Source organism: Microbulbifer hainanensis, from assembly GCF_014904735.1.
GTDB classification, from domain to species: Bacteria; Pseudomonadota; Gammaproteobacteria; order Pseudomonadales; family Cellvibrionaceae; genus Microbulbifer; species Microbulbifer hainanensis.
The window spans coordinates 113,692-170,607 of the sequence record NZ_JACZCR010000020.1; the positions used below are offsets into that span (position 1 = coordinate 113,692).

The 56,916-nt window shown below is 61.1% G+C and carries 55 protein-coding genes (2 of these 55 cut by a window edge); 30 read left to right on the plus strand and 25 right to left on the minus strand.

The features are described from left to right. From mutM to radC, 4 genes are all read right to left on the minus strand, one after another. On the minus strand, nucleotides 1-629 hold the 5' portion of the coding sequence (gene mutM, locus IG168_RS06760) for a bifunctional DNA-formamidopyrimidine glycosylase/DNA-(apurinic or apyrimidinic site) lyase (RefSeq protein ID WP_193163181.1). The gene continues 187 nt to the left of window position 1, outside the view; the window shows 629 of its 816 coding nt (coding positions 1-629); it begins with the start codon at nucleotides 627-629; its stop codon lies off the left edge, out of view. Nucleotides 630-697: 68 nt separating this feature from the next. Next, complete coding sequence (gene rpmG, locus IG168_RS06765; RefSeq protein ID WP_069946430.1) at nucleotides 698-853, minus strand: 50S ribosomal protein L33; 156 nt, start codon at nucleotides 851-853, stop codon at nucleotides 698-700. Between the two features lie 38 nt (nucleotides 854-891). Further along, nucleotides 892-1,128, minus strand: a complete 237-nt coding sequence (gene rpmB, locus IG168_RS06770; RefSeq protein WP_193163183.1) for a 50S ribosomal protein L28 — start codon at nucleotides 1,126-1,128, stop codon at nucleotides 892-894. A gap of 223 nt (nucleotides 1,129-1,351) precedes the next feature. After that, the gene (gene radC / locus IG168_RS06775; RefSeq protein ID WP_193163185.1) at nucleotides 1,352-2,026 is read right to left on the minus strand and encodes a RadC family protein; all 675 of its coding nucleotides are present in this window, start codon (nucleotides 2,024-2,026) and stop codon (nucleotides 1,352-1,354) included. A gap of 118 nt (nucleotides 2,027-2,144) precedes the next feature. On the opposite strand from radC, the gene coaBC reads away from it, so the two are divergent. The 4 genes from coaBC (at nucleotide 2,145) to slmA (ending at nucleotide 7,411) form a co-directional block, all read left to right on the plus strand. Next, nucleotides 2,145-3,356 (plus strand): bifunctional phosphopantothenoylcysteine decarboxylase/phosphopantothenate--cysteine ligase CoaBC, encoded by a 1,212-nt coding sequence (gene coaBC / locus IG168_RS06780; RefSeq protein WP_193163187.1) that lies wholly within the window; start codon nucleotides 2,145-2,147, stop codon nucleotides 3,354-3,356. A gap of 25 nt (nucleotides 3,357-3,381) precedes the next feature. Then, nucleotides 3,382-5,736 carry a phosphomannomutase/phosphoglucomutase gene (locus tag IG168_RS06785; RefSeq protein ID WP_193163189.1) on the plus strand — a complete coding sequence of 785 codons (2,355 nt, stop codon included), beginning with the start codon at nucleotides 3,382-3,384 and terminating at the stop codon, nucleotides 5,734-5,736. Nucleotides 5,737-5,751: 15 nt separating this feature from the next. Further along, entirely contained in the window at nucleotides 5,752-6,654 is a 903-nt protein-coding gene (gene argB, locus IG168_RS06790) for an acetylglutamate kinase (protein ID WP_193163191.1), read from the plus strand. A 145-nt stretch (nucleotides 6,655-6,799) separates the two neighbouring features. Continuing rightward, entirely contained in the window at nucleotides 6,800-7,411 is a 612-nt protein-coding gene (slmA, locus tag IG168_RS06795) for a nucleoid occlusion factor SlmA (protein WP_193163193.1), read from the plus strand. Between the two features lie 75 nt (nucleotides 7,412-7,486). Here the strand turns inward: slmA and IG168_RS06800 are convergent, their stop codons facing one another. Then, nucleotides 7,487-8,104 carry a hypothetical protein gene (locus IG168_RS06800; protein ID WP_193163195.1) on the minus strand — a complete coding sequence of 206 codons (618 nt, stop codon included), beginning with the start codon at nucleotides 8,102-8,104 and terminating at the stop codon, nucleotides 7,487-7,489. Nucleotides 8,105-8,165: 61 nt separating this feature from the next. Continuing rightward, on the minus strand, nucleotides 8,166-8,819 hold the full coding sequence (pyrE, locus tag IG168_RS06805; RefSeq protein ID WP_193163197.1) for an orotate phosphoribosyltransferase: 654 nt from the start codon (nucleotides 8,817-8,819) through the stop codon (nucleotides 8,166-8,168). A 115-nt stretch (nucleotides 8,820-8,934) separates the two neighbouring features. Between pyrE and IG168_RS06810 the strand changes: the two genes are divergently transcribed. Continuing rightward, nucleotides 8,935-9,702, plus strand: a complete 768-nt coding sequence (locus tag IG168_RS06810) for an exodeoxyribonuclease III (RefSeq protein ID WP_193163199.1) — start codon at nucleotides 8,935-8,937, stop codon at nucleotides 9,700-9,702. Between the two features lie 43 nt (nucleotides 9,703-9,745). On the opposite strand, the gene rph is transcribed toward IG168_RS06810, so the two are convergent. Then, nucleotides 9,746-10,465 carry a ribonuclease PH gene (gene rph, locus IG168_RS06815; RefSeq protein WP_193163201.1) on the minus strand — a complete coding sequence of 240 codons (720 nt, stop codon included), beginning with the start codon at nucleotides 10,463-10,465 and terminating at the stop codon, nucleotides 9,746-9,748. 111 nt (nucleotides 10,466-10,576) lie between these two features. Between rph and IG168_RS06820 the strand changes: the two genes are divergently transcribed. Then, on the plus strand, nucleotides 10,577-11,455 hold the full coding sequence (locus tag IG168_RS06820) for a YicC/YloC family endoribonuclease (protein WP_193163203.1): 879 nt from the start codon (nucleotides 10,577-10,579) through the stop codon (nucleotides 11,453-11,455). A gap of 98 nt (nucleotides 11,456-11,553) precedes the next feature. Beyond that, nucleotides 11,554-12,783, plus strand: a complete 1,230-nt coding sequence (locus IG168_RS06825) for a glycosyltransferase (RefSeq protein WP_193163205.1) — start codon at nucleotides 11,554-11,556, stop codon at nucleotides 12,781-12,783. A gap of 61 nt (nucleotides 12,784-12,844) precedes the next feature. On the opposite strand, the gene IG168_RS06830 is transcribed toward IG168_RS06825, so the two are convergent. After that, entirely contained in the window at nucleotides 12,845-13,996 is a 1,152-nt protein-coding gene (locus IG168_RS06830; RefSeq protein WP_193163207.1) for a M56 family metallopeptidase, read from the minus strand. Further along, nucleotides 13,989-14,363, minus strand: coding sequence for a BlaI/MecI/CopY family transcriptional regulator (locus IG168_RS06835; RefSeq protein ID WP_193163209.1), 375 nt, complete (start codon nucleotides 14,361-14,363; stop codon nucleotides 13,989-13,991). Before IG168_RS06835 ends, IG168_RS06830 begins: the two co-directional genes overlap by 8 nt. Nucleotides 14,364-14,951: 588 nt before the next feature. Between IG168_RS06835 and IG168_RS06840 the strand changes: the two genes are divergently transcribed. Beyond that, nucleotides 14,952-16,328: an MBL fold metallo-hydrolase gene (locus tag IG168_RS06840; protein ID WP_193163211.1), complete on the plus strand. Its 1,377-nt coding sequence runs from the start codon at nucleotides 14,952-14,954 to the stop codon at nucleotides 16,326-16,328. Between the two features lie 83 nt (nucleotides 16,329-16,411). Here IG168_RS06840 and IG168_RS06845 read toward each other — a convergent pair whose 3' ends face one another. Continuing rightward, a complete protein-coding gene (locus IG168_RS06845) occupies nucleotides 16,412-16,960 on the minus strand; it encodes a DUF805 domain-containing protein (protein ID WP_193163213.1) in 549 nt (182 codons plus the stop codon). A 219-nt stretch (nucleotides 16,961-17,179) separates the two neighbouring features. On the opposite strand from IG168_RS06845, the gene IG168_RS06850 reads away from it, so the two are divergent. From IG168_RS06850 to IG168_RS06870, 5 genes are all read left to right on the plus strand, one after another. Next, nucleotides 17,180-18,424, plus strand: a complete 1,245-nt coding sequence (locus IG168_RS06850; RefSeq protein WP_193163215.1) for a sterol desaturase family protein — start codon at nucleotides 17,180-17,182, stop codon at nucleotides 18,422-18,424. A 236-nt stretch (nucleotides 18,425-18,660) separates the two neighbouring features. Beyond that, complete coding sequence (gmk, locus tag IG168_RS06855; RefSeq protein WP_193163217.1) at nucleotides 18,661-19,281, plus strand: guanylate kinase; 621 nt, start codon at nucleotides 18,661-18,663, stop codon at nucleotides 19,279-19,281. Nucleotides 19,282-19,430: 149 nt separating this feature from the next. After that, entirely contained in the window at nucleotides 19,431-19,697 is a 267-nt protein-coding gene (gene rpoZ, locus IG168_RS06860) for a DNA-directed RNA polymerase subunit omega (RefSeq protein ID WP_193163219.1), read from the plus strand. A gap of 43 nt (nucleotides 19,698-19,740) precedes the next feature. After that, nucleotides 19,741-21,858: a bifunctional GTP diphosphokinase/guanosine-3',5'-bis pyrophosphate 3'-pyrophosphohydrolase gene (spoT, locus tag IG168_RS06865; RefSeq protein WP_193163221.1), complete on the plus strand. Its 2,118-nt coding sequence runs from the start codon at nucleotides 19,741-19,743 to the stop codon at nucleotides 21,856-21,858. A 252-nt stretch (nucleotides 21,859-22,110) separates the two neighbouring features. Beyond that, nucleotides 22,111-22,494, plus strand: coding sequence for a RidA family protein (locus tag IG168_RS06870; RefSeq protein ID WP_193163223.1), 384 nt, complete (start codon nucleotides 22,111-22,113; stop codon nucleotides 22,492-22,494). An 18-nt stretch (nucleotides 22,495-22,512) separates the two neighbouring features. Here the strand turns inward: IG168_RS06870 and IG168_RS06875 are convergent, their stop codons facing one another. The 3 genes from IG168_RS06875 to IG168_RS06885 form a co-directional block, all read right to left on the minus strand. After that, complete coding sequence (locus IG168_RS06875; RefSeq protein WP_193163225.1) at nucleotides 22,513-23,532, minus strand: zinc-binding dehydrogenase; 1,020 nt, start codon at nucleotides 23,530-23,532, stop codon at nucleotides 22,513-22,515. 68 nt (nucleotides 23,533-23,600) lie between these two features. Then, on the minus strand, nucleotides 23,601-24,482 hold the full coding sequence (locus IG168_RS06880; RefSeq protein ID WP_193163227.1) for a sugar nucleotide-binding protein: 882 nt from the start codon (nucleotides 24,480-24,482) through the stop codon (nucleotides 23,601-23,603). Between the two features lie 230 nt (nucleotides 24,483-24,712). Continuing rightward, nucleotides 24,713-24,973, minus strand: a complete 261-nt coding sequence (locus IG168_RS06885; RefSeq protein ID WP_193163229.1) for a GlsB/YeaQ/YmgE family stress response membrane protein — start codon at nucleotides 24,971-24,973, stop codon at nucleotides 24,713-24,715. A gap of 189 nt (nucleotides 24,974-25,162) precedes the next feature. On the opposite strand from IG168_RS06885, the gene IG168_RS06890 reads away from it, so the two are divergent. The 4 genes from IG168_RS06890 (at nucleotide 25,163) to IG168_RS06905 (ending at nucleotide 29,940) form a co-directional block, all read left to right on the plus strand. Next, nucleotides 25,163-26,086, plus strand: coding sequence for a hydrogen peroxide-inducible genes activator (locus tag IG168_RS06890; protein ID WP_193163232.1), 924 nt, complete (start codon nucleotides 25,163-25,165; stop codon nucleotides 26,084-26,086). 7 nt (nucleotides 26,087-26,093) lie between these two features. After that, nucleotides 26,094-28,178, plus strand: coding sequence for an ATP-dependent DNA helicase RecG (gene recG, locus IG168_RS06895; protein WP_193163578.1), 2,085 nt, complete (start codon nucleotides 26,094-26,096; stop codon nucleotides 28,176-28,178). A 169-nt stretch (nucleotides 28,179-28,347) separates the two neighbouring features. Then, entirely contained in the window at nucleotides 28,348-29,031 is a 684-nt protein-coding gene (locus IG168_RS06900; RefSeq protein ID WP_193163234.1) for a hypothetical protein, read from the plus strand. Nucleotides 29,032-29,217: 186 nt separating this feature from the next. Beyond that, nucleotides 29,218-29,940 (plus strand): hypothetical protein, encoded by a 723-nt coding sequence (locus IG168_RS06905; protein WP_193163236.1) that lies wholly within the window; start codon nucleotides 29,218-29,220, stop codon nucleotides 29,938-29,940. An 11-nt stretch (nucleotides 29,941-29,951) separates the two neighbouring features. Here the strand turns inward: IG168_RS06905 and IG168_RS06910 are convergent, their stop codons facing one another. Then, complete coding sequence (locus IG168_RS06910) at nucleotides 29,952-31,265, minus strand: dicarboxylate/amino acid:cation symporter (protein WP_193163238.1); 1,314 nt, start codon at nucleotides 31,263-31,265, stop codon at nucleotides 29,952-29,954. A 190-nt stretch (nucleotides 31,266-31,455) separates the two neighbouring features. On the opposite strand from IG168_RS06910, the gene IG168_RS06915 reads away from it, so the two are divergent. The 4 genes from IG168_RS06915 (at nucleotide 31,456) to phoR (ending at nucleotide 35,067) form a co-directional block, all read left to right on the plus strand. Then, entirely contained in the window at nucleotides 31,456-32,055 is a 600-nt protein-coding gene (locus tag IG168_RS06915) for a chorismate--pyruvate lyase family protein (RefSeq protein WP_193163239.1), read from the plus strand. Nucleotide 32,056: 1 nt separating this feature from the next. Then, nucleotides 32,057-32,938 (plus strand): 4-hydroxybenzoate octaprenyltransferase, encoded by an 882-nt coding sequence (gene ubiA / locus IG168_RS06920; RefSeq protein WP_319024671.1) that lies wholly within the window; start codon nucleotides 32,057-32,059, stop codon nucleotides 32,936-32,938. A 91-nt stretch (nucleotides 32,939-33,029) separates the two neighbouring features. Continuing rightward, nucleotides 33,030-33,734 carry a phosphate regulon transcriptional regulator PhoB gene (phoB, locus tag IG168_RS06925; protein ID WP_193163243.1) on the plus strand — a complete coding sequence of 235 codons (705 nt, stop codon included), beginning with the start codon at nucleotides 33,030-33,032 and terminating at the stop codon, nucleotides 33,732-33,734. Between the two features lie 34 nt (nucleotides 33,735-33,768). Next, entirely contained in the window at nucleotides 33,769-35,067 is a 1,299-nt protein-coding gene (phoR, locus tag IG168_RS06930) for a phosphate regulon sensor histidine kinase PhoR (RefSeq protein WP_193163245.1), read from the plus strand. Nucleotides 35,068-35,082: 15 nt separating this feature from the next. Here the strand turns inward: phoR and IG168_RS06935 are convergent, their stop codons facing one another. The 4 genes from IG168_RS06935 to IG168_RS06950 are packed head-to-tail and all read right to left on the minus strand — an operon-like array spanning nucleotide 35,083 to nucleotide 37,365. Then, entirely contained in the window at nucleotides 35,083-35,442 is a 360-nt protein-coding gene (locus tag IG168_RS06935; protein ID WP_193163247.1) for a hypothetical protein, read from the minus strand. Continuing rightward, nucleotides 35,435-36,061 (minus strand): DUF938 domain-containing protein, encoded by a 627-nt coding sequence (locus IG168_RS06940; protein WP_193163249.1) that lies wholly within the window; start codon nucleotides 36,059-36,061, stop codon nucleotides 35,435-35,437. The genes IG168_RS06935 and IG168_RS06940 overlap by 8 nt, the downstream gene beginning before the upstream one ends. Further along, entirely contained in the window at nucleotides 36,058-36,834 is a 777-nt protein-coding gene (gene yaaA / locus IG168_RS06945) for a peroxide stress protein YaaA (RefSeq protein ID WP_193163251.1), read from the minus strand. Before yaaA ends, IG168_RS06940 begins: the two co-directional genes overlap by 4 nt. Before the next feature lie 51 nt (nucleotides 36,835-36,885). Then, entirely contained in the window at nucleotides 36,886-37,365 is a 480-nt protein-coding gene (locus tag IG168_RS06950) for a DUF4265 domain-containing protein (protein WP_193163253.1), read from the minus strand. Nucleotides 37,366-37,443: 78 nt separating this feature from the next. Between IG168_RS06950 and IG168_RS06955 the strand changes: the two genes are divergently transcribed. After that, entirely contained in the window at nucleotides 37,444-38,733 is a 1,290-nt protein-coding gene (locus IG168_RS06955; RefSeq protein WP_193163255.1) for a M48 family metalloprotease, read from the plus strand. Nucleotides 38,734-38,945: 212 nt separating this feature from the next. Beyond that, entirely contained in the window at nucleotides 38,946-40,100 is a 1,155-nt protein-coding gene (locus IG168_RS06960) for a phospholipase effector Tle1 domain-containing protein (RefSeq protein WP_193163257.1), read from the plus strand. A 5-nt stretch (nucleotides 40,101-40,105) separates the two neighbouring features. Here the strand turns inward: IG168_RS06960 and IG168_RS06965 are convergent, their stop codons facing one another. From IG168_RS06965 to IG168_RS06990, 6 genes are all read right to left on the minus strand, one after another. Next, nucleotides 40,106-40,429, minus strand: coding sequence for an antibiotic biosynthesis monooxygenase family protein (locus tag IG168_RS06965; protein WP_193163259.1), 324 nt, complete (start codon nucleotides 40,427-40,429; stop codon nucleotides 40,106-40,108). 102 nt (nucleotides 40,430-40,531) lie between these two features. Continuing rightward, nucleotides 40,532-41,233: a phosphate signaling complex protein PhoU gene (gene phoU, locus IG168_RS06970; RefSeq protein ID WP_193163261.1), complete on the minus strand. Its 702-nt coding sequence runs from the start codon at nucleotides 41,231-41,233 to the stop codon at nucleotides 40,532-40,534. A 40-nt stretch (nucleotides 41,234-41,273) separates the two neighbouring features. Beyond that, nucleotides 41,274-42,014, minus strand: a complete 741-nt coding sequence (pstB, locus tag IG168_RS06975; RefSeq protein ID WP_264300102.1) for a phosphate ABC transporter ATP-binding protein PstB — start codon at nucleotides 42,012-42,014, stop codon at nucleotides 41,274-41,276. 184 nt (nucleotides 42,015-42,198) lie between these two features. Further along, the gene (pstA, locus tag IG168_RS06980) at nucleotides 42,199-43,497 is read right to left on the minus strand and encodes a phosphate ABC transporter permease PstA (protein WP_193163263.1); all 1,299 of its coding nucleotides are present in this window, start codon (nucleotides 43,495-43,497) and stop codon (nucleotides 42,199-42,201) included. Further along, nucleotides 43,490-44,869: a phosphate ABC transporter permease subunit PstC gene (gene pstC, locus IG168_RS06985; RefSeq protein WP_193163265.1), complete on the minus strand. Its 1,380-nt coding sequence runs from the start codon at nucleotides 44,867-44,869 to the stop codon at nucleotides 43,490-43,492. The genes pstA and pstC overlap by 8 nt, the downstream gene beginning before the upstream one ends. A gap of 150 nt (nucleotides 44,870-45,019) precedes the next feature. Then, nucleotides 45,020-46,078: a PstS family phosphate ABC transporter substrate-binding protein gene (locus tag IG168_RS06990; RefSeq protein ID WP_226876606.1), complete on the minus strand. Its 1,059-nt coding sequence runs from the start codon at nucleotides 46,076-46,078 to the stop codon at nucleotides 45,020-45,022. Between the two features lie 242 nt (nucleotides 46,079-46,320). Between IG168_RS06990 and IG168_RS06995 the strand changes: the two genes are divergently transcribed. The 7 genes from IG168_RS06995 (at nucleotide 46,321) to IG168_RS07025 (ending at nucleotide 55,922) form a co-directional block, all read left to right on the plus strand. Next, entirely contained in the window at nucleotides 46,321-46,896 is a 576-nt protein-coding gene (locus IG168_RS06995; protein ID WP_193163267.1) for a TRAP transporter small permease subunit, read from the plus strand. Beyond that, on the plus strand, nucleotides 46,893-48,251 hold the full coding sequence (locus tag IG168_RS07000) for a TRAP transporter large permease (protein WP_193163269.1): 1,359 nt from the start codon (nucleotides 46,893-46,895) through the stop codon (nucleotides 48,249-48,251). Before IG168_RS06995 ends, IG168_RS07000 begins: the two co-directional genes overlap by 4 nt. A gap of 123 nt (nucleotides 48,252-48,374) precedes the next feature. Beyond that, nucleotides 48,375-49,268 (plus strand): ABC transporter ATP-binding protein, encoded by an 894-nt coding sequence (locus IG168_RS07005; RefSeq protein WP_193163271.1) that lies wholly within the window; start codon nucleotides 48,375-48,377, stop codon nucleotides 49,266-49,268. A gap of 18 nt (nucleotides 49,269-49,286) precedes the next feature. Continuing rightward, nucleotides 49,287-52,871 (plus strand): ABC transporter permease/M1 family aminopeptidase, encoded by a 3,585-nt coding sequence (locus tag IG168_RS07010; RefSeq protein WP_193163273.1) that lies wholly within the window; start codon nucleotides 49,287-49,289, stop codon nucleotides 52,869-52,871. A gap of 281 nt (nucleotides 52,872-53,152) precedes the next feature. Further along, nucleotides 53,153-53,542, plus strand: a complete 390-nt coding sequence (locus IG168_RS07015; RefSeq protein ID WP_193163275.1) for an acyl-CoA thioesterase — start codon at nucleotides 53,153-53,155, stop codon at nucleotides 53,540-53,542. 221 nt (nucleotides 53,543-53,763) lie between these two features. Further along, on the plus strand, nucleotides 53,764-55,509 hold the full coding sequence (locus IG168_RS07020) for a hypothetical protein (RefSeq protein WP_193163277.1): 1,746 nt from the start codon (nucleotides 53,764-53,766) through the stop codon (nucleotides 55,507-55,509). 2 nt (nucleotides 55,510-55,511) lie between these two features. Beyond that, nucleotides 55,512-55,922, plus strand: a complete 411-nt coding sequence (locus tag IG168_RS07025) for a hypothetical protein (RefSeq protein WP_193163280.1) — start codon at nucleotides 55,512-55,514, stop codon at nucleotides 55,920-55,922. A 154-nt stretch (nucleotides 55,923-56,076) separates the two neighbouring features. Here the strand turns inward: IG168_RS07025 and IG168_RS07030 are convergent, their stop codons facing one another. Continuing rightward, a protein-coding gene (locus tag IG168_RS07030; RefSeq protein WP_193163282.1) for a TRAP transporter substrate-binding protein crosses the window boundary here: on the minus strand, nucleotides 56,077-56,916 show its 3' portion. 309 nt of this gene lie beyond the right edge of the window; 840 of the gene's 1,149 nt are visible here — the last part of the coding sequence; its start codon lies off the right edge, out of view; it ends in the stop codon at nucleotides 56,077-56,079.

A 56,916-nucleotide genomic window follows, 5' to 3' on the forward strand; every position in this document is an offset into this window, starting at 1 on the left:
CGGGCGAGTACTTCCTTGATCGCCGCGGCGAGGCGCTGGTAGCGGGCGCGGGAAATGGAACCGGCCTCCCGGTCCGGACGGATGCCGGCGAGAAACAGCGACTCACTGGCGTAGATGTTGCCGACTCCGACGACGATGCGGCCGTCCATGATAAAGGTCTTCACCGACTGGCGCCGTCCGCGGGAACCCGTGAACAGGTAGTCGCCGTCAAAATCGTCCGACAGCGGTTCCGGGCCCAGGTGTGCGAGCAGATCGTGGGCAACCGGGTCCTCGTCGGTCCACAGCAGGGCGCCGAATCGGCGCGGGTCGTGGTAGCGCAGCACCAGGCCGCTGTCGAGTACCCAGTCTATGTGGTCGTGTTTTTTCAGTGGCTCCGACGCCGGCACCATACGCAGGCTGCCGGACATGCCCAGGTGCCAGATGGCGCAGCCGCGGTCGGTGTGCACCAGCAGGTACTTGGCGCGGCGCTCCAGGCACAGGATCCGGGCGCCGGCGATGCGCCGCTCGAAATCCGGGTCCACCGGCCAGCGCAGGCGGCGCTGGCGTACCGCAGCCGAGCGCACCACGCGCCCCTCCAGGTGGGGGGCGAGGCCGCGGCGGGTGGTTTCTACTTCCGGTAGTTCGGGCATACCAGTGCATTTTCTCCGGGCGTAAAAAAACCCGGCCTGGCCGGGCTTTTTTCGGTAGGGTCAATCAATTACTTGATTTTGCCTTCCTTGTACATCACATGCTTGCGAACAACGGGATCGTACTTTTTGATCTCCATTTTTTCCGGCATGTTGCGCTTGTTCTTGGTGGTGGTGTAGAAGTGGCCAGTGCCGGCACTGGAATTCAGACGAATCTTGTCACGCATTGTTTTGTCTCCGATCTCTTAGCTGGGCTTACCGCCAGTTACACTTTTTCGCCGCGGGCGCGCAGCTCGCTCAGTACGGTATCGATACCGCGCTTATCGATAACGCGCATACCTTTGGCGGAGACGCGCAGCTTCACAAAGCGCTTCTCGGACTCTACCCAAAAGCGGTGGCTGTGCAGGTTGGGCACGAAGCGACGCTTGGTGCGGTTCTTAGCGTGGGATACATTGTTACCGGTGACCGGGCGCTTACCGGTAACCTGACATACCTTGGACATCTGTTGGCCTCTTCAAAACTCTAGCGTGCCCGCCTGACCCCGACCATAGCTGAGGGGAGTGCGGGAACATCAATTCGGGATTCTAATCCGGTTCCTGGGCGGCGGCGGAAACTGTTCAGAATCTGGCCCGGCCGCAAAGAGCGGCGTTTTATACCAGAACAGGTCGGGGGGAGCAAGTTTTGTACAGCAAAATGACCCTTTTTAGCCCTTCCGGCCCTCGCCGCTACAGGAGCCCCTGTTCGGCGAACGACAGCGCCTCCCCTTCGCCCACGATCATATGGTCGAGTACCTTGATATCCACCAGCGCCAGTGCCTGGCTCAGTCGCTCGGTAATCCAGATATCCGCCTGGCTGGGTTCGCTGACTCCGGAAGGGTGGTTATGGGCCAGGATCACCGCCGCAGCGTTCTTCTGCAGCGCCGCCTGCACCACCTCGCGGGGGTAGACGCTGGCCGCGTTGAGGGTGCCCTCGAACAGTTCCTCGAAGGCGATCACCCGGTGCTGGCTGTCCAGATAGAGGCAGCAAAAGACCTCGCGCCGCCGGTGGCGCAGCTGGGCGGCGAGAAAGCTGCGCACCGCGCCGGGGCTGCACAGGGCGTCGCTGCGGGCAAGCGTCTCCGCCAGGTGGCGCCGCGCCATTTCCAGCACCGCCTGCAGCTGCACGAACTTGGCGTCGCCGAGGCCCTTGGCGCGGCAGAACTCCCGCCGCTCCGCCTCCAGCAGCGGCCGCAGGCCGCCGAACTCGGCCAGCAACTGGCGCGCCAGATCCACGGCGGAGACCCCGGGCAGCCCCACCCGCAGGAAGATCGCCAGCAGCTCGGCATCGGAGAGCGCAGCCGCGCCCCGCTCCAGTAGTTTCTCCCGCGGGCGCTCCGCCGCCGGCCAGTCCGTGATTGCCATAGCTCCTCCCTGAGCTTTTGCCGCTGCCCGCGGCGCTTTGCCTTATATGAACAGGCGCAGAAATGCTAATCTTACCTGCTCGCCCTATTTTGGAAACACTGTTTCGGATACAGCACCTATGTCTTCCCTGGCCCAGAAACGCATACTGCTCGGCATCAGCGGTGGCATCGCCGCCTACAAGAGTGCCGACCTGGTGCGCCGCCTGAAAGAGCGCGACGCCGACGTGCGCGTGGTGATGACGGCCGGCGCGCGGGAGTTCGTGCAACCGCTGACTTACCAGGCGCTGTCCGGCAACCCTGTCCACACCGACCTGCTGGATCCGGCCGCCGAGGCGGCCATGGGGCATATCGAGCTGGCCAAATGGGCCGAGCTGATCCTGATCGCCCCGGCCAGCGCGCAGGTGCTGGCCAAGCTCGCCTGCGGCATGGCCGACGACCTGCTGACCACCCTGTGTCTCGCCAGCGAGGCACCGCTGGCCGTGGCGCCGGCGATGAACCAGGCGATGTGGCGCAACGCCGCCACCGCCGCCAACGCGAAGACACTGGTCGAACGCGGTGTCCTTTTCTGGGGCCCGGCAGCCGGCAGCCAGGCCTGCGGCGACGTCGGCCCGGGACGCATGCTCGAACCCGACGCCCTGGTCGCCGAGGTCGAATCCCTGTTCCGGCCGCAGCGGTCGCTGGCTGGCAAGAAAGTGACCATCACCGCCGGTCCGACCCGCGAGGCACTGGACCCGGTGCGCTATCTCAGCAATCACAGTTCCGGCAAAATGGGCTTTGCCCTGGCTACCGCCGCCCAGCGCGCCGGTGCTGAAGTAACCCTGATTGCAGGGCCGGTCCAGCTCGCTACGCCGCCCGGCGTGAAGCGCATTGATGTGACCGGTGCGCTGGACATGCGCGATGCGGCGGAGCGCGCCGCCGACCTGTGCGACATTTTTATCGGCGCAGCCGCGGTGGCAGATTTTCGCCCGGCGGAGGTCTCGGCGCAGAAGATCAAGAAAAAGGACGACAGCGAGCGCGACTCGCTGGCCCTGGTCAAGAATCCGGATATCGTCGCCGGCATCGCCGGGCGATCGCAGCGGCGGCCATTTACCGTCGGATTTGCCGCGGAGACGGAAAAGGTCGTCGAACACGCGCAAGCCAAACTCGCGCGCAAGAAGCTCGACCTGATTATTGCCAACGACGTAACCGCCGCCGACAGCGGCTTCAACAGCGACCGCAATACCGTCACCGTCATTGACGCCAATGGCAGCACCAGCCTGCCGCCCGCTTTGAAAACCGAGCTGGCAGAACAACTGATAAACCTCATCGCCGAACGGGCGCTGACACAATAACAAGACGCGTTACTGGAAATTTTCCGTGGCTTCACGCAAAGACAAAGATCAATTACCCCTGATTCACAGCGGCCTGCTGCTCCCCGCAGCACTGGCCGCTGTCGCCTGGCTGGGCGGCACCTACCTGCTCGAACGCAATGTCATCGATCCGCGCAGCGCCGCGCAGATCGAAACAGCCGCGCAACAGCGGGCGGAGCAGTACGCCGCGCAACTGAACACACTGTTCCAGCACCGCGAGCAGAAGCTGCACCAGCTGGCCGAGGGCGAATTCAACCCGGCGAGCTTACCCGGCGCACAAACGCTGCCGGCGCAGGCATCCGCCCAGTATTTTGCCCGCCAGGACGTGCGGGTCGGGGCCGGTACTGCTCCGGCGCTGAATTTCGCCCTTGTGGACCTGCTCAAGCGCAGCGAGGAAAAGACCCAGCCGGTGGAATTCCTGCGCACCGGCGTCGACAACCGGTGGCAGTTGCACAATGTCGTGGCCCTGAAACAGGGTGTACTGTTGGTCAGCCAGCCGTTTGATGCCTTCGCCGGCAACCTGCACCCGCTGGACAGCGGCGATGGGGAAGTGAAGCTGATACAGAAATTTGCCGATGGCCCAGCGCAGACGCTGTGGAAGTCCGGCACAGGCACCGCTGCGCTGCGTCGCGCAGACGTGGCCGGCAGCCACTTGAGCGTCGCGTTCCACGCCGGGCAGCCCTTCGTGCAGCAGCACGGTATCAGTGCCAGCTGGTGCTGGATTGGCGGCGGTATCGGCCTGGTCCTTTCCCTGTTGTTGCTGCTGCGGTTCATGCCCCGCGATACGCTGGCACCCTGGGAGCGTCGCGACCGGGGCAAGAAATCCCGCGGCAGTTCCGACTATCCCCTGCTGAAACCGGGCCAGGCGGAAACCGTGCCGCTGACTGCAGCGGCGGCGCCGACCGCCGGTGGCTCCCGAACCGGCGCTGCAGCGCAGTCAGAGGTTCCGGAAAAGTCTGAACTGGAGGCCGGTACCGATTTCCCCGCACATGTATTCCGCGCCTACGATATCCGCGGCATTGCCGGTCAGGAAATCAATGAGCCCTTCGCCTACCAGCTGGGGCGCGCACTCGGCAGCCTCGCGCAACACGCCGGGGAGGAAGTCCTGCTGGTGGGTCGCGACGGCCGCAACAGCAGCGAACTGCTGGCAAACTGCCTGGTGGAGGGGATTCTCGACAGCGGCTGCCACAGCGTAAACCTGGGCCTGGTCCCCTCGCCGCTGCTCTACTACGCCTGCGCCAAGGGCAAGAACACCAGCAGCGGCATCATGGTGACCGCCAGCCACAACCCCGCCGAATACAACGGTTTCAAGATCGTCATGAAGGGTCGCTCTCTGGCCGGGGACAAACTCGAACGCCTGCACCAGCTGATGCAGAAGGGTCCCTTCAAGAGCGGCAAGGGCAGCAACCGCGAGCAGGACATTACCGAGAACTATATCGACGAGATCTTCAACGACGTCGCCCTGGCGGGACAGCCGAACCTGGTGGTCGACGCCGGTAACGGCGCCACCTCGGTACTGGCGCCGCGGCTGTTCGAGCAGCTGGGCTGCGCGGTGACGCCGCTGTTCTGCGAGATCGACGGCAACTTCCCCAATCACCCACCGGATCCGTCGCGCCCGGAAAATCTCGAGGCGCTGATTGCGAGGGTCACCGAGACCGGCGCCGACCTGGGCGTGGCCCTCGATGGCGACGGCGACCGCGTCACGCTGATTTCCGCCTCCGGCCGCATTGCCTGGGCCGACCAGCTGTTGATGCTGCTGGCCCGGGACATCCTCGCGCGCAACCCGGGCGAGAATATCGTTTTCGATGTGAAGAGCAGCCGCGCGGTGGCCCAGCTGGTCAACCAGTACGGCGGCCGCCCGATCATGGGCAAGACTGGTCACGCGCCGATGAAGACCAAGATGCTCGAAAGCGGTGCCATCCTCGGCGGCGAGCTCTCCGGGCACATCTTTATCAAGGACCGCTGGTTCGGCTTTGACGATGGCATCTACGCCGCCGCGCGAGTTCTGGAAATCATGGCGCTGCGCGAACAGAGCCTGGACGAACTGCTGGACTCGCTGCCGCAACTGGCGAGCACGCCGGAAGTCCTGGTGCCGGTCGACGAACAGGAGAAGTTTGCCATCGTCCAGCAGCTGCAGGAGCAGGGCGACTTCGGCGAAGCCGATATCAATACCACCGACGGCCTGCGCATCGAATACGCCGACGGCTGGGGTCTGGTGCGCGCCTCCAATACCGGTGCTGCGCTGACGCTGCGCTTCGAGGCGGAAACCGAAGAGGCCCTCGAGCGCATCCGCCAGCAGATCATGGCGCAGCTGAAAGCCGTCGATCCCAAACTCGCGGTGCCGGACTGGAAGCTTGTGTAAAAGGAACGGAATGTAATGTCACTCGATAGCAAGTCGGCGCTGCGCGTCGCCCAGGTACTCAACGAAGCGCTGCCCTATATCCAGCGCTTTACCGGCAAGACCGTGGTGGTCAAGTTCGGTGGCAATGCCATGGTGGACGAGGCGCTGCAGAACAGCTTTGCCCGCGACATCATCCTGATGAAACTGGTGGGCATGAACCCGGTAGTGGTGCACGGCGGTGGCCCGCAGATCGGCGAGCTGCTGAAAAAGCTGAGTATCGAATCCCGCTTTGTCGACGGCATGCGCGTGACCGACAGCGAGACCATGGACGTGGTGGAAATGGTCCTCGGCGGCACCGTGAACAAGCAGATCGTCAACCTGATCAACAAAAATGGCGGCCGCGCTGTGGGCGTGACCGGCAAGGACGGGCTGCTGATCAAGGCGAAGAAACTCAAGATGCAGAACGAGACTGCCGGTCTGCACGCGTCCGAGATCATCGATATCGGCCATGTCGGCGAAGTGGAGAGCGTCAACACCGATGTGATCGATATGCTGATCCACAGTGACTTTATTCCGGTCATCGCGCCCATCGGCGTCGGCAAGGACGGCGCCTCGTACAATATCAACGCCGATCTGGTTGCCGGCAAAATCGCCGAGTACCTGAAGGCGGAGAAGCTGATGCTGCTGACCAATGTGGCGGGGCTGCAGGACAAGGATGGCGAGGTCTTGACCGGCCTCACCACCCTGCAGGTGGACGGCCTGATCGCCGATGGCACCATCTATGGCGGCATGCTACCAAAAATTGCCTGCGCCCTGGACGCCGTAAAAGCCGGGGTGAACTCCGCACACATCATCGACGGGCGGGTGCCCCACGCGGTACTGCTGGAAATCTTCACCGATACCGGCGTCGGCACCCTGATCACCAATAACGGCGCCTGATTCCGGCGGCAGCAGTGGCCCATTCGCCGGATAGCAATTGAAGCGAGGCCGGCGAATCGTTAGGATTCCGCCGCCGCAGGCAGCAGAGCGCACGGCAACAACAACAAAATCGACACCCGGCGGCAGGCCGGCTGAAAGGCACTCAATGAGCAGCGAAAAGATCAATCGGCGTCAACAGATACTGCAGGCCCTGGCACATATGCTGGAGGCCAGCCCCGGCGCCCGCATCACCACCGCGGCCCTGGCCAAGGAAGTGGGTTTTTCCGAGGCGGCGCTGTATCGCCACTTCCCCAGCAAGTCGAAAATGTTCGAGGGATTGATCGAGTTTATCGAGGACACCATCTTCAGCCGCGTGTCCCTGATCCTGCAGGACGAGCCCACGGCACTGGGGCGCTGCCAGAAAATCCTGCACCTGCTGCTGGCCTTTTGCGAGCGCAACCCGGGCATTACCCGCCTGCTGACCGGCGATGCCCTGACCGGCGAGACCGAGCGCCTGCACGGACGCATCCTGCAGTTTTTTGATCGTCTGGAAACCCAGCTCAAACAGATTCTGCGCGAGGCGGAACTGCGCGAGCAGCTGCGTCCGGCCATCCCGCTGGGTGGCGCCGCCAACCTGTTGCTGGCGAGCGCCGAGGGCCGCATCGTGCAGTACGTGCGCAGTGGCTTCAAACGCAAACCCACCGAATACTGGGCCGAGCAGTGGCCAGTGCTGGTGGCGGGATTTTTCCGGGAGACGGCGCTGGCAGCGCTCAAGTAACCGGCGGTGCCGGTTTAAGGCAGGCGGGGCTGAACGCCCCCTCAGGCAGATGTGGCTCGCGGCCTGTCGGGCCGATCAGTTGCCGGCGATTTCCGCATAGCGCGTCGCAGCGCGATCAAATTCCTTGTTGAGCTGTTGCTCCTCCTGCTCGCGCCGCGCCAGGCGCTCGCGCAGCACACCCACCTCTTCGCGCAGGCTATCGATGCGCTTCATCAGCTCCGGTGCCACCTTGCCACCATTGCGCTGGGTGCGTGCGGCGGATGTCTCTTCCTGTTCGATCTGTTTGCCGAGGCTGGCGATATTGGAGCGCATGATGGCGATGTCCTGCTCGACGATGGCCAGCTTGCGCGACCGCGCACTCTCGATATCGGCAACGCTGTTATAGCGCTTGAGCAACTCGCTATCTGCCTCCTGCTGGGCCTCGCGGCGCTTCTTCGCCTCCAGTTCGGCACCGGTCAATTGCGGCGGCACGACTTCCAGCACACGGCCACCAATGGTCAGCACTTCGTAGCCACCGGCCACATAGCGCGGCGGCACCTTATCGTCCAGTACCTGTACGCCGTGCTCGTTGGTGTAGCGGTACAGAACCTTGTCCCCGGCATTGGCCTGGGCGGCGTGCACACTATTGCCGGCGCTGGCCGTCAACAGTGCCGTCGCCAGAAGTATCGATGTTGTTGCTGGTGCGATTTTCATCGCGCATCTCGCTAAATTGGTTGGTCGGGCCGGCCGCAGTTCTCCCCCCGGCAGGCGGGTATTACTGATCGGAGACGCCGTAGCGCTGCCGGTATTCCACAATTTTTGTCAGGGTTTCGCTGTCCTGCGACTCCTCCTGAAGATAGCTGATTATATTATCCAGCTGCACAATACTGATTACCGGAATATTGTACTGCTGTTCCACCTTCTGAATAGCGGAGAGTTCACAGTCCTCACCAGCTTTCTCTTGGCGGTTCAGGCCGATGACGACACCCGCTGCAGCAGCCCCGTGTTGTTCGATGATCTGCATCACTTCGCGCACCGCGGTACCGGCGGTAATGACATCGTCAATAATCAAAACCTTGCCATTAAGCGGCGCACCCACTAAGGTTCCGCCTTCGCCGTGATCCTTGGCCTCTTTGCGGTTATAGCAGAAGGGCTTATCGACTCCTTTCTGCGCCAGCGCCACGGCGGTCACCGCGCCCAGCGGTATACCCTTATAGGCCGGCCCGAAAATGACATCAAACTCCACTCCCGACGCGAGTATCGCCTCGGCATAGGCCTGTCCCAGCGCCGCCAGCGCGGCGCCGGTGTGGAAGCGGCCGGCATTGAAAAAATAGGGGCTCTGGCGGCCGGATTTCAGGGTGAACTCACCAAAACACAGCACCTGATGATTCAGGGCCAGTTGGATAAAATCGCGCTGATACTGCTGCATGGAAATTTGTTAACTATTGGCTAAGGTGAAGGGAGTCCTCCCCGCGGGAACCTTTGGGGAGAGGCATGCACATAATGTTACTAATGATACACAGTCCGCTGGTAAGGGGCTAATAATGCGAATAGTGAGTCTGTCGGTAGACGGCATTCATCAGGCAGCTCAGCGCGGCCTCTACGATTGGTTGGCGGACCAGGACGCGGATATCATCTGTCTGCAGGATCTGCGCTCGCTGGAGCCAGAACTGGATCACCCGATCTTTCATCCGGACGGCTACTACAGCTACTTCTTCGATTCGGGTACGCCCCACGAGAACGGCGTGGCCATCTATACCCGCAGCCAGCCCAAGGCCATCATCTTCGGCATGGGTTTTGCCAACGGCGAGGACATGTATGGCCGCTATCTGCAGGCCGATTTCGAGCGCCTGAGCGTCGGCTCGCTGCTGGCACCGGCGGCCACTGACGAACCCTCGCTGGAAAAGAAAGTCCAGTTTTTTGACGACATGCAGGCGCACCTGCACAAGATCAGCCGCAAGCGTCGCGACTTTATCTTCTGCGGCAACTGGGGCATGGCCCACCGCCGCGCCGACGTGCAGAACTGGCAGGATCACCAGGACACACCGGGCTTCATGCGCCACGAACAACGCTGGCTGGATCAGCTGTTCAACGAGATCGGCTACGTCGATGCCTTCCGCAAGGTGGTGAAAGACGCAGACGAGTTCACCTGGTGGCCGAACGGCAGGGTGGGGGAGGGCGACGGCTGGCGCACCGACATGCAAATCGTTTCGCACTCGCTGAAAAACCGCATCGAGTACGGCGCCATCAACAAGAATGTGGACTTCTCTAGCCACCTGCCGCTGATCATGGATTACGACCTGGAAGTCTGACCAATGCCCGCAACCGGCGCTATGCCGGCTGCGGCTTTTCCACTTATTCCGCCAGGGCCTTTTTCTGCAGGGCCACCAGCTCGGCAATACCTGCCTTGCCGAGGGCCAGCATCTCGGCGAACTGGTTCTCGGTAAAAGGCGCGCCCTCGGCGGTGCCCTGTACCTCGATCATGCCGCCATCTTCCGCCATCACCAGGTTCATATCGGTATCGGCGCGACTGTCCTCCGGATAGTCCAGATCCAGCACCGCCTCTCCCTCAAAGATGCCGACGGATACCGCCGCGACCATGTTTTTCAGCGGATCGGTGGCGATCATCTTTTCCCGCTGCATGTAGCGCAGCGCATCGACCAATGCGACGCAGGCACCGGTGATTGCCGCGGTACGGGTACCGCCATCGGCCTGGATCACATCGCAGTCGATGGTGATCTGGTGCTCGCCCAGCAGCGTCAGGTCCACCGCCGCGCGCAGGGAGCGGCCGATCAGGCGCTGGATTTCCACGGTGCGCCCGCCCTGTTTGCCGCGCGCCGCCTCGCGCGCCATACGCGATCCGGTAGAGCGCGGCAGCATGCCGTATTCCGCCGTGATCCAGCCGCTGCCCTGGCCGCGCAGGAAACGCGGTACTTCGGTCGCCACCGATGCGTTGCACAGCACCTTGGTATCGCCAAACTCAACCAGCACAGAGCCTTCGGCGTGTCGGGTAAATTGGCGGGTTAGTCGCACGGAGCGCAACTGTTCGGGCTTGCGGCCACTGGGACGCTGCATGTTTCACCTCAGATTTTCGTTCAAAGCTCTGCATTATATACCTGGCCACTACCGTGCCGCAGGCACGTGCTATGATGCCCGGCCAATTCCGAAGCCTGTAGGGGAATAATCATGGCCAGCAAAAGTGTGCGCAGTATGACCGCCTTCGGGCGCGCCGAGGCATCCTATGCCACCGGTACCGCCATCTGGGAGCTGCGCTCGGTCAACCACCGCTACCTGGAACCGCACTTTCGCCTGCCCGAAACGGCGCGCGCGCTGGAAACCCAATTGCGCGAAGCGCTGCGCAAACAGCTGTCCCGCGGCAAGCTTGAATTGAGCCTCAACCTGAAATCCAACGCCGGCGTGGAAACCTCGATCGAGGTGGACGAGGACCTGGTGCGCGCGCTGGTCGGCGCCGCCGACCGGGTATCCGCGCAGATTTCCCAGCCGGCACCGGTCAATCCGCTGCAGGTACTGCAGTGGCCCGGCGTGATCGCCGAGCAGCAGACCGACGCCGAGGAACAGGCCCGCGCCATTCTGCACGCATTTGGCGAAGCGCTCAGCCAGCTCAGCGCCAACCGTGAGCGCGAGGGCGCCGAGTTGCGCAAATTCATCGAGGCGCGTCTCGACCAGATCGAGCAGCAGGTTGCCTCGGTGCGCGAACTGCTGCCACAGATTCTCCAGGCGCAGCGGGAAAAACTCCGCGCGCGCCTCGATGACCTGCTCGCCGACCTCGACCGTGACCGGCTGGAACAGGAAATTGTGCTGCTCGCCCAGAAGGCGGACGTGGACGAGGAGCTCGACCGCCTCGACGCCCATGTCTCCGAGACCCGCCGCGTCCTCGCCGGCGGCGGCGCCATCGGCCGTCGCCTCGACTTCCTGATGCAGGAATTCAACCGCGAGGCCAATACACTCTCGTCAAAATCCGTGGTGACGGATACCACCCAGGCAGCCGTTGAGTTGAAGGTGTTGATCGAACAGATGCGGGAGCAGGTGCAGAATATCGAGTAGCCCGCGATGTATCTGTACACGCCGGTCACACATTCTTCTCCCTCGATGGCCGATAAAACCGTTCCGGCATTGCGTCTTATGAATTCCGCGGCCAGATCATGAGCGCGCCCACCAAACGGGCGCTGCTGATCGCCAAGCACTGGCCCGAACCCACCTCCACGGCCGCCGGTCGACGCACACTGGACATTCTCGACCTGCTCGCGGAGGCGGGCTATCAGGTGGAAATCGCCAGCCCGGCCCAGCCGACGCCCTTTCAGGCCAAAACCGGCTATGGCGAGCACCCGGTGGCGGTCAACGACGCCAGCTTTGATCGCTGGGTACGCGCATTGAATCCTACACTGGTGATCTACGATCGCTTCATGATGGAGGAGCAGTTCGGCTGGCGGGTGAGGGAGCAGTGCCCGCAAGCGCTCACGCTGCTCGATACCAGCGATTTCCACAGCCTGCGCGAGGCGCGCCACCAGGCGCTCAAGAGCGGTGAGCCGCTAAACCTGTTTCACCCCATCGCCGAGCGCGAGGTAGCAGCCATGGCGCGCTGCGATCTCGCCGTGATGATCTCGCAGGTGGAGGTGGAGCTGCTCAAGCAGCACTTTTGCCTGCCCGACTGGCAACTGCACTACCTGCCATTTCTGGTGCGGGAATTGCCCGACCCTGCGACGCTGCCGGGCTTCGACGAGCGCGAGCACCTGGTCATGATCGGCGGCTTCAAGCACGCGCCCAACCGCGATGCCACCACCTGGTTTGCCAGGGAAGTCTGGCCGCAGCTGCATTCACTGCTGCCCGGTGTGGAATGCCACGTGTACGGCGCCTACTCAGATCACGCGATGCATCGCCTCAGTGACCCGGCGACGGGACTGCGGGTGCATGGCCGTACCGAGGATGCGCTGGCCACACTGGCGCGCTACCGACTGAACCTGGCACCGCTGCGCTTTGGCGCCGGGCAAAAGGGCAAGATACTGGACGGCTGGCTCAGCGGCACACCCACACTCACGACGCCCATCGGCGCCGAGTCCATGGCTCCCCAAGATGCATGGGGTTATGCCCTGAGCGACGCGCCGGACCGGTTTGCGGCGACCACGGCACAGCTCTATCAAAATAAAACTGACTGGCTCGCGGTGCGCGATGCGGGTACCCGCGCGCTTGAAAGCGGGTTTCGCTACAGCGACCACGCCGCGGCGTTTATCCAACGGCTCGAAACCATCGCCGCAAACCTGGACGCACATCGCAACCGCAATATCTGGGGACGCATTCTCCGGCGCACCGAGCACCGTGCCGAGGAGTTCATGAGTCGCTGGATTGAAGAAAAGAACAAGCGAGCAGATACTTGATATCGAGTTAAACAATCTGCTCGCCTCCTAACTGTCCCTTACCTTCCCATCTGACTTAAGCCTACCTTGCCAGTTTGAAACTGATCTTGGCACGCACGTTGTATCGCACCCTGCCGCTGGGCTCATATCGCCACTGCTTCACCGAATCAATTGCGGCCTTGTCAAAGCCCGCCCGGTACTCTTCTTTCGCCGTGTTATCGACGACCCGGATATCAAACGGATGTCCATCGTTGGCGTCGACATTGAATTCCAATATCAATTCCGCTTCCTCTTTTGCCTCCATGGCGGTGCTCGGGTACTTCGGCGGTACCGTCGTCTTGCGCATCGGATCCGTGCCTTCCGAAGGTGCACCGGTTGCCGCGATAGCACTGATAGAACCACTGACTGCGAGCATCACGCACAGCGCCAGCCATTGAGCACCCCTTGAAATCAAACCAGCAGATTTAATGCAATTCATCCTTTTAAGCATCATTTTCTTATCTCCGTAGTGTGTACATAGTGGTTGCTTAGCGAGGGGAAACTCCGATGCCGTCAACAGTGCCTTGGCGTAGGCCAGTGGTACCGCCGGCGGTTGTCCGGCCAATACGGCTTCATCACAGGAAAGCTCCTGGAGCAGGCGAAAGCGGTGATACGCAAACCAGACGAAGGGGTTAAACCAGAATACTGCCCGCATCCCAAGCGCAACGATATTCCAGAGGTTGTCCATCCGTCGGGCATGCACCTTTTCATGCGCGACGATTAACGCTAGTTGGTTTTCCGTAAATTTCTCTTGGTAGTTGCTTGGAAGGAGGATGACCGGACGAAAGATGCCCTTCAGGCACGGACTGCTGACCTCTTTTGAAATCAGCGCTTCCATGGAGCCAAGTGGTATTTTTTCGCCTGACAGCCGATTCAGCGTCATCCATTGACGAACCAGACCTGCAAGAAATATGGCGGCTCCCACAAACCACACCCACTGCAGAGTATTCACATGGCTGGAGACCGCTACCGGCACATTGTTGCGCACCGACAAGGAAGCCATGACCTCAGGGAGGTGAATCGAAGAGGCATTCGTTTGAAGAAAAAATGTGAAACACACCAGTAAGGGGAGTCCCGCGTATAGACCGTAGACAAAGCGATAGCCGGTCCAGCGGTGTGCGAATACCTCGACGCAACACATGAGAAGTAGAAAACCGGTCGTCATCCAGTGCGCGAGAAGCAGGTATTCAGTCATTTTCTTTTTCCCACTTGTCGATAAAGGCCTTGAGCTCTTTGATGTCGCTGTGTTTCAGCTTCTTGGTGGTGGCAAACCCCGCCACAAAGTCACCAATTTTTCCGTCGAACAGTCGCTCCACCAGCCCCGCGCTTTGCTTTTGCACATATTCTTCTCGGGCAAGACAGGGGGAGTAGAGATAACTCCGTCCCTCGCGTTGAAAGGTAATCGCGCCCTTCTTCACTAAGCGGCCAAGCAGGGTTTTGACAGTCTTATCGTGCCATGCGCTTTTTTTATTCAGGCGGCTGACCACCTCATTGGCAGTGACTGGCGCGCCTTCCCAAATTGCCTCCAGCACTTCAAATTCTCTATCGCTTACCTCAATCATCCCAGCCTCCGATTACAAGTGTAATATTTACAGATTACACCTGTAATCAAACTTGTCAAATAAAAAAGATAAAACTGCCGGAAGGGCTCTCACGGCAGTTGGGTTAGCAACACTCAGTATGCGGATCGCTTACTCACTGAAAAGATGTTTACAGCGCCCTTCTCGGGCGGGGGGATGGATTGACCTGAAGCACCTGTTATCGAGGTTCAAGTGTCGACGCCAGACCCGGCCCCATCGACTGGCGAGTGGATTTTTCGATGCAGCAATGCAACCGTTCAAAAAAGGCGAATCCCGCCAGACAGCTTCGGTTGTTAGCCGTGTATTCGCAGTCGCGGAGGCAACGTCACCTTTCCGTCAAAAACGATCGGAGACAGACCGACAGGCTGTGCGCAGCTATTCGTCCGCCCCTACACTTCGTGAAGGCACAGCACTCTTTTCGTGGGCGGTAAAGCAGGCCAAGCCAACGAACTGTCGGAAAAATCCACGCGGAAGGGGTTGAAGCGCCGCCAGGCTACCCTCAGTGAATTTACACAGGATGCGAACAACGCTTCCCCCATTTACATAGTCTTGCGAAATTTAGGAGATGCGATGTTTGTGGAATCCATCAAGTCGCCGGGCCTGGCGCAGATTTCCTACCTGATCGGCGACGGCAGTGAAGCTGCCGTGATCGACCCGCGTCGGGACTGCGAGATCTACGCGGAGAAGGCTCGCGAGCGCGGTTGCCGGATTACACATATTTTTGAAACCCACCGTAACGAAGACCTGATATCCGGTGCACCCATCCTCGCCGGATTGACCGGCGCTCCCGTGCATCACGGCCCCAACCCCGCTGACGAGGTCACTTACGCGGATACCGTGCGCGAGGGCGACCAGTTCACCTTCGGTTCGATGTTACTGAAAGTTCTGGAAACACCCGGCCATACCGATGACAGTCTTTCCTATGCGATTTATGACCAGAACTTCGGTAAGCAGGCGGTCGGCGTTTTCACCGGCGACGCGCTGTTTGTGGGCGATGTGGGGCGCACGGACTTTTACCCCGACCGCGCAGAAGAAGTTGCCGGACTGCTCTATGACAGCTTGAGGAAAATTCTCTCACTGGGCGACCAGGCCATCCTCCATCCCGCACACGGCGCTGGCTCGGTGTGTGGCGACAACATGGCCGATCGCGATTTTTCCACACTCGGTTACGAGCGGGAAAACAACCCGATGTTACAGATCGAGGAGCGCAAGGAGTTCATTGCGAAAAAACTGGCCGAACACCACGAGCAGCCGCCGTATTTCCGCAACATGGAACAGCTCAATCTCAGTGGAGGCGCCCCGGCGGCCCGGCTGGTGACACCTGCCGCACTCGGCCCCGACGACCTGGAGAGGTTGAGCGAAAGCGCGGTGATGGTCGACGTGCGCGGAGTCACTGCCTACCTCGGCTCGCATCTGCCTGGCAGCCTGGCACTTCCCTGCGACATGATTCCCGCGTTCGCGGGCTGGTTTTTGCGCGCCGACGATGACATTGTCCTGATTGCGGACAGCAGCGCGCAGGCACAGGAGGCCGCCCGTCATCTCGCCCGCATCGGTTTCGACCGGGTCCGGGGGTTTCTGAACACCGCTCTTCCGGGCTGGGCTGCCGCCGCGCGGCCGTTTGCCAGCGTACCCGTGGTAGACGTCAGCAGGGTGAAATCGCGCGTGGAAAGCGGGGAGGAAGGCTGGCAGCTGCTGGATGTGCGCGGCAAGAATGAAGTCGATGAGGGGATCGTCCCCGGAGCCAAGGCCATTTATGTCGGGCACCTGCCGGAACACTTGCGAACGCTTTCCAAGGAAATCACCTATACCGTGATGTGCGCCAGCGGTGCACGCGCGACCATAGCGGCCTCCATACTGCGTCGTAGCGGTTTCGAAAACGCGGAGGTATTTCTCGGCTCCATGGGAGCCTGGCGAGCAGCGGGAAACGACGTGATCGAGGCAAACTGACCGGGAGGCGCAGAATATCGGATGCTCCTACGCCGACCGCCAGTAAAAGCCGCTCATGAGAGCGGCTTTTTTGGGGGTTTTCACTAGCGCGACTGTGCCTGCTGCGCGCGCTCGACATAATCCTGATACGCGGGAATGGCGACGGCCGCGACCATCCCCATAATGGCAACCCCCATGAATATGGCAAGGATCAGGGCGACCACAGTGCCGCCGGCATTCGGCGTCGGCGGCGGTCCGTAGGCATTTGCACCCTCATCGCCGCGAAAGAACAGCGCGTAAATAATCAGCGCAAAATTGAGCAGGGGTACAAACATCAACAGCACCCACAACCCGGACTGGCCGAGGTCATTCAGGCGGCGCACATACAGCGCAACCCCATAGACCATGCTCAACATCGTTGCCAGTACATAAATGAGCCAGCCCGCGGCCGGATTGACCGGCACCAGAACTGCAGCCAACAGACCCCCGATCACGACAAACGTGAACGAGGAGATTATCGAGTAGGCGAGCAGGCGCAGGCGGCCGATGCGCCCGGAGAAGGAAAATATTTTTGGCTGGACCGGGGTATCGCCGGTGCCCGTGGTGAGATCGGCGGCCTGCGGTGAGGCGTAGGGGTTTGCTACTGAGGACATGAAGCTTCCTTTAGTGTTGTTATTTCCTGCATTGACCGGGCAATGCCAGTCGGCAAAATTATCCCAACGAGTTTGCACGGTCACAACAGGCGAAACGCCCGCGGCGGACAACAAAATCTAACGGATTTCAAAATCGCATCCTTTAACAGCTAGGCGCCATGCAGGGCCTGTGGCAAAGTGGCGACAATTCGACCAGATAACAGAATAAAGAGGTACGTTGTGAGCCTTGTCACCCTGGCGATTCCTTTCTTCCTGATAGCGGTGTTGGTGGAACTCGCGCTGGATCGCTGGCGCGGTTGGGGCCTGTACCGGCTCAACGACGCCATCGGCAGCCTGAGCGCCGGTATCCTGAGTCGCATCACCGGCCTGATCCGCGCCGGTATCACCCTGCTGATCTACATCCCGCTGTACGAGTTGCTGACCCCTTACTACGAGGCGGTGGGTTTCAACTGGTCGGCAAGCAATCCCTGGCACCTGCTGCTGGCGGTGGTGGCCTACGACTTCTGCTACTACTGGAAGCACCGCATCGCCCACGAGATCAACCTGTTCTGGGCCGACCACCTGGTGCACCACCAGAGCGAGGACTACAACCTCACCACGGCGCTGCGCCAGCCCAGCGGCGGCCTGCCCATCGGCTGGATCTTCTACATGCCGCTGCTGCTGATCGGCCTGCCGGCGGAACTGCTGATCACTGCCGGCGCCATCGACCTGATCTACCAGTTCTGGGTACACACGCAGAAATTCCCCAAGGTGCGCTGGATGGAGTGGATCTTCGTGACCCCGTCCAACCACCGGGTACACCACGCCCAGAACAAGGTCTATGTGGATCGAAACTACGGCGGCGTTTTCATTATCTGGGACCGCCTGTTCGGCAGTTACCAGGAGGAGCTGGACAACGAGCCCTGCATCTACGGCGTGCGCAAGCCGCTGAACTCCTTCGATCCACTGGCGGCCAACCTGCAACACTACAAGCGCATGGCGTTGGATGCCTGGTACACCAAGAGCTGGTGGGACAAGTTCACCCTGTGGTTCCGCCGCACCGGCTACCGCCCCGCAGATGCGGAAGCGGCAATGCCGGTGCCCTCCTGCGATCTGGAGCATTTCGAGCGTTTCGACCCGAAAATCAGCGGAGCTAGGCGCATTTACGCGCTACTTCAACACATTTTTTACTCCGCCGCGACACTGCCACTACTGTGGTACGCGCAGAAAATGGACTACGGGCAACAGGTGCTGGCGGTGGCGCTGCTGGCGCTGGGACTGATCGTCAACGGCCGCATCCTCGACAATCATCGTCTGGCCCGCTACTGGGAACTGGGCCGCCTGTTACTGCTGCTGCCGGTGGTGCCGCTGCTGCCTTCGGCACTTTCTGTAGCGCTCGGAGCCTATGTGCTGGTCAGCGGACTTTCGTGGTGGTGGTTGGCTTTTACGGACAAAGAGGATACAGTCGCTGTCGTTAGCGATTAGCAACAGGAAGTGAAACCGGCCACAGGGGGTTTGTGGTGTCCGGCAGACCTTCCGCAGGGTGACCCCGGCCGGGTTTCAGCGCTGCACGCGGTACCGCAGGGTTGAAAATCCCAACACTTCCCCCCCAAGCCCGGCCGGGGATCAGCCTTTTCCCCAGTCCCATCTCCGTTCGCGACTTTGCCCGCCGCCACAGCCGGTTATAATGCCCGCGCATTCGCCCGGATACAGGATCAGTTGTGCAAACAGGAACTCTCTTTACCGTGTCCGCGCCCTCCGGCGCGGGGAAAACCAGCCTGGTCAAGGCACTGGTAGACAGCGACAGCGCCGTCACCGTCTCGGTGTCCCATACCACCCGCACCAGGCGCCCGGGTGAGGAACACGGGGTCAACTATCATTTCGTCGATCGCGAACAGTTCCTGGAGATGCTGGATCGGGACGCCTTTCTCGAGCACGCACAGGTATTCGACAACTACTACGGCACTTCGAAAGAGTGGGTCGAGCAGACCCTGGCCGCCGGCCGCGACGTGATTCTGGAGATCGACTGGCAGGGCGCCGCCCAGGTGCGCCGGCTGCTGCCGGACACGGTCGGGATCTTCATCCTGCCGCCGTCACAGGAGGCCCTGCGCCAACGCCTGACCGGCCGCGGCCAGGACGACGACAGCGTGATCGAGCGGCGCATGGACCAGGCCATCGATGAGATGTCTCACTATGTCGAGGCGGACTACCTGGTGATCAACGACAACTTCGACCAGGCACTCGCCGAACTGCGCGCGGTGATCGCCGCCCAGCGACAGAGACTGGTGCACCAGCAGGAGCGCTACAACGACCTGCTGCAAGCGCTGCTCCGCCACGACTGACTGGCCGCCGAACAGAGCTTTCCACGCCTCCGGACCGGTTGTTCGATTTACGTACACCGCGCACTGCGGTAAAATCTCCGGTCCGGCGGCCGCCGTGGCCGCGTACCGAATTCGCCCCTGTGGGCACTGCTGAATGGAACTGTAAGTTTATGGCACGTATTACCGTTGAAGATTGCCTCGAGCACGTCGACAACCGCTTCGAACTCGTCATCGTGGGCAGCAAGCGCGCCCGCCAGATCGCGACCGGTGGCCGCGACCCGATGGTGCCGGAAGAGAATGACAAGCCCACGGTAATCGCCCTGCGCGAAATCGAGGAAGGCTTTGTCGACGCCAGCATTCTAGACCAGCCGGATGAAGACGAGGCGCCGATGCAGTCCGTCTCCGCACCGGTCTACCTGTCCGAGCAGGACCTGTAAGCCATTTTACGATTTACCCGGGAACTGAGAGGCGCGCGCGGCTTTGCACACCATCGATAGTCTGGCCCACCGCCTCTCGTCCTACCTCCCTCCCGATCAGATCCAGATAGTCCGCCGCGCCTACTTCTACGCGGAGCAGGCCCACGATGGCCAACAGCGCCGTTCCGGCGAACCCTACGTCACCCATCCCCTCGCCGTGGCGACCATCCTCGCCGGCATGCACATGGATCACGAGAGCCTGGCTGCCGCCATGCTCCACGACGTTATCGAGGACACCGGGATTCCCAAGGCCGCGCTGGAAGAGCAGTTCGGCGAGGAAGTGGCCGATCTGGTTGATGGCGTCTCCAAACTGACCCAGTTCGAGACCGACAGCCCGGCGGAGAAGCAGGCGGAAAACTTCCAGAAAATGGCGCTGGCGATGGCGCGGGATATCCGCGTCATTCTGGTCAAGCTTGCCGACCGCCTGCACAACATGCGCACCCTCGGCGCCCTGAAGCCACAGAAGCGCGCGCGCATCGCCCGCGAGACACTGGAAATTTACGCGCCCATCGCCCACCGCCTGGGCATGAACGATGTGCGCATCGAATTCGAGGATCGCGCCTTTTTCGCGATCCACTCACTGCGCGCCAGCCGGCTGCGCGCTGCCCTGGTCGCCGCACGTGGCAACCGCAAGGAGCTGCTGGAGAAAATCCAGAACGCCATCGAGGTGCGCCTGCAGCGCGAGGGCATCGACGCACTGGTAATCGGTCGCGAGAAGCACCTGTACAGCATCTACCAGAAGATGCGTGCGAAGAAGAAGTCGTTCAAGGAAATCATGGACGTCTACGCCTTCCGCATCATCGTCGACAGTGTGGACACCAGCTACCGCGTGCTGGGTGTGATGCACAACCTGTACAAGCCGGTCATTTCCGAGTTCAAGGACTACATCGCCATCCCCAAATCCAACGGCTACCAGTCGCTGCACACGGTGCTGCTGGGTATGCACGGGGTGCCGATCGAGGTGCAGATCCGCACCAAGGAAATGGACGAGATGGCCAACAGCGGCATCGCCGCCCACTGGCTGTACAAGGCCTCCGGGGACAAGGTGATCAACACCGGCGGCACCAGCCAGGTGCGCGCGCGCCGCTGGGTGCAGGGCCTGCTGGAGATGCAGCAGCGCGCGGGCGACTCGCTGGAATTCATCGAGAATGTGAAGATCGACCTCTTCCCCGATGAGGTCTATGTGTTCACACCCAAAGGCGAAATCATCGACCTGCCCGCCGGTGCCACCGCGGTGGACTTCGCCTATTCGGTGCATACCGACGTGGGCAATTCCTGCGTGGCGGTGCGCATCAACCAGCGCCTGGCGCCGCTGTCGCAGCCGCTGGAGAGCGGGCAGAAGGTGGAGATCCTCACCAGCAAGAACGCCCAGCCCAATCCCAACTGGCTCAATTTCGTCGTCACCGCCAAGGCCCGCAGTGCCATCCGCCATTTCCTCAAGCACCAGCGCCACCACGATTCCGTGTCGCTGGGGCGGCGCCTGCTGGAAAAAGCGCTGGGTAAATTCAACATCCGCCTGCAGGACCTCAGCGAGGAACAACTGCAGAAGGGTCTGCAGGAAACCAAGTGCGCGACCCTGGAGAAACTGCTGGAGGAGATCGGGCTCGGCAACAAGGTGGCCTTCTCGGCGGCCAAGCTGCTGGTACCGTCCGGCAGCGAGGAGACCGAGGCGAGCAATATTTCGTCGCCGCTGACCATCGATGCCCAGGAGGGCATGCTGATCAGTTTCGCGCGCTGCTGCCGCCCGATTCCCGGCGACACCATCATCGGCCATATCAGTTCCGGCAAGGGCGTCGTGGTTCACCGGGACACCTGCCGCAACACCAATGAATTCCGCGAGCACCCGGAAAACATCATGACGGTGAACTGGTCACCGGACGTGAAGGGAGAGTTCCTCGGCGATATCCGTGTGGAAGTGGAATCGGAGCGCGGCATCATCGCACGTCTGGCCACCCGCATTACCGAAGAGGGCGCCAGCATCGAGCAGATTCACGTCGACGAGAAAGACGCGCACAACAGCGTGATCGCCATGACGCTGGAAGTGAACAACCGCGTGCACCTGGCGCGAGTCATGAAGCGTCTGCGCAACCTGCCCGCAGTGATTCGGATTGCGCGCCCCTAGATTATCGCCTCGGCTTGCCGCAACCTGCTCTTTGCCGCGGACGGCTGAGATTCCGGGGCCACACACGCGGATACCTTTGCGAATCCCCCACCAAGCTTAAAAGGGCGATCTCGCCAGAGGCGCCCAGCGTGGATGGCTGACGCAAATCCTGCGGCGGGAAGCCAGCTCTCTCCCATTCCCCGACAAACCGCGCTATATTCTCCCGCTTTCTTTTCCAGCAAGCGGCCAAAATAGAGGCCACGGGAGTACACCATGCCCAATCCTGCCGTCATAAAAACAGATAGCGCACCGGCGGCCATCGGCAGTTATTCACAGGCAGTCAAGGTCGACAATACCGTCTATCTGTCCGGCCAGATTCCACTGGATCCGCAGAGCATGGAAATTGTCTCTACCGACTTCGCCGCCCAGGCCCGCCAGGTATTCAAGAACCTGAGCGCCGTCTGCGAAGCCGCCAACGGCTCCCTCAACCATATCGTGAAGCTGAACCTGTACCTGACCGACCTCAGCAACTTCGCTATCGTGAACGAGATAATGGCCGAGTGTTTTGAAAAACCCTACCCGGCGCGCGCCGCCGTGGGTGTGAAGGAATTGCCGAAAGGCGCCCTGTTCGAGGCAGAAGGGATCATGGTCATCTGATCCGACAAGCGGGCGGCGTCAGTCGCCCGTTTCCAGCACCACTTTCCCCACTGAGCGCCCGGAACGCAGTAGATCCAGGGCGGCGTGGGCATCCCCGAACGCAAAGCGATGACCGACCAGCGGCGGTGGCAGGGCAATATCCCCCAGCTCCGCCAGCAGCGCTCGCAACTGCGCCTTCTGCTCCCACAGCCAGATCAGATTGAAAGCCAGCACCGAACGGTTGCTGCTGATCATATCCATGACGTCATAGCGCGGGCGGCGCAGGTAGCGCCACAGGGCGCTCAAATAGTTCGGCCGGTTTCCTCTCGGCGTAAACTCCGCCGCACCGAATACCACCAACCGCCCCATCGGATTAAGCGCATCGAAACTGGCCCGCTGGACCTCGCCGCCGATGCCGTCGAGCACCAGATCGAAGTGCAGGCTGTGCTGCCGCAGCTGCCGTGCAAACGGCTTCTCCCGTATCAGGACGCGGTCGAATCCCAGCTCCCCGAGGCAGGCGACTTTATCCGCGCTACTTACCGTGCCCAGCGGATTAGCGTCCAGCGCGCGCGCCAGCTTCATCGCCTGCAGCCCGACCCCGCCGGCCGCGCTGTGGATAAGCACCTCTTGTCCGGCCTGCAGCGCGCCGAGCCGGGTCAGGGCATACCAGGCCGTCAGTGTCTGCGCCGGCCACGCTGCACCCTGGGCAAAGCTCCAGGCATCCGGCAGGCGTATCAGGTAGTCCGGCTCGCTATCGATCACCGAGCTGTAGCCGCCGAAGCGGGTCACCCCCATCACACGATCCCCGGGCGCAAATTCCGTCGCAGCGGCACCGCTTTCCAGTACCGTTCCGGAGAATTCCAGCCCCGGGATAAAAGCCCCCGTGGGCGTCGCAGAATAGAGCCCGGTGAGCGCGAAGATATCGGCGAAATTGAGCCCAACGGCAGCGACATCGACCCGCACCCGGTCGGGCGCCAGCGCTGTGAGCGGTTCAGTGTGTTTTCTCAGCCGGGCGATATTGCCGGCCTTCGGGGTCTGCCAGAAAGTTCTGTCTTTCATTGGGGAAGGCGGGGATCCAGAGAGTCGGCGCCGGCCCGGTACGCCCGGGCCCGCTTCGGCGGCAGTGGTCAGCGCTCACTTTCCAGCAGGGCGCTGTAGCCACTGCGGTAATCCGGGTATTTCAGTTGGTAACCGGTCTCAAGCATGCGTTTATTGCTGAGCTTTTTCGAGCGGCGCTCACTGGTCTGCACGAATTCGCGCAAATGGGCACTGGTGTAACCCATCGCCTTGACCAGCCACTGCTGCAGTTCGTGCATTGGCACCGGCATACAGTCGGCACCGATATAGAGCTGCTCCGGCGACCAGCCTCCGCGGTGCTGCTCCATCAGGTGAATGAGGAATCCAATGGCGTCGTCGACATGAATGCGATTGCTGAACTGCGGGGGCTGGGGTGGCGCACAGCGGCCGGCGCGCACCTGGGACAGCAACCGGTCGCGGCCCGGTCCGTAGATACCGGCAAAGCGCACCACGCAGGTGGTGGGCACTGCATTGCGGATGATCTCCTCCGCCGCCAGCAGGATATCTCCCTGGAAGCCACTGGGCTGGGGCGGTGCGCGCTCGTCGAGCATCTGGTCCCCGCACTGGCCGTAGACCCGCGTGGAGGAAACCCAGATCAGCAGGCGCGGTGGGCGGGGGAGGTTGGGGAGTACTTCGGCAAGGGCGGTGGCAGTATCGATATAGGCGCGATGGTAGCCGCTCTGGGTGTGTTCGTCAGGAGTAAAGGTCGCCAGGATCACATCGGCCCCTTCGGCCAGCAGCCCCTGGACATCCTCCGGCTTGGTGGCATCGCCGCGACGCCAGTTCACCACATCCGCACGACGCTTGGTGGCCAGGGCAACCAGCGGATTGCGCCGCACTCCATTAACACTGTATGCCTCGCGATTTAATTGCAGCGCCAGACGCGCGCCCAGGTCCCCGCAGCCGAAAATCCATAGTTTTTCTTGTGCCATAGCAGTCCCAGCAAGGAATCGGGCCATTACCGCACCCCTCTTGCTACATTCCCCTTTTTTATATTACTCCAGTGAAGAAGCCCGCAGCTCCGCGAGTGTTCGCCGTATCAGGCGAGGTCGCGGTTCGGCCCTTCGAATACACGCCGCTTTGATGCGGGTTCTTTATTTGTCATTTGTCAGGTACTGACGGCCCGCCGCCGCGGGCAGGGTGCACGAGCGGCGGGTGTCGCTCAATGACTACGCCGTTTGAGCATACGGTAAATCGCCAGAAAAATAATGGCACCGATGGTGGCCGTCACTATGTCACCGATACCAAATCCAGTGACCGGACCGCCAATCCCCACCAGGGAACCAATCCAACCGCCGATAAAGGCGCCGACGATACCGATGACGATGGTGACAATCCAGCCGCCCGGATCCGGCCCCGGCATGATCCACTTGGCCAGCGCACCGGCAATAAATCCGAGAATAATCCAGGAGAAAATGCCCATGGCGATACTCCACGCTTTGTGACTTTACACGTATAGCAAAAAATTGCGCCTTTATCGCTTAACTAGGCCCACAAATAGCAAATTTTCCTCATTCGACCGGGCCTCACTGTCGATTGCATTTCAGGTTGGCCACGGGCCGATTAATCATGAATAATTACTATTGCTTTCGGTAACTTAATTGCCTCAATCATGACGCTCAATGAACTGCGCTATATCGTGACCCTGGCCCAGGAGCAGCATTTCGGCCGCGCCGCCGAGCGCTGCTTCGTCAGCCAGCCGACCCTGTCCATCGCCGTCAAAAAACTGGAAAAGGAACTGGGTGTCGCGCTGTTCGAACGTTCCAAGACACGGGTGCAGGCGACGCCGCTCGGCGAACAGATCGTGGCCCAGGCGCAGCTGGTGCTGGAACAGTCGGCGGCGATCAAGGACATCGCCAGCGCTGGCAAGGACCAACTGGCCAGCCCCTTGTCCGTAGGTGCCATTTTTACCATCGGTCCCTATCTATTTCCGCACTTCATTCCACAATTACAGCAACTGGCACCAGACATGCCGCTCTACGTGGAGGAAGGCTATACGGCCACCCTGCGCCAGCGGCTGCGCAAGGGCGAGCTGGACGCCATCATCATCGCACTGCCGTTCACCGAGCCGGATGTGGTGACCCAGCCCCTCTACGATGAGCCGTTCGTGGTACTGATGCCCGCCGACCACCCGCTGGCCGCTCAGCAGAGCATCGATCCCGACCAGTTGTCGCAGGACAATGTCCTGCTGCTCGGCGAGGGCCACTGCTTCCGCGACCAGGTACTCGAAGCCTGCCCGCAGTTACAGCACTCCATCGAGAAAGAGGCCGGCAGCGGCCGGATTCGCACCGCCGCCGACGGCAGTTCGCTGGAAACCCTGCGCCATATGGTGGCGTCGGGTCTCGGCATCACAGTGCTGCCGCTGTCCGCCGCGACCGCGTCCCAATATGCCAGCGGCCTGCTGGCGACGCGGCCGTTCTCGCCGCCCGCACCCCAGCGCACCGTCGCGCTGGCCTGGCGCGCGAGTTTCCCGCGCCACCGCGCCATCGACATACTGCGAGAGGCGATCAGCCAGTGCCAGCTCGGCGATCAGTAACACGAACGTGAACAACCTCGCCGAACTGCCGATAACCGCGCTCAAGGGCGTGGGCGACAAATTCGCCCAGGTGCTGGGCAAGCTGCATGTGTCCACGGTCCAGGACCTGCTGTTCCACCTGCCCCTGCGCTACCAGGACCGCACCCGCGTCACGCCCATCGCCGCGCTGACCCCCGGCCTGGATGCGGTAATTGAAGGGGAGGTGCGCGCCGCTGACGTGGTGTTCGGCCGCCGCCGCAGCCTGGTCGTACGACTGCAGGACGGCAGCGGCACCATCACGCTGCGTTTCTTCCACTTTTCCGCGGCACAGAAGAACCGCTTCGCGCGCGGGGCGCGCCTGCGCTGTTACGGCGAAGCGCGCCGCGGCAGCGCGGGTCTCGAGTTGTACCACCCGGAAACCGAAATCGTCGGCGAAGAAACCGCGCCGCACCCGGATACCCTGACCCCGGTCTACCCCCTGACCGAGGGTGTCAGCCAGGGCCGTCTGCGCGGCCTGATGCTGCAGGCGCTGGATCTGCTCGAGCGCGGCGGTGTCACCGAACTGCTGCCGACTGAACTCCTGCCCGCGGCCATGCGCTATCCCCTCGCCGACGCGCTGCGCTATCTGCACACACCGCCCGCCGGCGTCGACCTGGCGCAACTGGCGGAGGGACAGCACCCGGCCCAGCAGCGCCTGGCCATCGAGGAACTGCTCGCCCACCACTTGAGCCTGCTGGAAGTACGCCGCGGCAACGCCGCCATCGCCGCGCCGCCGCTATCCGCCAACGCGGCACTCGAGCGGGATTTTCTCAGCCGCCTGCCATTTTCGCTGACAGGTGCCCAGCAGCGTGTCTGCGCGGAAATTGCCGAGGATCTGGCCAGCCACCGCCCGATGATGCGCCTGCTGCAGGGTGACGTCGGCGCCGGCAAAACCCTGGTGGCTGCGCTCGCCGCCCTGAAGGCCATCGGCACGGGCGCGCAGGTGGCGGTTATGGCACCGACGGAAATTCTGGCCGAGCAGCACCGGCGCAACTTCTGTGGATGGCTGGAGCCGCTGGGTATTTCCGTGGCCTGGCTGACCGGCAGCCTCAAGGCCGCCGAGCGCCGCGCACAGCTCGCCGCCATCGCCAGCGGCGAGGCGCAACTTGTGGTCGGTACACACGCACTCTTCCAGCCCGAAGTGGTTTTCCATAACCTGGCGCTGGTGATCATCGACGAGCAGCACCGCTTCGGCGTGCGTCAGCGGCTGGAACTGCGTGAAAAGGGCAGCGCCGATGGTGCAGCCGGGCGCCTGCAGCCGCACCAGCTGATCATGACCGCCACGCCTATTCCGCGCACGCTGGCCATGTCCGCCTTCGCCGACCTGGACTGCTCGGTGATCGATGAACTGCCTCCGGGCCGCCAGCCGATCAATACCGTCGCCATTTCCAACGAGCGCCGCGAGGAAGTCATGCAACGGGTGCAGACCGCCGTGGCGGAAGGCCGCCAGGCCTACTGGGTCTGCACACTGATCGAGGAATCGGAAAGCCTGCAGGCCCAGGCCGCGGAGACCACAGCCAATGAACTGGCGGAGGTACTGACAGGTATGCGCATCGCGCTGGTCCACGGGCGCCTGAAGCCGGATGAGAAGGAGCGGGTCATGGCCGCTTTCAAGGCCGGAGAGGTGGACCTGCTGGTGGCAACCACGGTGATCGAAGTGGGCGTGGACGTGCCCAACGCAAGCCTGATGATTATCGAAAACCCCGAACGCCTCGGGCTGGCCCAGCTGCACCAGTTGCGCGGCCGGGTCGGACGCGGTTCCATCGCCAGCCATTGCGTGCTCCTGTACGGTACCCCGCTGTCGCAGAATGGCCGCGCGCGCCTGCAGGCGCTGCGCCAGCACAGCGACGGTTTTGCCATCGCCGAAGAGGACCTGCGCCTGCGCGGTCCCGGCGAGATCCTCGGCACCCGCCAGACCGGTGAGATCCAGCACCGTATTGCCGACCTGCAGCGCGACGCCCACCTCCTGCCCCAGGTACAGCGCATTGCCGCCGCTCCCGCCCTCGATGAAAGTGCCCGCCGCGCACTGATCGCGCGCTGGCTGCAGAACAAACCCCGCTATGCGGAAGCCTGACCAACCGGTCCATTTCCGAAACCAGCACCCCCTTTCCGGTCACCAATATTTTTGCGCTCCGCCGCTGCTAGTGGCAGCCTGACAACGCTGACAAAACAAAAAGACCGGCACCAGCCGACAGCAGCGATTCGATAACAGCGATAAAAATTGAGAGTACACGGAGAGTCTCGTGCATCCATTCCCCCGGTACAGGTCGCTCGCCGCGAGCCTGCTATTTCTGTTTGCCCACTGCACTGCAGCGGCCGAAGGCGGCTTTCTCGGCTTCGGCGGCAGTGAACACACCCCCAGCCTCACCCTGAAACCGGCGGAAATCGCGCTGGATGCCCCCACCTCGATACAGGGCAACGACCTGGCTCTGCTGCTGGCCCAGGCCGGCAAGGGCAACAGCCTGACGGCCATGAAAGAAAAGGCTTCACGCAAGTTTTCCGCCGAACTGCAGCGCATCCTGTATACACACTTGCAGGAGTTTTTCGACGATGAAGAAGTCCCGCTGGTACAGGAAGGTGGCTTCCTGACCCTGCGCAACTATCTGGACATTTCCATCGGCAAGCAGCTCAACAACCTGAAGCAGGACGGTGGTACCGAGGTGGAGCAGGGCACTATCGAGTTGAGCGGCGATTTCCACTACCGCCTCGACAACCCCGCTGGCGCGCCATTGCGCGAACAGCACATCGATATCGGCGACCTGCGTGTCCGGGAAAAATATCGCGTGAAGAGAGGTCGGGACGGTAACGTCGATGACACCACTGATGCGGCCATCAACCGGGCGCTGACGAACCTGGTGAAGCGGCTGATCGACCGCGTTGAGGACAACCTGGAAGCCGACGCCCTGCGCGAGCTGGCCGCGGGGTAATTCGCCCCGGAGCACTACCAAATCAAAATTGTTCAAACAGTGGTCGCGCTCACAGAAACAAGGTACTGACTTACCAGTCGCGGAAATTTTTTGCTCTTGAAGCCCTGAAATGGCAGCCTTTAGGTTCTTCATCATACTGTAGAGCGAAATTCATTCGCCGCGGACAGACGATCCAGGGAGACACCAGTGACGAGAATCTCACCCAGCAAGTTGGCGTTCGCCAGCCTGCTGACCATTGCTTTGGCTTCCAGTGCCCACGCCTCGCTGTTCGGCGATGACGTCCAGACACCCACTCTCGAGATAGCACCGGTGGATATCACCATCGACGTGCCGATGCCGGTAACGGGGGCCAATCTCTCGGTGCTGCTGGCCCAGTCCGGCGGCGCCCACGACCTGAAGGCGATCAAGGATGCAGCCCTGCAAAAATATCGCCAGCACCTGGAGGAGACGCTGAATGCGCGTCTGAACGCCTACTTCACCGACGAGGAAGTACCGCTGGTCAAACGCGAAGGAATCCTGACGCTCCACAACCGGTTGAACGTCAAAGTGGTCAAGCATTTCAGCAACCTGGAGTCCGAAGCTGGTTACGAGGTGGAACAGGGCACCGTGGAGCTATCCGGTAGCTTTGAGTACCAGCTGGGAGACACGGCCGGCAATGTCGTACAGCAGCAAGACCTGAACCTCACCAAGATGCGCATCAGCAAAAATTACCAGGTCAAGACCCCCCGCAATGGCGGTCAGGCGGAAGACACCACGGAACTTGCTATCAAGCAGGCGCTGACAGAAATGACTGACAAGATCGTCCGCAAGATTGATGGTGGCCTGGAAGCCGGGGATCTGCGGGATATCATCGCCGACTCAGACAGTGAAGAGGGACCGGTGGCCACAATGCACCACCCGTCCCGCTAGCCCGGAAGGAACTAGTTGGCGCTGGCGCCCATGAAACCGCCGTTGGCCACGCTGTCGTAGTTGCGGTCGTTGAATGTCTCTTCGGACAGGGCGCCCTCGCTTTTCGCCACAATCGTACTGACGACGGAATCGCCGGTAATATTTACCGCGGTGCGCACCATATCCAGCAGGCGATCCACTCCCATGACGATCGCAATCCCCTCCAGTGGCAGACCCACCTGCTGCAATACCATTGCCAGCATGATCAGGCCCACTCCGGGCACACCGGCCGTGCCGATAGAAGCCAGGGTCGCGGTCAGGATCACCGTCAGGTAGCCGGTGAGACCGATATCGATACCGTACATCTGCGAGATGAACACTGTCGCCACGCCCTGCATGATCGCCGTGCCGTCCATATTGATGGTCGCACCGAGCGGTACAGTAAAGGCGGCGATCTTGTTATCCACACCCAGGCGCTTTTCCACAGTCGCCAGTGTTACCGGAATCGTGGCGGCAGAGGAGGCGGTACTGAACGCGAATGCCATGGCCGGGCGCATCTTCTTGAACAGTTCGATCGGATTGAGGCCCGACAGCAGCTTCAGTAACAGCGAATAAACACCCAGCGCGTGCAGCAGCAGGACACACAGCACCACGGAGAAATACTTGGCGAGCTGCAAGAGGAAATCGAACCCGAGCGTCGCAAAGGTCTTCGCCAGCAGTGCGAAGACACCGTAGGGGGCGAATACCATCAACACGCCAACCATGCGCAGGATGACCTCGTTGAGGTCATTGAAAAAGCCCGCCATGCGCTTGCCCGGCTCGCCGCAGCGCGCTACCGCATAGCCCATCAGCAGTGCGAAGACGATGATCTGCAGCATATTGCCCCGGGCCATCGCCTCGACCGGGTTGGTCGGGAAAATGTTCACCAGTACTTCCGACAGCGGCGGAGACTCCTTCGCCTCGAAAGTCACATCCTTGGCCAGTGACATATCCACACCCACGCCCGGCTGGATCACCAGTGCCACGAGGAGCGCCAGGGAGATGGCAACGGCAGTGGTGAGCAGGTAGAGCAGCAATGTCTTGCCGGCCAGCGGGCCAATGCGGTGTCCTTCGGACAGGGCGCAGGCCCCGCACACCAGTGACACCAGCACCAGCGGCACCACCATCAGTTTCAGCGACGCAATGAAAATTCGCCCGACGACATCGAACAACCCTTCGGTGAGGTAGCGGTGCACCAAATCGGTTGCGCCGGCACCGAGTACCTGGCTCGTATTGAGGAAATTGAACAACACGCCGACCACAATGCCCGCAAGCATCGCAATCAGGATTCTGGTGGTGAGTCCCATAGTGAAATCTGTCTCCGGGTCGATGCGGAAGGAGCGCCTGGGGCCGCGCCTTCTCGCCCGCAATTATTCTGTGCAAACCGCCACTATATCGACAGCGGCCCCCGTGGGCAAAAGCGTGTGCGCCGCCGATCCTTTTCCCGCGCGGCGCAACGGGTACAATGGCGTCTTTATGTCCTGAGCGGAGTTTGCGTTGTATCACTCTCCATTTGAGCCGGTTGGCGACTGGTTTACCCGGCCGCTGGAAACACTGCACCAGCAGCCACCCGCGTCACTGCTGCCGTGGCTGCAACATCCCGGCTCGCTGACGGCCGCGCTCAAACACCTGAGCGGCAACCAGTTTCAGGTGCGCCTGCTGAGCCAGCGCTGGCAGCAGCCCAGCCTGGAAGAGCGGCGCGCGCTGGACCTGCGCGACCGCAGCCGCGCCCTGGTGCGCGAAGTACTGCTGTGCGGCCGCGGCCAGCCCTGGGTGTATGCGCGTAGCGTACTGCCTCTGCGCAGCCTGCAGGGCAAGTCGCGCTACCTGCGCAGCCTCGACGAGCGACCGCTCGGAGAGCTGCTGTTCAGCGAACCGGATATCCGCCGCGGCCCCATTGCGCTGAACCGGCTGCGCCGCAATCCGTCCTGCAAACTGGAAGCGCTGGCGGGCGAGGGCGATAGTGCCTGGGGCCGCCGCTCAACCTTCTGGCTGCGGGACAAGCCACTGCTGGTGGCGGAAACCTTTCTCGGCGCTTTCCACCCTGAGGCCGCGCCTTATGGCCGCGGCGAACTCGAATCGGCAACGGGGGAATAAAGTGATTACCCAACAACTGACCCAGCGCTGGCCCACAGCGCTGCCGTACTGGCAGCTGGCGCGACTCGACCGGCCGATCGGCTCGCTACTGCTGCTGTGGCCCACCTGGTGCGCGCTGTGGCTGGCGGCGGAGGGCTGGCCGGGCCTGCACCTGTTCACCGTGTTCACCCTCGGCGTGGTGCTGATGCGCGCGGCTGGCTGCGCCATCAACGACTTTGCCGATCGCCGTATCGACGGTCACGTCGAGCGCACCGCACAGCGGCCGCTGGCCACTGGCCGCGTCACCCCCCGCGGTGCCGTACTGCTGTTTGTCAGCCTGTGCCTGGTATCGCTGCTGCTGGTGCTGACCACCAACCGGTTGACCATCCTGATGTCGCTGCCCGCCGTTGCGGTGGCTTTCTGCTACCCGTTCGCCAAGCGCTTCACCAACCTGCCGCAACTGGTGCTGGGGATCGCCTTCAGCATGGGTATCCCGATGGCCTTTGCCGCGGTAAACGGCGAGATCCCGCCGCAGGCCTGGGTCCTGTTCACGGCCAATCTGCTGTGGACCGTCTGCTACGACACCTTTTACGCGATGGTCGACCGCGACGACGACCTGAAGATCGGGGTCAAATCCACTGCAGTGCTGTTTGGCGAGCTGGACCGACCCATGACCGGGATGCTGCAGCTGCTGACGTTGTTCGCGCTGTTACTCATCGGCCAGCGTTTCGAACTCGGTCTAACATACTATTGCGGCCTCACCGTCGCCGCTGCGTTGTTCGGCTACCAGCAATGGCTGGTGCGGGACCGGGAGCGCAATGCCTGTTTTCGTGCATTTTTGAATAACAATTGGGTCGGCGCAGCGGTATTTGCCGGAATATTCTTCCACTATTTGCTGCTCTGAGAGTCGACTGGGGACGCCTTTACATTCGTCATATATTTGTCATGGTAATGCCGTTAAATGGGCGTAATGAAAAGGAAGCTATGGCAGGCAGATGCACAGTAAAACGATCCTAATCGTCGACGATGAAGCCGCAGTCAGGGACATGCTGCGGGTGGCATTGGAAATGGCGGACTACCGCTGTATCGAGGCGGAGAACGCCCAGGCCGCGCACGCGCTGGTCATTGATGAAAAACCCGACCTGATCCTGCTCGACTGGATGCTGCCGGACGTCTCCGGTGTGGAGCTGGCCCGTCGCCTGAAGCGCGACGAGCTCACCTCCGCGCTGCCGATCATCATGCTCACCGCCAAGGGCGAGGAAGACCACAAGATCAAAGGCCTCGAGACGGGCGCCGACGACTACATCACCAAACCCTTTTCCCCGCGGGAACTGGTCGCGCGGCTGAAAGCGGTACTGCGCCGCGCCGGCCCCTCCACACCAGAGGAACCCTTGACCGCCGGCGGACTGGTTCTGGATCCGCTGAGCCACCGTGTCACCATCAACGGCCAGGCTGTTGATATGGGCCCGACGGAATTCCGCCTGCTGACTTTTTTCCTCTCCCATCAGGAGCGCGCCTATACCCGCACGCAGCTGCTGGACCACGTCTGGGGCGGCAATGTCTATGTGGAAGAACGCACCGTCGACGTGCATATCCGCCGCCTGCGCAAGGCGCTGGCCGTGGACGGACACGACCGCTATATCCAGACAGTGCGCGGTACCGGCTACCGCTTTTCGGTGCAAACCGCTGAAAGGGTGTAATATCCCGCGCAAATCCGCATAAAACGGCACGACTATGCTGGACCGCAGTATCGGCGAGTTTTCGCGCTTTGTTGTTATTACCCTCGGCTGCACCATCTTCGGTTTCATCACCGATCGCTGGCTGCTGGCCCTGACGCTCGGCCTCGCGATCTACCTGGTGTGGATCTTCTGGCAGCAGAGCCGCTTCGACCGCTGGCTGAGCAACGGCCGCCGCGGCCCCGCGCCCACCAGTTTCGGCGTCTGGGGCGATATCTCCGACGACTTTTACCGCATCCAGCGCCGCCACCGGCGCGAAAAGCAGAAGCTGCACGCGATGCTGCGCCGGGTCCAGGACAGCACCAGCGCACTGCGCGAGGGGATTGTGGCGCTGGAAGATGACGGCAACCTGGCCTGGTGGAACCCCGCCGCCGGCGAACTGCTCGGCCTGCGCACCGACGACGCCGGGCAGCCGCTGATCAATTTCGTGCGGGATCCGGGATTCGTGCGCTACATGTACAGCAGCGGCAGTACCCCCGGCCCCCTGACCATGGCCGCACCGGGTAACGACGCGCGCACGCTGCAGCTGGAAGTCACGCGGTTTGGCCGCGACGAGGCGCTGGTCATCGTGCGCGACGTGACCCGGCTGCACAACCTGGAGCAGATGCGCCGCGATTTCGTCGCCAATGTCTCCCACGAACTGCGCACGCCGCTGACAGTCATCGCCGGCTATCTCGAAACCCTCGAGGGCAGCGGGATGGCACCGCCCCCGTGGCAGAAGCCCCTGACACAGATGCGCGAACAGACCGAGCGCATGACAACACTGGTCAACGACCTGTTGTTGCTGGCGCGCCTGGAAACTTCCGAGCGCGACAGCGGCCGGGACAGGGTGGCGATAAGGGAGCTAATGGAGCAGATAGCATGCGAAGCCCGCAGTCTGAGCAGCGGGCGCCACGAGATCAGCGTGGAGTGTGCACAGGACGCGACACTGGTCGGCGACGCCACCGAATTGCACAGCGCCTTCGCCAACCTGGTATTCAATGCGGTGAAATACAGCCCCGCCGGGGGGCCGATCAAGCTGCGCTGGTGGGTCGACGGGCGCGGTGGTCACTTCGCTGTGGCGGACCGGGGAATCGGCATAGATCCGTTCCATATTCCGCGTCTGACCGAGCGCTTCTACCGGGTGGACGCAGGGCGCTCACGCGACAGCGGCGGCACCGGGCTGGGCCTCGCCATCGTCAAACACGTGCTGCTGCGCCACAGCGCCGAACTGAGCGTCGACAGCACACCCGGACGCGGCAGCACCTTCACACTGCACTTCCCGCCGAAAAAACTGGTTTCAGAGACGGCGGCCTGAACCGCCGTCCCGGCGCTATTCCAGCTCGCCCAGCACCACTTCCTCACCGTTTTTGGTATAGGTGACCGTTTCACCCTCGCTGACCGCGTTGCACTGGCGGCGCAGGGTCAGGTGGTGGAGTTGTAAGTCGCCGTCACGCAGCAGCAGGTGTTCGCGGCCTTCATCGTCCACCGGCAGGGCGTCGGCGGCCACCAGCGCGTCGCGCAGACTGCGCAGGCGGGGCATATCCCGGTAGCGGTTCAGATCCGCGGAGAGACGTTTCTTCATCCGCTCGCTTTCTTCCAGTGCCGCGGCGGTCTCGCGGTACTTGGCAAAGAAAAAGACACCGCCGATCGCGAATGTGATCGCAATTGCTGTTTCAAACCAATCAGGCATTACTACTCCCCTCCGTTTCACTCACCCTGCGCCACACCATCAGCTGGTTATTGGCCGGCAGGTCATTCAGTTCTTCGCGCACCAGCCCCGCGCCCTGCGCCAACCGATCCAGCCACTCCAGGTCGCGAATGCCGCTGTGCGGATCGCGCTGGCGCAGCTGCCGATCGAAATCTTCATTGGTGGGGCCGACAAAGGCGCCGTCGATTTTCACCGGGCCATAGACCACCAGCAAGCCGCCGGGTTCGAGAACCTGCGGCAGTGCGCGGAAGAAGTCCTGCACCGATTGGGCCGACATAATGTGCAGCGTATTAGCGGTAAAAATAGCGTCGAGCGCGAGCGCTGGCCACTCGCCGCTGACGTCCAGCTGCAGCGGCTCGCGCAGGTTTTCCGCCGGCTCCGCGGCCAGCCAGGCGCGGATACCCGACAGGTATTCCGCGCGGTCGGACGTGTGCCAGGTCAGGTGCGACAGCCGCGGCGCGAAGTAAACGGCGTGCTGGCCAGTGCCGCTGCCCACTTCCAGCACCTGTTTGCAGTTGGCGAACAGGCGGCGCAGGTGCGCCAGGATCGGCTCGCGATTGCGCGCACAGGCCGGTGCATCCGGAAACCCGGTCCGGCTCACAGGGCCTCATCCCGCGTGAATACCCAGTCGCTGCCCCTGGAAAGCGCCGCGTTGTAGCGGTAGCCGGCGCTATCGAACGCCTTCAGTTCCTCGGCCTTTTTCACCCGCTGGTCGATCGCCCAGCGACTCATCATGCCGCGCGCCTTTTTGGCAAAGAAGCTGATCATCTTGTACTCGCCGTTCTTCAGGTCTTTGAAATGCGGCGTGATGACCTCCGCTTCCAGTGCCTTGGGTTTCACCGACTTGAAGTACTCGTTGGACGCCAGGTTGACCAGTTCCTTGCTCTTCAGGGCTTGCAACTGTTCGTTGATGGCCGCAGTGATGCGGTCGCCCCAGAACTCGTACAGGTTCTTGCCGCGCGCATTGGCAAACTTGGTGCCCATCTCCAGCCGGTAGGGCTGCATCAGGTCGAGCGGCCGCAGCAGGCCGTACAGTCCGGAGAGCATGCGCAGGTGCTTCTGTGCGTAGCTGAAGTCCCGCTTGTTCATTGTCTCCGCCTCGAGGCCGGTATAGACATCCCCCTTGAAAGCGAGCAGGGCCGGGCGTGCGTTGCGCTCGGTAAAAGGCCGCTTCCACTGCTGGAATCGGTCGTAGTTGAGCACGCCCAGCTTGTCGGAAATCTTCATCAGGCTGGAAATCTGCTGCGGACTCAGTTCACGCAGCTCCTTGATCAGCGCCGCGGACTCCTTGAGGAAATCCGGCTGGGTGGTGTCGAGGGCGGGGATCTCGCTGTCGTAGTCGAGGGTCTTGGCCGGGGAAATAACTATCAGCATGAATCAGTCGTCCAGTAAAAATTCTGTGGGCGGCGCGGTTCCGGGTGGGTGTTATTCGGGCTTGAGGATGTCCTGCCACCAGTTCAGCGGTGTCTGGCCGTCCTGCGGATCGTAGACATTGCCGTAGTACCACACGCTGTTGGCACCGTCGCAGGCGCTGTTGAGTATCTTTTCGATATTCTCGAATCCGCAACTGACGTGGATGCTGTACACCAGCAGGCGCGGGCTTTCCATATCCAGTTCACCGCCCAGTTTTTCCAGCTGCGGCGTCAGTTGATCCGAGAGGGCGGTGCTGTCACCGCGGCAGAAAACACGGATTGCCAGGTTGCCGGAGCGCTTGAGCAGCTCGAACTCCTGGTTGTCCTTGTTCACCTTGATGGTGTCGCCGCTGGCGATCCCCTTGATAAAGGCCGGTGAGCGTACCAGTTGGCAACTGTCATCCTCGTTGACCCGCACCTGCAGCCGCTCCACCACCGGCTCGCCATCCGCATTGGTGCCGGCAAATAATTCGATAACCTGCAGTGCCGTCATAACCTCACTCCCCCTACATCGGGTAATGGTTGTGTAAAATGGTTCGCTATAAACCGAATATTATACAGGGAGGAAGCGATGATCTCGCGTGCGCTCAAATTCCGTACTGCCGCATTCGCAGTGGCCGTGTCAATGCTGGCCGGCTGTGCGGTCAATCCGGTCACCGGCAAGAAGGAACTGTCGCTGATGTCCCAGGGCCAGGAACTGGCACTGGGCGAACAGCAGTACCCGATCAACCAGCAGCAGCAGGGCGGCCAGTACGTCCTCGACAAGTCCCTGCAGGATTACGTCAACCGCGTCGGCCAGAAGCTCGCGAAGGTCTCGGACCAGCCTCAGCTGCCCTATGAATTTGTCGTGCTGAATAACTCGGTGCCCAACGCCTGGGCACTGCCCGGTGGCAAGATCGCGGTTAACCGCGGCCTGCTGGTGATGCTCGACGACGAAGCGGAACTGGCCGCCGTGCTTGGCCATGAGATTGTCCACGCCGCCGCGCGCCATTCCGCCGCCGCCATGTCCCAGCAGCAGGTGCTCGGCGCCGGCCTCGCAGTGCTTGGCGCCACCACCAAGGACACCGCCTACGGTGACCTGCTGAGCCTCGGCGGCCAGCTGGGCGGCAGCGCCTATATTGCCCGCTACGGCCGCGAAAATGAGCTGGAGTCCGACCAGTACGGCATGAAATACATGGCCGCCGCCGGCTACGACCCACAGGGCGCCGTGCGTCTGCAGAAGGAGTTCGTCAAGCTGTCCAAAGGCAAGCAGGCCGCCGGCCTGGAAGCCCTGTTCGCCAGCCACCCGCCATCGCAGGCGCGTGTCAACGCCAATGTCCAGCACGCCAAACAGCTGCCGAACGGCGGTGTCACCAACCGCGCGGCCTACCAGAAGGCCATCGCCCAGCTGAAACGCGACGCCGACGCCTACAAGACCTATGACGATGCCCTCGCTGCCGTACAGAACAAGCAATACGACCGCGCCCTGAGCCTGGCCCGCCAGGCACAGAAACAGCAGCCGCGCGAGGCCGCCTTCTATGCGCTGGAGGGTGACCTGCTATCCGAGAAGAAACAGTACCAGAGTGCATACAAGGCCTATGACAATGCAGTGCAGAAGAATCCGGGCCTGTTTTCCAACTGGCTCAAGCGCGGCATGGTCAGTGCCCAGCTCAAGAATTACACCGACGCCGAACGCGACCTGAACCGTTCGCTCCGCTACCTGGAAACCCCCTATGCCCACTATTACCTGGGGCAGGTGTACGAAATACAGGGAGACGTCAAGGACGCCTACAGCCACTACCAGACTGCGGCTCAGTCCGGTGGCGATATCGGCAGCAAGGCACAGGCGCGTATGCAGGCGCTCGGTAATAACCAGGGCTGAAGCACGACCGTACAGAGTTGAGATCTAGAAAGGGGCCGTAAAACGGCCCCTTTTTTGTAGAGCGCAGATTCAGAATCTGCAGCGCGATTTCCACATTCCCACAACGTGGTCATCGCGATGATGTTGTGATATCAATTTCCTGCCAGCAATATCCGAGCAATAACAAAAAATTAAGCGCCGTCGCGACTGCGACCGGCCAGGAACAAGGGACTATGGCCATGGACGAATACACCAGGGAATTCCGCGCACAGCCAGCTGCCGACCGACCGAAACATATCCTGATCTTCCTCGATGGCACCTGGAACGATGAAGACGGCAAGGACGGTGATGGCGTTACCACCAACATTTACCGCCTGTTTCGTTCGGTTGCCGGCACCCTGCATGAAGCCGAAGTGCCACAGCGTATGGAAAGCGAAAGCCAGGTTGCCCTTTACTTTCGCGGTGTCGGCAATGACGAGGTGAACGGCACGCTCGGTACCTATTACGGCGGCATCTTCGGTGCCGGGGAAAAGCGTATCCGCGATCACGCCTATGCGGAGCTGGTCAATCACTATGCCAGTGGCGATCGTATCAGTATTTTCGGTTTCAGCCGCGGTGCCGCCTGCGCGCGCCTGTTAGCCGCGAAGATCCACAAGCACGGTGTGGTCTCGAGCCTCACCGCCGTCTTCTGCCAACGGCAAAACGATGGGGTTAGCGAGGAATATTTCCTGCGTTACCGCGATGCAGCAGACGGCGAGAAGCCGGTAGCGGTGGAGTTCCTCGGCATTTTCGACACTGTCGGCGCCTTCGGCGTGCCGGTGGATCTGGGCTTTTTCAAGCTGCAGAAACTCAATTTATTCCGCGACCTTTCCGTGTCGGACAATGTCCGTCGGGTGGTGCACTGTGTCAGTATCGACGAAAGTCGTGAGCCCTTTATTCCCACGCTGTGCAACCACGACGAACGGGTCGAGGAGGTGTGGTTTGCCGGCGTCCACGCCGATATCGGCGGCGGCTACCGCCTGCACGAGTTGGGCAAGATAACCCTGCAATTTATGGTTGACCGGCTGCAGCAGGCTTTTGCCGAACACCCGGTTGCCTTTGATGAAGAGGCATTACAGCGCAACACCCGAGTCGACCTGTTCAATGAGAGGGTGCACCTGCACTACCACGGCGAGGGGTTCAAGAAATCCCTGCGCGATATCTACGTTGCGGAAAACGGCGAGCGGTCGACACTAACGCCGAAGATTCACCGCTCGGTGGTGGACCTGCGGGACACAGAGCAGCTGCACCTGGTGGAGGCCACCGGCAGTTTTGTACGGCTGACACCGGTAGAATATCGGCCGTCGAATCTGGACAGATTGACACTGGAATGTGAGATCGTTGAATAAATCGCTCAGCGCCCATTGTCGGGCGGCGGCATCACCACCCACTCCGGGTCTTCAAATTCGCCCAGCGGGTGGATTTCGACAAAGGGAGCAGCGCTGCGAATAATCGCGGCGATATCCGGGCGATGTTGCGCTTCCATCACATCCCGCTCCGCCTTGCTGTGCCAGCTGGCAATCGCGATCAGCGTATCCGGGTCGCCGATTTTGCGGTGCAGCTCGGTGCCGCGGGCGCCCGGGGCCTGCTGGATCAGCTCGGAGGCGCGCACCCAGATATCGGCGTATTCCTCGGCGGTGTGGCCCGGCTTGATACGGACTTCGAAAATATATTTCACTAATCCCTCCCGAGTTTTCCTTGCCCTGGAGCCTAGCTCAAAAAAAGAGCGCAGATAAAAAAAGGCCGCGTATAGCGGCCTTCAGGGTTTCGTCGACTTGGCTCAGAACGTTCTGAGGTTGTCTTCGTTGCCGTGGCGGATATCCGCACCCTCGACCAGGTAAACCACCTGTTCACAGATATTCTTGGCGTGATCGCCGATACGCTCCAGCGAGCGCAGGGACCAGAGGACGTTCATGACGCGGGAGATACTGCGCGGATCTTCCATCATATAGGTGATCAGCTCTCGCACCGCGGTGCGGTAATCCATATCCACCTGTTCATCTTCCGCCAGGGTCGCCAGGGCGGACTTCACATCGAAACGGGTATAGGCATCCAGCGAGTCGTTGAGCATCTTGCGCACGGCGTTGGCGATATGGCGAATCTCCGTATAGCCACGCGGCGCGGTGCCTTCATCGGTCAGGGCGATGGCCATCTTGGCGATCTTGCTCGCTTCGTCGCCGACCCGTTCCAGGTCGCGGGCGATACGGATGACCGACATCACCATGCGCAGGTCAGACGCTGCCGGCTGGCGCTTGGCGATGATCAGTGTGGCGTGTTCGTCGATTTCCATTTCGCGGCGGTCGATTTCTTTCTCGACGTTGAGTACCTTTTCCGCCAGTTCGCTGTCGGCGTTGGCCAGGGACTCTACCGCATCGGCCACCTGGCGTGTCACCATGCCGCCCATTTCCAGCATCTCGGTCTTGATGCTCTCCAGGTCTTCGTTGAATTGGCGGGAAATATGTTGATCGAAATGCATATCCATAATCAGTCGCTTCTGTTAGCGCAATAAGTAGTTCAGCCGATCAGCCGAAACGGCCGGTGATGTAGGCTTCTGTCAACGCGTGTTGCGGGTTGGTAAACACGGTCTCGGTATCGTTGACCTCGACCAGATGGCCCAGGTGGAAGTAGGCGGTGCGCTGGCTGACGCGCGCGGCCTGCTGCATCGAGTGGGTGACGATAGCGATGGTGTACTTCTCGCGCAGCTCGTCGATCAGCTCTTCGATTCGCGCGGTCGCAATCGGGTCCAGGGCGGAGCAGGGCTCGTCCATCAGGATCACTTCGGGGCTCACGGCAATGGCGCGCGCGATACACAGGCGCTGCTGCTGACCGCCGGACAGTCCGGTGCCGGGCTTGTCGAGGCGGTCTTTCACCTCGTTCCACAGGCCGGCGCGGCGCAGACTGTCCTCGACGATCTCATCCAGTTCCGCGCGGCGGCTGGCGATGCCGTGGATCTTGGGGCCGTAGGCCACGTTTTCGTAAATAGTTTTCGGGAAGGGGTTGGGTTTCTGGAACACCATGCCGACGCGGGCGCGCAGCGGAACCACATCCACTTTGGGTCCGTAAATGGCCTCGCCATCTAGTGTCAGGTCACCATCGACACGACAGCCCTCGATGGTGTCGTTCATGCGGTTGAGACAGCGCAGGAAAGTGGACTTACCACAGCCTGACGGCCCGATCATCGCCACTACTTCGTTGCGGCCAATATCCAGGCTCACGTCGTGAATGGCCTGGGCCTCGCCGTAAAAAACGTTGACGTTGCGCATGCTCAGCTTGGCGTTGTCACACAGCGGCTGGCCAACGGTCTCTTTGACCACGGTCTGGGTATCCACAGTTTCTCGTTCCACGGTTTGGGGTTGCGCGGGCGCGGCGTGGCCGGCGGTGTCCAGGGTCATGGTGTTCATAATCTATCCCGGTTCGTTATCTTAGCATTCGCTGGCAGCGCATCCGCTACCAGCGGCGCTCGAGTTTCTTGCGCAGCCACACTGCGCTGGCATTCATCACGATCAGGAAGCTCAACAGCACCATGATCGCGGCGGAGGTGCGCTCGACAAACGCGCGCTCGGGGCTGTCGGCCCACAGGAAAATCTGTACCGGCAGTACCGTGGCCGGATCGGTCACGCCGCCGGGTACGTCGACGATAAACGCCACCATACCGATCATCAGCAGCGGCGCGGTTTCGCCCAGCGCCTGCGCCATACCGATGATGGCGCCGGTCAGCATGCCGGGCATCGCCAGCGGCAGCACGTGGTGGAAAACCACCTGCATGCGCGAGGCGCCCATGCCCATCGCCGCTTCGCGGATCGACGGCGGTACCGCTTTCAGTGCGGCGCGGCTGGAAATGATGATCGTCGGCAGGGTCATCAGCGTCAGCACCAGGCCGCCCACCAGCGGCGCCGAGCGCGGGAGCTCGAAAAAGTTGATGAAGATCGCCAGGCCAAGCAGGCCGAATACGATCGACGGCACCGCGGCGAGGTTGTTGATGTTCACCTCGATCAGGTCGGTCCAGCGATTCTTCGGAGCGTACTCCTCGAGATAAATGGCCGCGGCCACACCAATCGGGAAGGACAGCACCAGTGTCACCAGCAGAGTCAGCAGGGAACCGACCAGGGCGGCACGGATACCCGCCTGTTCCGGCTCGCGGGAATCTCCATTGGTGAAGAAGGCGGTGTTGAAACGCCGCTTCAGCTCGCCGCTCTTCAACAGCTGCTGGATCCAGCCGGCCATCATTTCTGAAGTGCGGCCGCGAAAACCCTCCTTGCTGTCGTCGAGGCTTTTGACAAAGGTGTCCACGTCGTCGTCCGCTGCCAACCAGACCTGCTCCGTCTTGCCGAGCAGTTCCGGGTTGGCTTCGAGGCGGTCGCGCAGCGTGAAAGGCGCACCACTGGAGACCATCGAATAGAGTTCGCGCTTGTCGCTGCGGCCGCTGACCTCGGGGAAGCGCGCCCGCAGGGACTCGCGGATCACGCCGGTAAAGTTGGCCCAGGTCAGGCTCTCGTGATCGACCTTGTCGATACCCAGTACCGCCGGATCGTAAGTGATCTGCAGCTCGATCGCGGTCTGCCGGAAGGCACCGGCGCCCTTGGAAATAATATCGGTAAACAGCAGCGCGACGACCAGAATGCCGAAGGCAATGCTGGCAATACCGAGCCCGCGGAAGATTTTTTCCTTGCGGTGGCGGCGCGCGAGGCCCTGTTCGATGCGCTCGCGCACACTGCTGTGGCCGTTGCTTTGATTCGAATCAGTCATACTGTTCCCGGTATTTTTTCACTACGTGCAGGGCGATGAAGTTCAGCACCAGCGTGGACAAAAACAGCATCAGGCCCAGGGCGAAGGCCGCCAGGGTTTTGGGGCTGTCGAATTCCTGGTCGCCGACCAGCAGGGTGACGATCTGTACGGTGACGGTGGTCACCGATTCCAGCGGGTTCGCGGTGAGGTTGGCGGCCATACCGGCGGCCATGACCACGATCATCGTCTCGCCGATGGCGCGCGACACGGCCAGCAGCACACCGCCGACAATGCCCGGCAGGGCGGCCGGAATGACGACCTTGCGCACGGTTTCCGATTTGGTGGAACCGAGCCCGAGAGCGCCGTCGCGCAGTGACTGCGGCACCGCGTTGATCACATCGTCGGACAGGGACGACACGAAGGGAATAATCATGATGCCCATCACCAGGCCCGCAGCCAGCGCACTCTCGCTGGACGCGTGCAGGCCGACGGCGGCGGCGGTTTCGCGAATAAACGGCGCGACGGTCAGCGCGGCAAAGAAGCCGTAAACCACCGTGGGCACACCGGCGAGGATTTCGATCACCGGTTTGGCCAGGTTGCGCACCCGTGCACTGGCGTATTCGGCCAGATAGATCGCGGACATCAGGCCCACCGGCACCGCCACAAACATCGCGATCGCCGACACCATCAGGGTGCCGGTGAACAGCGGTACGGCACCGAAGGCTCCGCTGGAACCGACCTGGTCGGCGCGCATGGCCATCTGCGGGCTCCACTGCAGGCCAAACAGGAATTCGGTAATCGGCACTTCGTGGAAAAAGCGCAGGGATTCAAACAGTACCGACAGCAGGATGCCGACAGTAGTAAAAATAGCGGCACAGGCGCAGGTGATCAGTACGGCTTTCAGGACGCTCTCAACCTTCTCCCGCGCGCGCAGCTGCGGCGAAAAGCGCAATACGGCAATGGCGCCGAGGCCGATGGCGAGGATCAGGGTCAGCGCCGCCTGCAAGACGCTGCCGCGCTGCTGGAGAGTGCTGAAATGTTCCGCGGCCGCCTGTACCTGCGGCGAGGCGTCGCCGAGCAGGTGGCCCGCGGCGAGATTCTGGATCTGTGCGTAGAGCAGGTTCTGGCCGGCGACAGTGTCCGGCTTGTCGGGAAGGCTGTTCATGACCAGCGCGCGAATGATGGCATCGTCGAAAAGGAGCCAGCCACCAAGCAGCAGCAGGGCCGGCAATCCACACCAGAGTGCCGTGTGCAGGCCGTAATAACTGGGTAGCGCAGCCAGGTTGCGCAGGCCACCGCGCCCGCGTGCCGCTGCGACCGCGCGGCTGAAACCGGTGCCGTAGGCCACCAGAACCAGCAGGAGCAGCAGGGCGAAGAGTGTGGATGTTTGCATCGATTCGCTCAGGTCAATAATGTGCCGGGCATTATCCGGACTTTTCACAACATTTGCATGGCCGCCCGCATTTGGCGACCTGCAGATATAACGAAGCCAGGCCCGGGGGCCTGGCTGGTAATTCCATTTACCGCGACTTCTTCCTGAAGCTTACTTCTGCGCGAGATTGCTCAGAGCGTTCAGTTTGCGTACGTTAGCGAGTACTTGCTGGCGCTTGGCGGTCGGCATCGGGATCATGCCCTTATCGGCCAGGTAGCCCTCTTCACCCCAGGCGCGCTCGCTGGTGAACTCTGCCAGGAACTGCTTCATGCCCGGAACCACACCAACGTGGGACTTCTTCACGTAGATGAACAGCGGGCGGGAAACCGGGTAGCTGTGGTCAGCAATGGACTCGAACGTCGGGCTCTCGCCGTCGATCTTGGAGCCCTGGATCTTGTCGGTGTTCTGGTCCAGGTAGCTGAAACCGAAAATACCCAGCGCGTTGTGATCGGCCACCAGCTTGTTGACGATCAGGTTGTCGTTCTCGCCGGCTTCGACATAGGCGCCGTCTTCACGCAGGGTCTGGCAGACAACTTTCTTCTTGTCTTTTTCCATCTTCGCGATCATCGGGATGGTTTCACAACCGTGCTCCATGACCAGTTCGGCGAAGGCGTCGCGGGTACCGGAAGTCGGGGGCGGGCCCAGTACTTCGATCTTGTGTGCCGGCAGGGCCGGGTTCACGTCCTTCCAGGTCTTGTAGGGGTTGGCGACCAGGGTTTCGGAACCGTCCGGGTTCGGTACCTGCTTGGCCAGTGCCAGGAACAGGTCCTTGCGGCTCAGGGACAGCTGCTCGGCATCCTTGGAGTTGGCCACGGCGATGCCGTCGAAGCCAACCTGTACTTCAACGACGTCGATGCCGTTCTTGTGGCAGTTGTCCAGCTCGGACTGCTTGATGCGGCGGGATGCGCCGGTAATATCGGGGGTGTTCTCGCCCACACCCTGACAGAACAGCTTCATGCCGCCGCCGGTGCCAGTGGACTCAACCACCGGGGTGTTGAACTGGGTACCGCGGCTGAAGCGCTCGGCAACGGTGGTGGTAAACGGGTATACGGTAGAGGAGCCGACGATGCTGATATGATCGCGGGCTGCCAGGGCTGCCTGGGATGCGGCGATAGTCAGGGCCGCCAGGGCCGAGGCCACAATCTTCTTGTTCACAGGACGCTTGTTCATGGATAACTCCGGTGTGTGGTTTTGTTTCACGCGGCGATGCTAGGAACAACGGGTGACGATTCTATGAATAAAAGATGACAAAAAGGTTACAGATCGCCGAAATCGACCTGTGGCGCCCATTGCGCGGAGGCGGTAGGCTTTCACCAGAAGATCCGGCCGCACCGGCCCGGGCGGGCAAAACGCCCCTCCGGGAGCATATCCGGGCCGCCATAGAACAATAAGATGTCGTGAGAGAATCCCCCATGTCCCCTCTGATTCGCTGGGCGCACCGCCTGGATGCGCTGGCCGCCGGCTCCGGGCGGCTGCTCGGCTGGTTCACCCTGATCATGGTGTTGTTGCAGAGCGCCGTTGTCCTCCTGCGCTACGGATTCAATGGCGGCTCGGTGGCGCTGCAGGACGCGGTGGTCTACCTGCACGGTGCCGCATTCATGCTCGGCCTGGCCTATGCGCTGCAGTGCGACGCCCATGTGCGCGTGGACGTCTTCTACCGCAAGATGGGCGAACGGGCGCAGGCCTGGGTCAATGCCGCCGGTACCTTGGTGTTCCTGCTGCCGCTGTGCACGTTCATCCTGGTCGGCAGCTGGCAGTTCGCCGCCGCCAGCTGGGCGGTGCACGAGGGCAGCGCCAGCGCCGGCGGACTCCCAGGGGTTTTCCTGCTCAAGAGCCTGATACCGCTGGCCGCCGCGACCCTGGCCCTGCAGGGCGTGGCGCAGTTCGCCCGCGCCCTTGGAAGGCTGATGCAGGTAGACGAACCGGCGACGCCGGCGCGCACCAGACGCGATACAGCCCCGACCGCGATCGAGGAGGTGAGCGCATGATCGAGCTGATCCCCCTGTTGATGTTCGCCGCAGTGTGCGCGGCGCTGATGTTCGGCTACCCGGTGGCGTTTACCCTCGGCGGCACGGCGCTGCTGGCGGCGGGACTGGGAATCGTCACCGGGATCTTCGACCCCGAATTGCTGCGGGCATTCCCCGACCGCCTCTACGGCATAATGCAGAACGGTACCCTGATGGCGGTGCCGCTGTTCGTACTGATGGGCGTCATGCTCGAGCGGGCGCGGATCGCCGAAGAACTACTGGTGAACCTGGCCAAGGTGTTTTCCGGGGTGCGCGCGGGTATGGCGGTATCCGTGGTGGTGGTCGGTGCACTGCTCGCGGCCAGCACCGGCATCGTCGGCGCCACCGTGGTGACCATGGGGCTGATGTCCCTGCCAACAATGCTCAATCGCGGCTATTCACCGAAGTTAGCCACAGGAACCATCTGCGCAACCGGTACTTTGGGACAGATCATTCCTCCGTCCATCGCCCTGGTTCTGCTCGGCGACACCCTGTCGAACGCCTACCAGCAGGCCCAGCTGAACGCCGGCATTTTTAATCCGCAGCCGGTCAGCGTCGGCGACCTGTTTGTCGGCGCCATCGTACCGGGGCTGCTGCTGGTGCTGGCCTACATCCTCTATCTGCTGTTCGTCGCCCGGCACGAGCCGGCCGATGACGGCGAAGCGGAATCGGTCGACTACTTCCAGACCATCAAGAGCCTGGTGCCGCCCATCGCGCTGATGCTGCTGGTGCTCGGCTCGATTATCAGCGGCGCCGCCACCCCCACCGAGGCCGCCGCCGTCGGTGCCCTGGGTGCCGGCATCCTCGCCTACAGCCGCGGTGCGCTGAGCTGGGCGCGCGCCGGCGAAGTGGGGCAGAGCACCCTGCAGGTCACCGCGATGGTGTTCGCCATCCTGATTGGCGCCTCGCTGTTTTCCCTGGTGTTCCGCGGCTACCACGGCGAAGACATGGTCACCGGCCTGTTCCAGAGCCTGCCCGGCGGGGTGGTCGGCGCCACCCTGCTGGTGATGGTGGTAATTTTCCTGCTCGGTTTCATTCTCGACTTTATCGAGATCACCTTCGTGGTGGTGCCAATCGTCGGCCCGGTGCTGCTGGCGATGGGCGTGGATCCGGTGTGGCTGGGCATCATGATCGCGCTGAACCTGCAGACCTCATTCCTGACGCCGCCATTCGGCTTTGCACTCTTTTACCTGCGCGGCGTGGCGCCGGTTGAGGTGGCGACCGGGGCCATCTACCGCGGGGTGATGCCCTTTATTGCGATCCAGCTGCTGGTCATGTGTGTGCTGGCAATGTGGCCGGCCCTGGCTACGTGGCTCCCTGGCCTGATGCAGTCCTGACTTAGCTGACTGCGCCCGGTCCCGGTCGGGCGCACAGCACAGCTGGTCGCAATCGTGCCGACTTTGCATCCGATGCCGTTAACATGGACGTCTAATGACAAAAAGTAAGGGAATTACACCGCCATGCTGGAAATCTCCAACCTCTCCAAGACCTACGACAACGGCGTTCGCGCGCTCAACAACATCAGTCTGACAGTCCCCAAGGGCATGTTTGGCCTGCTGGGCCCGAACGGCGCCGGCAAGTCCTCACTGATGCGCACCATCGCCACGCTGCAGCTGGCTGACAGCGGCACCATCCGCTTCAACGGGATCGACGTGGCCGCCAACCCGCAGCAGATCCGCGCCACGCTCGGCTACCTGCCACAGGATTTCGGCGTCTATCCGCGCATCAGTGCCGAGGACATGCTCGAGCATATGGCGGTGCTGAAGGGCATCGGCAACAAGAAGGAGCGCCGCGCGCTGGTGGCGGAACTGCTGCACCAGACCAACCTCTACAACGACCGCAAGAAAAATCTCAGCGGCTATTCCGGCGGCATGCGCCAGCGCTTCGGCATCGCCCAGGCACTGATCGGCGATCCGCAGCTCATTATCGTCGACGAGCCCACCGCCGGCCTCGACCCCCAGGAGCGCAACCGCTTCCACAACCTGCTGAGCGAAATCGGCGAAAACGTGGTGGTGATACTGTCCACCCATATCGTCGAGGACGTGGCCGACCTGTGCCCGAACATGGCAATTCTCGCCGGTGGCCGCATCGTCGCCGGCGGCGAACCGGAAACCCTGGTGCAAGGCCTGCGCGGGAAGGTATGGCGGCGCGCCGTGGACAAGGCCGAACTAGAGCAGTGCCGCGCGCAGTTCGACGTCATCTCCACCCGCCTGCTGGCCGGCCGCCACGTGGTCCACGTGCTAGCAGACGCGCAGCCCGGTGAGGGCTTCGAACCGCTGCAGCCGGACCTCGAAGATGTCTACTTCTCCACCCTGTTCGGCGCCGAGCGCCAGGCTCTGGAAACGGCCGCCTGAGGCGGGGAGGGGACAGTCATGTTGTTATCCATCGCGAAATTCGAGCTGCGCTACCAGCTGCGCCAGCCGGTGTTCTATGTCACCAGCCTGGTATTTTTCCTGCTCACCTTCGGCGCCACCACCGTCGACAATATCCAGATCGGCGGCGCCAACGGCGGCACCCTGATCAACTCTCCGTACGCGATCATGCAGACGCTGCTGGTGATGAGCGTATTCAGCATTTTCATTACCACCGCCTTTGCCGCCAACCCGGTGTTGCGCGATCGCGATATGAAAATGGACGGCATCGTCTTCAGCACGCCGATGAGCAAGTGGGACTACCTGCTCGGGCGCTTCAGCGGCTCATTTGCCGTTGCCTTCCTGGCCTTCTCGACCAGTGCCCTGGGGATGCTGCTAGGATCCTGGATGCCGTGGCTGGATCCGGAGCGGCTCGGACCGACCGATCTCTCCGTCTACCTGCAGACCCTGTTTGCGATGGTGCTGCCGACGATGCTGTTCTGTGCGGCGCTGTTTTTCAGCCTCGCGGCCATCACCCGCAGCATCATGGCCACCTACCTGGGTCTGGTCGGCTTCCTGGTGCTGTATTTCACCAGCCAGAGCTTTATGAGCGAACCGGCTTACCGCGACATCGCCGCTCTGGCGGATCCCTTCGGCCTGGCGGCCTTCGAAACGGTCACCCGCTACTGGACCGCCTTCGATCGCAACACTTTGATGGTGCCGCTCGAGGGAGATTACCTGCTGAACCGGCTGCTGTGGCTCGGTGTCAGCCTGCTGCTGCTGTGGTTCGGCTTCCGCCGCTTTTCCTTCGCCGACCGCAAACCCTGGTGGTCGCGCCGCAAGGTAGCGCCGGCCGGGGAAGAACCACCGGAGCCCGCCAGGCGCGGTGCCCTGCCGCGGGTTGCGCCCAGCTTCGGCGCCGTCGCGACCTGGCAGCAGTTCCGCGCGCGCTGCGGCTTTGAGGTCAAAGCCGTGGTCAAGAGCCTGGCGTTCTGGGTGATTCTGGCGCTGGGCGTGTTCAATGTGCTCGGTGGCGCAGTCAACCTGGAATCCTTCTTCGGCACTTCGGTATACCCGGTCACGCGCTCCATGGTCAACATGATCCAGGGGGCCTTCGGCCTGATCATGATGATCATCCTGATCTACTATTCCGCCGAACTGGTGTGGCGCGAGCGCCAGGCCGGCTGCCACGAGATCATGGATGCGGTGCCCACACCCAGCTGGGTTTTCGTGGCGAGCAAATTTGTCGCCATGCTGGTGGTGCTCGCCGGCGTATTGGTCGCCAGCATGCTCACCACCATCTCGGTGCAGCTCGCCAAGGGCTATCTGGACCTGGAGCCGGGGCTCTACTTCTACGGCCTGTGGTACCAGTTCGCGATGCCGTTCTACCTGATGGCAGTGCTGTCGATCTTCGTGCAGGTGATCACCCGCAACAAGTTCCTCGGCATGCTGGTCATGGTGGGCTACCTCATCAGCACGATGGTGATGGACGGCCTCGGCTTTGAGCACAACCTCTACCAGTTCGCCGGCCGCACCGCGGCCCCCTATTCGGACATGAATGGCTACGGCCACTTCGAGGCCGGGCGGGCCTGGTTCGCCTTTTACTGGGCCTGCTTCAGCCTGGTGTTGGCGGTACTCAGCTATGGCCTGTGGCAGCGGGGCACGCTGGAACCCCTGGCGCGGCGCCTGCGCGCCCTGCGCTTCCAGCTCGGCTGGCCCAGCCGCGCCCTCAGCGCCGCGGCACTGCTGCTGTTTATCGCCAGCGGCAGCTTTATCTTCTACAACACCAATATTCTCAACGAGTATGAAACCAGCAAGGATCGGGAACAGCTGGCCGCGGATTACGAGAAAAAGTACAAAACCTACGCCGACATGCCGCTGCCGCGCATTACCGATGTGAAGGCAGACGTGGACATATTCCCGGATGAGCGCCGCTACGATGTGCGCGGCAGCTATCGCCTGGTCAACAAGTCCGGGAAATCCATCAGTGAAGTTCTGGTCGGCCTGGACCGCGGCCTCACCGTCAACCGGCTGGCGCTGAGCGGTGGTGCGCTGCGCGAAACCGACGCGCGCTTCGGCTATCGCTTTTTCGACCTGGAGCAGCCGCTGGCGCCGGGCCAGAGCCTCACTCTGGACTTCGACCTGAGCCGCATCAACCACGGCTTCGTAAACTCCGGCTCGTCCACCACGCTGGTGGGCAACGGGACCTTCTTCAACAACATGGAGTCATTCCCGTTCATCGGCTACAACAGCGGCATGGAGCTGACCGACCGCCACCTGCGCAAGAAGTACGACCTGCCGCCGCCGCAGCGGATGCCCAAGCTCGAGGACAGCAGTCACTACCACGAGTCCTATCTGCGCAGTGACTCCGACTGGGTGAATTTCGAAACCACGGTCAGCACCAAGGCCGGGCAGATCGCGCTGGCACCGGGCTACCTGCAGAAAGACTGGGAAGAGGGCGGCCGCCACTACTTCCACTACAAGATGGATGCGCCCATCCACAACTTCTTTTCCTATCTGTCGGCGGACTATACGGTGGCCAGGGACCACTGGAAGGACGTCTCGATCGAGGTCTACCACCACAAACCCCACGCCTATAACGTGGAGCGCATGATCGACAGCGTGAAGAAGTCCCTGGATTACTTCAGCGAGGCGTTCAGCCCGTATCAGTACCGGCAGCTGCGAATCGTCGAGTTCCCCGGCTATGAGACCTTCGCCCAGTCGTTCCCCAATACGGTGCCTTATTCCGAGGCGATCGGCTTTATCGCCGACCTGCGCGACCCGGACAAGATCGATTACGTCTTCTACGTCACCGCGCACGAGGTCGCACACCAGTGGTGGGCGCATCAGTTAGTCGGCGCCAACGTACAGGGCGCGACGGTGCTGTCGGAAACCCTGGCCCAATACTCCGCCCTGATGGTGATGGAGCGGGAATACGGCCCGGAGAAGATCCGCAAATTCCTCAAGTACGAACTGGACCGCTACCTGAGCGCCCGCGGTAGCGAAGTGCTGCAGGAATTGCCACTGGCGCGCAACGAGGACCAGGCCTACATCCACTACCGCAAGGGCTCGGTGGCCATGTACGCGTTGAAGGACGCCCTCGGTGAGGATGTCGTCAACGCGGCGCTGGCGGAACTATTGAAGGAAAAGGGCTTCTCCAGTGATCCATACCCGACAAGCCTCGACCTGGTCGCCCAGCTGCGCGCCCGCGCCAGCGCCGCACAACAGGAGCTGATCACCGATATGCTGGAGCGGGTTGTGCTGTTTGACCTCAAGGTCGGCAAGGCCACAGCGGAGCAGCTGGACAACGGCCACTATCGGGTGGCGCTGGAAGTGGACGCGCACAAGTTCGAAGCGGACGGCGAGGGGCAGGAACACGAAATTCCCCTCGATAACCGTTTTGATATTGCCATTTTCAGCGAAGATCCCGACAAAAACCCGGATCCGGAGAATGTCCTCTATTTCGCCAAGCACGAAATCACCCAGGACAAGACCCTGCTGGAATTCGAGGTAGAGAAGAAACCGGCGGTGGTGGGTGTGGATCCCTATATCAAGATGATCGACAAGAACCCCGACGACAACCTGCTGGCGGTGGAGACACTCTAGGAGGTTACTGAATAAAGTCATCCGCGACTTTATTCAGTCCGGGTTTGCGGCGCATGTCCGGAAACCCCCACAACAAATCAAGCACTTACGCTCTCGACTTGCGACCCGGCCCTCCATGGCCGGGTTAGCAGGCATACGCCACCCCACGGGCGCGGTGCGCCTCCGGGGGCCGGCCAAGTGTAAAGAGCAGCGGCTCAGACTGGCTAATTACTGGTCAACCTGTGCTAGAATGCGCCACCCGCAAATCGCACCCAATAAATCTAACAATTCGTGAGCAGTTGATGTCCGCACTTGATGAAGAACCACAACCCTCTGGCACCCTGACGCTGCAGACGCAGACGATGCCCCGCGACACCAATCCCCAGGGAGACGTGTTTGCCGGCTGGTTGATGTCGCAGATGGATGTGGCCGGTGCCATTCTGGCCCAGGGCATTGCCCGCGGGCGCGTCACCACCGTCGCCGTCGGCAGCATGGTTTTCCTGCGCCCGGTACCCGTGGGTTCCACCGTCAGCTGTTACGCCGAGGCCACCGAAGTGGGGCGCTCTTCCATCCGCACCATGGTGGAAGTCTGGCTGACCCGGGTGGACTCCGGCGAGCAGGTAAAAGTCACCGAGGGCGAGTTCGTGTTCGTGGCCATCGATGACCGCGGCAATACGCGGCCACTGCCTTAGTCTCACCGACATTGGCGATTGAGCGCGCAGCGGGGCAACCCGCTGACTCGCTGCGCACCGGCCGATCTATACCGCTCCGGCCAGCCGCAGATGCATTTGATGCTATCGCATCTGCTCGGGCTTATTTATTCGAAAAAATTTGACCGCCACCATGTTATCCGACGCATGCCGGACCGGGTGCACTGCCTAGTGCCCGCTCTTTTCTGTTATTAATGCCAGCCGTGGCCCAACTGGGCATCGGCGGCTTTGACTCCGGAAAGTATCGCGATACGATCACACCGCCTACACAATCAAAATCAGACACGGATATGTCTTTTTCTAGCCTTACGGATAATCAGGGCAATCGCTATTTGCTCTCATTGGGCCACAGACTCCAGCCCATAGATGCCATCGAATTCCAGCAAGCTGTACAGGCCCTGGAGCGGATCGATGCCGAACAGCTTTTCACTGCCGAACGCGAAATATTCCACTTTCAAAATACTGATCTCTACCAGCAGCTCGAAAGGCGCCTGGGCAAAAACTGGCGGTCGGCACGCGAGACGGAATTGAACCTGCATTCCCCGGTAGGAACCTTTCCGGGCAGATGGGCGATCATCCTCGATGCCATCTACCATGGCGACCTGAGATTCACTAAGGTTGCCGCCCACAAGGAAGAGCAGCCACCTAGCCCCGAAGAGGACAATCGCGGAATACTGCGGGTTAAGATCCGCCAGGCACTGTCCGCCATTGTAGTCCAGGAGAAGGCAGAAACCGCACGCCACTCGACACTGCTCAGCGGTGAAACACCGACCACCCGCGCCTTGATCTACGGAGGTGCTTTCCTCACCGGCCTGTGGAACGCCGGAACAGACTTCGCCCAATGGCTCAAGGAAGTCAACGACGTTACCAACCCCCTGCAACGCAGTTTGCGTGGCATACATTCAAGCTTCCGGGCTCTGCAGCGCAACAGCGAAACCGGAGAAGACCTGCTCGCAGCGCTAGAAGATGAAGTGCTGGCAGCGGAAAAGCGCGAACTGGTGCAAGTACTGGGCTTCGACCCCACTGCAATTACCCGGGAACAATTCCACCGGGCCACGGAAATGGCCGACTTTATCTGGGATGACCCGGCCCTGCAGGTCGACATCAGGCAATTCGTTAAGGATTACGTCAAAGCCCAGCACCCCATAGAGATTACGGAGTTTTCCGGCGCAGCGGCCTTTGAAGTTCTGTTCACCATCCTACTGACGGCAGTCACCGCGGGTACCGGCCTCGCAGCGAGCGCCGCCGGCCAGGCCCGGCACTTTGCCAAGTTTCGCAAGGTGGGCGATTTGTTGATGGAGTTTGCTGAGCAGACAAAGAAAATTCAGCGGCGATTGCGGCGCAATGGGACCAAAGTAAATAGCACAGCAAAACCATCCTTCGACGGCCTTCCTGTAGAAGATATTGAAGGTAGTGTAAAAACCAAATATAGCCCAACCAGAAAGGGGGTTATTACCGAAATAAAAAATCGCAAAGAGCCCTCCTCAAATTCATTACAAACAAACCCTGAAAATATTCGGGCAGCCTCAAAACATTGGGATAATGAGAAGGCCTCAAAATTTAAAGACGCTGATGATTTTTATGAGTCCGTTGGATATAAGGACTACGATAGTCATCTTAGGGGTATTGATTTTGACCAGGATGTAGAAGTCATTGAGATAAAAAAAGGCGATAAACTATATCAATATTCTTATCTCGATAGAAAGACAGGGGAACCCAAAGTTGGCAGCTATTTCTATAGCAATAGATCAGTTGACGTTTCTAAGTTAGGTTTTGATGTTGACGGAAGGGAAATGATAGAGTTAGAAGTATTGGAGGATGCTAAAATATTGCAATCCAGAGCAGCAAACATCGAAGACTGGAATGATTCTGGGAAAATATTCCCCGGCGGAGAATCGCAGCTGTTCAATCCAAACCTAAATCTAAGCTCACCAAAAATAGTAGAATAACCATGACCACAACGAAAGATGTGATTTCAAATTTTGAAGGCCTTGACCTATCGGAGTTCAAGGCCGATAAAATCGGAAAAAATTCTTTGAGATATCATGTCGATAATAATACTTTTTCTAACATTCTTTGCATAAGGGTGAACTCTGGAGAAAATCAATTTAATTTGAACCTGAAAAAACAATTGCCAATTGATGATATTATTAGAGAGTTGGGCAATTATTCTAACTATTACAGCTTTAGAGATGATATTACAGAGATTAAATTTGAACATAAAATAAATGGCAGAGTGATAGCTATATTGATCGACGGGAAGATCAGCGCGATAAACGGAGGGAATATTACAGTTCTAAATCCAAAAGGCGAAGAAAAGACGCACGCGCCATATCTAGTTGATTGCCTGACAATTTATTGACTTTTTCCACCTCCTGTCACAGAACAATTAAATAAACTTTGAGAGACCATTGAAATCAATAAGATGGTGCTCAGAATCGAGTGTCATTTTTAATAGAAGTAAAAAATAACAAACAATTCTAAACACTACCTTGTGTTTTTGCTTCCGGCAGTTATTAATCAGCCACAGCGTCACCATCCCCCAGCTCGCGCGCCTGGTAATAGGCCTCCTCGCTGATGCGGTGATACGGAACCACCTGCGACTCGAATTCCTTGTACGCCTTGTAGACCCGCGCAAACTGCGGATCTTCTGCGGCGGTCTCTTCCATGATCTGGTTATTGATCTTTTTCAGGTAGACGATCACATCATCGGGCAGGCGACGCAATTGCACGCCGTGTTTGTCCACCAGCTCCTGCAGGGCGCGGTTGTTGCGCGCGGTGTACTCGTCGAGCATATCCTGGTTGGCGTCGCGGGCGGCGGTGCGCACGATTGCCTGCAAATCCGGCGGCAGCTTTTCGAACGCGGTCTTGTTGACGATAAATTCGAGGATTGAGCCCGGCTCATGCCAGCCGGGATAGTAGTAATACTTGGCGATCTGGTAGAAGCCGAAGGCGAGGTCATTGTAGGGACCGACCCACTCGGTCGCATCGATCACGCCGGTCTGCAGCGCGGTGTACAGCTCTCCGCCGGGAATGGTCACCGCGGTGCCGCCGGCGCGGTTCAGCACTTCGCCGCCGAGACCGGGGATGCGCATCTTCAGTCCCTTGAGGTCGTTGACGGAGTTGATTTCCTTGTTGAACCAGCCCGCCATCTGCACACCGGTGGACCCTCCGGCCATCGGAATCAGGTCGAAGGGCTCGTAGAGTTCGCGCCACAGCTCCATGCCGCCGCCGTAGTGCAGCCAGCCGTTCATTTCCTGGGCGTTGAGGCCGAAGGGTACGGCGGTGAAGAACTGGGCCGCGGGGATCTTGCCTTTCCAGTAATAGGCCGCACCGTGGCCCATCTGCGCTGCGCC

What these genes read in the sequence shown, in the direction of transcription:
- rpmG (WP_069946430.1), bottom strand. Translation starts at nt 853, where the DNA reads ATGCGTGACAAGATTCGTCTGAATTCCAGTGCCGGCACTGGCCACTTC.
- rpmB (WP_193163183.1), bottom strand. Translation starts at nt 1,128, where the DNA reads ATGTCCAAGGTATGTCAGGTTACCGGTAAGCGCCCGGTCACCGGTAAC.
- radC (WP_193163185.1), bottom strand. Translation starts at nt 2,026, where the DNA reads ATGGCAATCACGGACTGGCCGGCGGCGGAGCGCCCGCGGGAGAAACTA.
- coaBC (WP_193163187.1), top strand. Translation starts at nt 2,145, where the DNA reads ATGTCTTCCCTGGCCCAGAAACGCATACTGCTCGGCATCAGCGGTGGC.
- argB (WP_193163191.1), top strand. Translation starts at nt 5,752, where the DNA reads ATGTCACTCGATAGCAAGTCGGCGCTGCGCGTCGCCCAGGTACTCAAC.
- slmA (WP_193163193.1), top strand. Translation starts at nt 6,800, where the DNA reads ATGAGCAGCGAAAAGATCAATCGGCGTCAACAGATACTGCAGGCCCTG.
- IG168_RS06800 (WP_193163195.1), bottom strand. Translation starts at nt 8,104, where the DNA reads ATGAAAATCGCACCAGCAACAACATCGATACTTCTGGCGACGGCACTG.
- pyrE (WP_193163197.1), bottom strand. Translation starts at nt 8,819, where the DNA reads ATGCAGCAGTATCAGCGCGATTTTATCCAACTGGCCCTGAATCATCAG.
- IG168_RS06810 (WP_193163199.1), top strand. Translation starts at nt 8,935, where the DNA reads ATGCGAATAGTGAGTCTGTCGGTAGACGGCATTCATCAGGCAGCTCAG.
- rph (WP_193163201.1), bottom strand. Translation starts at nt 10,465, where the DNA reads ATGCAGCGTCCCAGTGGCCGCAAGCCCGAACAGTTGCGCTCCGTGCGA.
- IG168_RS06820 (WP_193163203.1), top strand. Translation starts at nt 10,577, where the DNA reads ATGGCCAGCAAAAGTGTGCGCAGTATGACCGCCTTCGGGCGCGCCGAG.
- IG168_RS06825 (WP_193163205.1), top strand. Translation starts at nt 11,554, where the DNA reads ATGAGCGCGCCCACCAAACGGGCGCTGCTGATCGCCAAGCACTGGCCC.
- IG168_RS06830 (WP_193163207.1), bottom strand. Translation starts at nt 13,996, where the DNA reads ATGACTGAATACCTGCTTCTCGCGCACTGGATGACGACCGGTTTTCTA.
- IG168_RS06835 (WP_193163209.1), bottom strand. Translation starts at nt 14,363, where the DNA reads ATGATTGAGGTAAGCGATAGAGAATTTGAAGTGCTGGAGGCAATTTGG.
- IG168_RS06840 (WP_193163211.1), top strand. Translation starts at nt 14,952, where the DNA reads ATGTTTGTGGAATCCATCAAGTCGCCGGGCCTGGCGCAGATTTCCTAC.
- IG168_RS06845 (WP_193163213.1), bottom strand. Translation starts at nt 16,960, where the DNA reads ATGTCCTCAGTAGCAAACCCCTACGCCTCACCGCAGGCCGCCGATCTC.
- rpoZ (WP_193163219.1), top strand. Translation starts at nt 19,431, where the DNA reads ATGGCACGTATTACCGTTGAAGATTGCCTCGAGCACGTCGACAACCGC.
- IG168_RS06870 (WP_193163223.1), top strand. Translation starts at nt 22,111, where the DNA reads ATGCCCAATCCTGCCGTCATAAAAACAGATAGCGCACCGGCGGCCATC.
- IG168_RS06875 (WP_193163225.1), bottom strand. Translation starts at nt 23,532, where the DNA reads ATGAAAGACAGAACTTTCTGGCAGACCCCGAAGGCCGGCAATATCGCC.
- IG168_RS06880 (WP_193163227.1), bottom strand. Translation starts at nt 24,482, where the DNA reads ATGGCACAAGAAAAACTATGGATTTTCGGCTGCGGGGACCTGGGCGCG.
- IG168_RS06885 (WP_193163229.1), bottom strand. Translation starts at nt 24,973, where the DNA reads ATGGGCATTTTCTCCTGGATTATTCTCGGATTTATTGCCGGTGCGCTG.
- IG168_RS06890 (WP_193163232.1), top strand. Translation starts at nt 25,163, where the DNA reads ATGACGCTCAATGAACTGCGCTATATCGTGACCCTGGCCCAGGAGCAG.
- IG168_RS06910 (WP_193163238.1), bottom strand. Translation starts at nt 31,265, where the DNA reads ATGGGACTCACCACCAGAATCCTGATTGCGATGCTTGCGGGCATTGTG.
- phoB (WP_193163243.1), top strand. Translation starts at nt 33,030, where the DNA reads ATGCACAGTAAAACGATCCTAATCGTCGACGATGAAGCCGCAGTCAGG.
- phoR (WP_193163245.1), top strand. Translation starts at nt 33,769, where the DNA reads ATGCTGGACCGCAGTATCGGCGAGTTTTCGCGCTTTGTTGTTATTACC.
- IG168_RS06935 (WP_193163247.1), bottom strand. Translation starts at nt 35,442, where the DNA reads ATGCCTGATTGGTTTGAAACAGCAATTGCGATCACATTCGCGATCGGC.
- yaaA (WP_193163251.1), bottom strand. Translation starts at nt 36,834, where the DNA reads ATGCTGATAGTTATTTCCCCGGCCAAGACCCTCGACTACGACAGCGAG.
- IG168_RS06950 (WP_193163253.1), bottom strand. Translation starts at nt 37,365, where the DNA reads ATGACGGCACTGCAGGTTATCGAATTATTTGCCGGCACCAATGCGGAT.
- IG168_RS06955 (WP_193163255.1), top strand. Translation starts at nt 37,444, where the DNA reads ATGATCTCGCGTGCGCTCAAATTCCGTACTGCCGCATTCGCAGTGGCC.
- IG168_RS06960 (WP_193163257.1), top strand. Translation starts at nt 38,946, where the DNA reads ATGGCCATGGACGAATACACCAGGGAATTCCGCGCACAGCCAGCTGCC.
- phoU (WP_193163261.1), bottom strand. Translation starts at nt 41,233, where the DNA reads ATGGATATGCATTTCGATCAACATATTTCCCGCCAATTCAACGAAGAC.
- pstB (WP_264300102.1), bottom strand. Translation starts at nt 42,014, where the DNA reads ATGCGCAACGTCAACGTTTTTTACGGCGAGGCCCAGGCCATTCACGAC.
- pstA (WP_193163263.1), bottom strand. Translation starts at nt 43,497, where the DNA reads ATGACTGATTCGAATCAAAGCAACGGCCACAGCAGTGTGCGCGAGCGC.
- pstC (WP_193163265.1), bottom strand. Translation starts at nt 44,869, where the DNA reads ATGCAAACATCCACACTCTTCGCCCTGCTGCTCCTGCTGGTTCTGGTG.
- IG168_RS06990 (WP_226876606.1), bottom strand. Translation starts at nt 46,078, where the DNA reads ATGAACAAGCGTCCTGTGAACAAGAAGATTGTGGCCTCGGCCCTGGCG.
- IG168_RS06995 (WP_193163267.1), top strand. Translation starts at nt 46,321, where the DNA reads ATGTCCCCTCTGATTCGCTGGGCGCACCGCCTGGATGCGCTGGCCGCC.
- IG168_RS07000 (WP_193163269.1), top strand. Translation starts at nt 46,893, where the DNA reads ATGATCGAGCTGATCCCCCTGTTGATGTTCGCCGCAGTGTGCGCGGCG.
- IG168_RS07005 (WP_193163271.1), top strand. Translation starts at nt 48,375, where the DNA reads ATGCTGGAAATCTCCAACCTCTCCAAGACCTACGACAACGGCGTTCGC.
- IG168_RS07010 (WP_193163273.1), top strand. Translation starts at nt 49,287, where the DNA reads ATGTTGTTATCCATCGCGAAATTCGAGCTGCGCTACCAGCTGCGCCAG.
- IG168_RS07015 (WP_193163275.1), top strand. Translation starts at nt 53,153, where the DNA reads ATGTCCGCACTTGATGAAGAACCACAACCCTCTGGCACCCTGACGCTG.
- IG168_RS07025 (WP_193163280.1), top strand. Translation starts at nt 55,512, where the DNA reads ATGACCACAACGAAAGATGTGATTTCAAATTTTGAAGGCCTTGACCTA.